Annotated in this window: 52 protein-coding genes, 2 tRNA genes and 2 riboswitches (1 of these 56 only partly in view); of the genes, 19 read left to right on the top strand and 35 right to left on the bottom strand. The window is 43.1% G+C overall.

Annotation, left to right across the window (positions count from 1 at the left end; genetic code table 11):
• Positions 1-4, top strand: the end of a protein-coding gene (locus QQL60_RS02635) for an HpcH/HpaI aldolase/citrate lyase family protein (protein ID WP_284722313.1). 986 nt of this gene lie to the left of the window's left edge; only the last 4 of its 990 coding nucleotides appear in the window; its start codon lies off the left edge, out of view; the stop codon is at positions 2-4.
• 75 nt (positions 5-79) lie between these two features.
• Here the strand turns inward: QQL60_RS02635 and QQL60_RS02630 are convergent, their stop codons facing one another.
• From QQL60_RS02630 to uvrB, 14 genes are all read right to left on the bottom strand, one after another.
• Positions 80-508, bottom strand: coding sequence for a group I truncated hemoglobin (locus QQL60_RS02630; RefSeq protein ID WP_284452117.1), 429 nt, complete (start codon positions 506-508; stop codon positions 80-82).
• Positions 508-1,335 (bottom strand): DUF3034 family protein, encoded by an 828-nt coding sequence (locus QQL60_RS02625; RefSeq protein ID WP_284722312.1) that lies wholly within the window; start codon positions 1,333-1,335, stop codon positions 508-510. The genes QQL60_RS02630 and QQL60_RS02625 overlap by 1 nt, the downstream gene beginning before the upstream one ends.
• Positions 1,313-3,499, bottom strand: a complete 2,187-nt coding sequence (locus QQL60_RS02620) for a bifunctional diguanylate cyclase/phosphodiesterase (RefSeq protein ID WP_284722311.1) — start codon at positions 3,497-3,499, stop codon at positions 1,313-1,315. Before QQL60_RS02620 ends, QQL60_RS02625 begins: the two co-directional genes overlap by 23 nt.
• 121 nt (positions 3,500-3,620) lie before the next feature.
• Entirely contained in the window at positions 3,621-4,292 is a 672-nt protein-coding gene (locus QQL60_RS02615) for a methylamine utilization protein (RefSeq protein ID WP_284722310.1), read from the bottom strand.
• A 132-nt stretch (positions 4,293-4,424) separates the two neighbouring features.
• Positions 4,425-4,787 carry a MerR family transcriptional regulator gene (locus tag QQL60_RS02610; RefSeq protein ID WP_007145584.1) on the bottom strand — a complete coding sequence of 121 codons (363 nt, stop codon included), beginning with the start codon at positions 4,785-4,787 and terminating at the stop codon, positions 4,425-4,427.
• A complete protein-coding gene (gene ihfA / locus QQL60_RS02605) occupies positions 4,771-5,067 on the bottom strand; it encodes an integration host factor subunit alpha (RefSeq protein ID WP_007145585.1) in 297 nt (98 codons plus the stop codon). Before ihfA ends, QQL60_RS02610 begins: the two co-directional genes overlap by 17 nt.
• A 39-nt stretch (positions 5,068-5,106) precedes the next feature.
• Entirely contained in the window at positions 5,107-7,482 is a 2,376-nt protein-coding gene (pheT, locus tag QQL60_RS02600) for a phenylalanine--tRNA ligase subunit beta (protein ID WP_284722309.1), read from the bottom strand.
• A gap of 16 nt (positions 7,483-7,498) precedes the next feature.
• On the bottom strand, positions 7,499-8,536 hold the full coding sequence (gene pheS / locus QQL60_RS02595) for a phenylalanine--tRNA ligase subunit alpha (RefSeq protein ID WP_273182017.1): 1,038 nt from the start codon (positions 8,534-8,536) through the stop codon (positions 7,499-7,501).
• A gap of 106 nt (positions 8,537-8,642) precedes the next feature.
• Positions 8,643-9,002 carry a 50S ribosomal protein L20 gene (gene rplT / locus QQL60_RS02590; protein WP_091711655.1) on the bottom strand — a complete coding sequence of 120 codons (360 nt, stop codon included), beginning with the start codon at positions 9,000-9,002 and terminating at the stop codon, positions 8,643-8,645.
• Between the two features lie 16 nt (positions 9,003-9,018).
• Positions 9,019-9,216, bottom strand: coding sequence for a 50S ribosomal protein L35 (gene rpmI, locus QQL60_RS02585; protein WP_007145589.1), 198 nt, complete (start codon positions 9,214-9,216; stop codon positions 9,019-9,021).
• 34 nt (positions 9,217-9,250) lie between these two features.
• On the bottom strand, positions 9,251-9,769 hold the full coding sequence (gene infC, locus QQL60_RS02580) for a translation initiation factor IF-3 (protein ID WP_139031853.1): 519 nt from the start codon (positions 9,767-9,769) through the stop codon (positions 9,251-9,253).
• 3 nt (positions 9,770-9,772) lie between these two features.
• Positions 9,773-11,698, bottom strand: a complete 1,926-nt coding sequence (thrS, locus tag QQL60_RS02575; RefSeq protein WP_284722308.1) for a threonine--tRNA ligase — start codon at positions 11,696-11,698, stop codon at positions 9,773-9,775.
• A gap of 72 nt (positions 11,699-11,770) precedes the next feature.
• Positions 11,771-11,847, bottom strand: a tRNA-Val gene (locus QQL60_RS02570).
• Between the two features lie 49 nt (positions 11,848-11,896).
• Positions 11,897-13,909: an excinuclease ABC subunit UvrB gene (gene uvrB / locus QQL60_RS02565; RefSeq protein WP_284722307.1), complete on the bottom strand. Its 2,013-nt coding sequence runs from the start codon at positions 13,907-13,909 to the stop codon at positions 11,897-11,899.
• A 78-nt stretch (positions 13,910-13,987) separates the two neighbouring features.
• Here uvrB and QQL60_RS02560 point away from each other — a divergent pair, with 78 nt between their 5' ends.
• The 3 genes from QQL60_RS02560 to mepM all read left to right on the top strand — a co-directional run bounded on the left by QQL60_RS02560 (position 13,988) and on the right by mepM (position 17,050).
• Positions 13,988-15,172, top strand: a complete 1,185-nt coding sequence (locus QQL60_RS02560) for a pyridoxal phosphate-dependent aminotransferase (protein ID WP_007145593.1) — start codon at positions 13,988-13,990, stop codon at positions 15,170-15,172.
• A gap of 63 nt (positions 15,173-15,235) precedes the next feature.
• A tRNA-Asn gene (locus QQL60_RS02555) sits at positions 15,236-15,311 on the top strand.
• A gap of 347 nt (positions 15,312-15,658) precedes the next feature.
• On the top strand, positions 15,659-17,050 hold the full coding sequence (mepM, locus tag QQL60_RS02550; RefSeq protein ID WP_284722306.1) for a murein DD-endopeptidase MepM: 1,392 nt from the start codon (positions 15,659-15,661) through the stop codon (positions 17,048-17,050).
• Positions 17,051-17,055: 5 nt separating this feature from the next.
• Here the strand turns inward: mepM and QQL60_RS02545 are convergent, their stop codons facing one another.
• The 9 genes from QQL60_RS02545 to hmpA all read right to left on the bottom strand — a co-directional run bounded on the left by QQL60_RS02545 (position 17,056) and on the right by hmpA (position 24,012).
• Complete coding sequence (locus tag QQL60_RS02545; RefSeq protein WP_284722305.1) at positions 17,056-17,394, bottom strand: thioredoxin family protein; 339 nt, start codon at positions 17,392-17,394, stop codon at positions 17,056-17,058.
• A gap of 181 nt (positions 17,395-17,575) precedes the next feature.
• Positions 17,576-18,115 (bottom strand): hypothetical protein, encoded by a 540-nt coding sequence (locus QQL60_RS02540; protein WP_284722304.1) that lies wholly within the window; start codon positions 18,113-18,115, stop codon positions 17,576-17,578.
• Between the two features lie 17 nt (positions 18,116-18,132).
• Positions 18,133-18,219, bottom strand: a riboswitch (cyclic di-GMP riboswitch).
• A 159-nt stretch (positions 18,220-18,378) separates the two neighbouring features.
• Positions 18,379-18,606 (bottom strand): hypothetical protein, encoded by a 228-nt coding sequence (locus QQL60_RS02535; protein ID WP_284722303.1) that lies wholly within the window; start codon positions 18,604-18,606, stop codon positions 18,379-18,381.
• 5 nt (positions 18,607-18,611) lie between these two features.
• Complete coding sequence (locus tag QQL60_RS02530) at positions 18,612-19,217, bottom strand: hypothetical protein (protein WP_284722302.1); 606 nt, start codon at positions 19,215-19,217, stop codon at positions 18,612-18,614.
• Positions 19,218-19,387: 170 nt separating this feature from the next.
• Positions 19,388-19,753 (bottom strand): hypothetical protein, encoded by a 366-nt coding sequence (locus tag QQL60_RS02525; protein ID WP_284722301.1) that lies wholly within the window; start codon positions 19,751-19,753, stop codon positions 19,388-19,390.
• Positions 19,754-19,850: 97 nt separating this feature from the next.
• Complete coding sequence (locus QQL60_RS02520) at positions 19,851-20,228, bottom strand: hypothetical protein (RefSeq protein ID WP_284722300.1); 378 nt, start codon at positions 20,226-20,228, stop codon at positions 19,851-19,853.
• 304 nt (positions 20,229-20,532) lie between these two features.
• Positions 20,533-21,492 (bottom strand): HPP family protein, encoded by a 960-nt coding sequence (locus QQL60_RS02515; RefSeq protein WP_007145641.1) that lies wholly within the window; start codon positions 21,490-21,492, stop codon positions 20,533-20,535.
• A gap of 81 nt (positions 21,493-21,573) precedes the next feature.
• Entirely contained in the window at positions 21,574-22,758 is a 1,185-nt protein-coding gene (locus QQL60_RS02510; protein WP_007145642.1) for an NnrS family protein, read from the bottom strand.
• Between the two features lie 57 nt (positions 22,759-22,815).
• On the bottom strand, positions 22,816-24,012 hold the full coding sequence (hmpA, locus tag QQL60_RS02505) for an NO-inducible flavohemoprotein (RefSeq protein WP_284722299.1): 1,197 nt from the start codon (positions 24,010-24,012) through the stop codon (positions 22,816-22,818).
• Between the two features lie 188 nt (positions 24,013-24,200).
• On the opposite strand from hmpA, the gene norR reads away from it, so the two are divergent.
• From norR to dbpA, 8 genes are all read left to right on the top strand, one after another.
• Positions 24,201-25,781, top strand: a complete 1,581-nt coding sequence (gene norR, locus QQL60_RS02500; protein WP_284722298.1) for a nitric oxide reductase transcriptional regulator NorR — start codon at positions 24,201-24,203, stop codon at positions 25,779-25,781.
• Positions 25,782-26,071: 290 nt separating this feature from the next.
• The gene (locus tag QQL60_RS02495) at positions 26,072-28,048 is read left to right on the top strand and encodes an acyltransferase family protein (RefSeq protein ID WP_284722297.1); all 1,977 of its coding nucleotides are present in this window, start codon (positions 26,072-26,074) and stop codon (positions 28,046-28,048) included.
• Positions 28,049-29,200: 1,152 nt separating this feature from the next.
• The gene (locus tag QQL60_RS02490; protein ID WP_284722296.1) at positions 29,201-29,989 is read left to right on the top strand and encodes a TOBE domain-containing protein; all 789 of its coding nucleotides are present in this window, start codon (positions 29,201-29,203) and stop codon (positions 29,987-29,989) included.
• A gap of 15 nt (positions 29,990-30,004) precedes the next feature.
• Positions 30,005-30,760, top strand: a complete 756-nt coding sequence (modA, locus tag QQL60_RS02485; RefSeq protein WP_284722295.1) for a molybdate ABC transporter substrate-binding protein — start codon at positions 30,005-30,007, stop codon at positions 30,758-30,760.
• Positions 30,761-30,782: 22 nt separating this feature from the next.
• Positions 30,783-31,460, top strand: a complete 678-nt coding sequence (modB, locus tag QQL60_RS02480) for a molybdate ABC transporter permease subunit (protein WP_284722294.1) — start codon at positions 30,783-30,785, stop codon at positions 31,458-31,460.
• Positions 31,457-32,533 (top strand): molybdenum ABC transporter ATP-binding protein, encoded by a 1,077-nt coding sequence (gene modC / locus QQL60_RS02475; RefSeq protein WP_284722293.1) that lies wholly within the window; start codon positions 31,457-31,459, stop codon positions 32,531-32,533. Before modB ends, modC begins: the two co-directional genes overlap by 4 nt.
• Positions 32,534-32,718: 185 nt before the next feature.
• Positions 32,719-33,633, top strand: coding sequence for an ADP-ribosyl-[dinitrogen reductase] hydrolase (draG, locus tag QQL60_RS02470; protein ID WP_284722292.1), 915 nt, complete (start codon positions 32,719-32,721; stop codon positions 33,631-33,633).
• A gap of 209 nt (positions 33,634-33,842) precedes the next feature.
• Positions 33,843-35,225, top strand: a complete 1,383-nt coding sequence (dbpA, locus tag QQL60_RS02465; RefSeq protein ID WP_284722291.1) for an ATP-dependent RNA helicase DbpA — start codon at positions 33,843-33,845, stop codon at positions 35,223-35,225.
• An 11-nt stretch (positions 35,226-35,236) separates the two neighbouring features.
• On the opposite strand, the gene QQL60_RS02460 is transcribed toward dbpA, so the two are convergent.
• Complete coding sequence (locus QQL60_RS02460) at positions 35,237-35,911, bottom strand: class I SAM-dependent methyltransferase (RefSeq protein ID WP_284722290.1); 675 nt, start codon at positions 35,909-35,911, stop codon at positions 35,237-35,239.
• 105 nt (positions 35,912-36,016) lie between these two features.
• Positions 36,017-37,771, bottom strand: a complete 1,755-nt coding sequence (locus QQL60_RS02455; RefSeq protein WP_284722289.1) for a pyrroloquinoline quinone-dependent dehydrogenase — start codon at positions 37,769-37,771, stop codon at positions 36,017-36,019.
• A 103-nt stretch (positions 37,772-37,874) separates the two neighbouring features.
• Between QQL60_RS02455 and QQL60_RS02450 the strand changes: the two genes are divergently transcribed.
• A complete protein-coding gene (locus tag QQL60_RS02450; RefSeq protein ID WP_007145660.1) occupies positions 37,875-38,261 on the top strand; it encodes an acyl-CoA thioesterase in 387 nt (128 codons plus the stop codon).
• A gap of 66 nt (positions 38,262-38,327) precedes the next feature.
• Here QQL60_RS02450 and QQL60_RS02445 read toward each other — a convergent pair whose 3' ends face one another.
• The 5 genes from QQL60_RS02445 to QQL60_RS02425 are packed head-to-tail and all read right to left on the bottom strand — an operon-like array spanning position 38,328 to position 44,345.
• Complete coding sequence (locus QQL60_RS02445; RefSeq protein WP_007145661.1) at positions 38,328-38,582, bottom strand: formate dehydrogenase subunit delta; 255 nt, start codon at positions 38,580-38,582, stop codon at positions 38,328-38,330.
• 13 nt (positions 38,583-38,595) lie between these two features.
• The gene (gene fdhD, locus QQL60_RS02440) at positions 38,596-39,426 is read right to left on the bottom strand and encodes a formate dehydrogenase accessory sulfurtransferase FdhD (protein ID WP_007145662.1); all 831 of its coding nucleotides are present in this window, start codon (positions 39,424-39,426) and stop codon (positions 38,596-38,598) included.
• A complete protein-coding gene (gene fdhF, locus QQL60_RS02435) occupies positions 39,426-42,302 on the bottom strand; it encodes a formate dehydrogenase subunit alpha (RefSeq protein WP_284451703.1) in 2,877 nt (958 codons plus the stop codon). The genes fdhD and fdhF overlap by 1 nt, the downstream gene beginning before the upstream one ends.
• Positions 42,303-42,312: 10 nt before the next feature.
• Positions 42,313-43,854 (bottom strand): formate dehydrogenase beta subunit, encoded by a 1,542-nt coding sequence (locus QQL60_RS02430; protein ID WP_284722288.1) that lies wholly within the window; start codon positions 43,852-43,854, stop codon positions 42,313-42,315.
• Positions 43,854-44,345, bottom strand: coding sequence for a formate dehydrogenase subunit gamma (locus QQL60_RS02425; RefSeq protein WP_007145665.1), 492 nt, complete (start codon positions 44,343-44,345; stop codon positions 43,854-43,856). Before QQL60_RS02425 ends, QQL60_RS02430 begins: the two co-directional genes overlap by 1 nt.
• A gap of 495 nt (positions 44,346-44,840) precedes the next feature.
• Here QQL60_RS02425 and dmeF point away from each other — a divergent pair, with 495 nt between their 5' ends.
• The 5 genes from dmeF to galU all read left to right on the top strand — a co-directional run bounded on the left by dmeF (position 44,841) and on the right by galU (position 51,567).
• Positions 44,841-45,773 carry a CDF family Co(II)/Ni(II) efflux transporter DmeF gene (gene dmeF / locus QQL60_RS02420; RefSeq protein WP_284722287.1) on the top strand — a complete coding sequence of 311 codons (933 nt, stop codon included), beginning with the start codon at positions 44,841-44,843 and terminating at the stop codon, positions 45,771-45,773.
• A gap of 121 nt (positions 45,774-45,894) precedes the next feature.
• A complete protein-coding gene (locus tag QQL60_RS02415; RefSeq protein WP_284451706.1) occupies positions 45,895-47,667 on the top strand; it encodes an HAD-IIB family hydrolase in 1,773 nt (590 codons plus the stop codon).
• Positions 47,660-48,883, top strand: coding sequence for a glycosyltransferase family protein (locus QQL60_RS02410; protein WP_273182141.1), 1,224 nt, complete (start codon positions 47,660-47,662; stop codon positions 48,881-48,883). Before QQL60_RS02415 ends, QQL60_RS02410 begins: the two co-directional genes overlap by 8 nt.
• A 12-nt stretch (positions 48,884-48,895) precedes the next feature.
• Positions 48,896-50,650: a sugar phosphorylase gene (locus tag QQL60_RS02405; RefSeq protein ID WP_284722286.1), complete on the top strand. Its 1,755-nt coding sequence runs from the start codon at positions 48,896-48,898 to the stop codon at positions 50,648-50,650.
• Between the two features lie 62 nt (positions 50,651-50,712).
• Positions 50,713-51,567, top strand: coding sequence for a UTP--glucose-1-phosphate uridylyltransferase GalU (gene galU, locus QQL60_RS02400; protein ID WP_007145670.1), 855 nt, complete (start codon positions 50,713-50,715; stop codon positions 51,565-51,567).
• 48 nt (positions 51,568-51,615) lie between these two features.
• On the opposite strand, the gene QQL60_RS02395 is transcribed toward galU, so the two are convergent.
• Positions 51,616-52,848 (bottom strand): DNA polymerase Y family protein, encoded by a 1,233-nt coding sequence (locus QQL60_RS02395; protein ID WP_284722285.1) that lies wholly within the window; start codon positions 52,846-52,848, stop codon positions 51,616-51,618.
• Between the two features lie 3 nt (positions 52,849-52,851).
• The gene (lexA, locus tag QQL60_RS02390) at positions 52,852-53,463 is read right to left on the bottom strand and encodes a transcriptional repressor LexA (protein WP_284722284.1); all 612 of its coding nucleotides are present in this window, start codon (positions 53,461-53,463) and stop codon (positions 52,852-52,854) included.
• 304 nt (positions 53,464-53,767) lie between these two features.
• Between lexA and QQL60_RS02385 the strand changes: the two genes are divergently transcribed.
• Positions 53,768-55,300 (top strand): SulP family inorganic anion transporter, encoded by a 1,533-nt coding sequence (locus tag QQL60_RS02385; protein WP_284451710.1) that lies wholly within the window; start codon positions 53,768-53,770, stop codon positions 55,298-55,300.
• A 473-nt stretch (positions 55,301-55,773) separates the two neighbouring features.
• Here the strand turns inward: QQL60_RS02385 and QQL60_RS02380 are convergent, their stop codons facing one another.
• The 3 genes from QQL60_RS02380 to QQL60_RS02370 are packed head-to-tail and all read right to left on the bottom strand — an operon-like array spanning position 55,774 to position 57,542.
• Complete coding sequence (locus tag QQL60_RS02380; protein WP_284722283.1) at positions 55,774-56,883, bottom strand: DNA alkylation repair protein; 1,110 nt, start codon at positions 56,881-56,883, stop codon at positions 55,774-55,776.
• Between the two features lie 53 nt (positions 56,884-56,936).
• Positions 56,937-57,320, bottom strand: coding sequence for a VPLPA-CTERM sorting domain-containing protein (locus tag QQL60_RS02375; protein ID WP_284722282.1), 384 nt, complete (start codon positions 57,318-57,320; stop codon positions 56,937-56,939).
• Between the two features lie 33 nt (positions 57,321-57,353).
• A complete protein-coding gene (locus QQL60_RS02370; RefSeq protein ID WP_284722281.1) occupies positions 57,354-57,542 on the bottom strand; it encodes a hypothetical protein in 189 nt (62 codons plus the stop codon).
• A 17-nt stretch (positions 57,543-57,559) separates the two neighbouring features.
• Positions 57,560-57,637: riboswitch (cyclic di-GMP riboswitch) on the bottom strand.
• Positions 57,638-57,671: the final 34 nt, after the last annotated feature.

Genomic DNA, 57,671 nt, shown 5'->3' with positions numbered 1-57,671 from the left:
TTAGTGCCTCATTAAAACAGTAACTAACAGACCCTATTCAACTCGCATATGGCTGAAACAAAACAACTACTGTGACTCACTATCGGTAAATGATCTGCTTTCTCAACGGGACTAATCTCGCAAGCAATTGATTTTGTATGGGATGGGAAATACCTGTTTCATTCATAGCATCAATCAGTAAATCTACCAAATGATTAAAATCACGCTCATTGATATCCATCCCGTCATGAATTTGTTGCATTGAGTCACCATTGTACTGACACGGTCCATCACTAGTTGCACAAAGATATAGTATTAAGCTTTTTTTGAATCGGCTGACATTAGACTGGGCAAAGTAATGAAATAGCTGTTCATCATGTCCAATATTTTTCGTGAGGTTGTTAACAATAGAAACGATCCCCTTTTCACCGCCGAGTTTTTCGTACAATGAGGGAGCAGGCGAAAAATGACCGCAAGCGGTCAAAAAGCCGAAGATAAGTAAAATAATGCAAATATTCCTGCATCTCATCAGAAATTGCCCATAATGGAAAAGTAGATACCATCTTGATGTTTTGCACCGGCGATATCCCCCAAGTCAATCCAACCAGCAGTGATATTCAGTGATTTATTGGGTACCCAAGCGAGAAACAGGCTTTTCCAGTCGTCTTCTTTCAGTGATAAATTATCCGGCTTTTGGCGATACTCAACCCCCAAAGCAATATGCCTTCCTAGCAATAAGGCTGTAGAAGCTTCCCAGACGAGTTCGGCACCCTCCCCTTTTGCACCAAATCCTAATAAACCGGTTTGGTTTGCCTCCGTATAACGACCTGTGACATTCCACAGCCAATTCAGGCCAGCAATCGCGCCTAGCTGTAATTTACTCGCAGCCAGATAATAATCTGTTCCACTATCATCTTCTGCGCCGAGTAAATCACCAACAAAGGGATCATGTAACGTTTTATGTTGGATACCTAAACTGAGTTGTGGCCAATCACTATAGACAATATCCCCATACAAACGTAATTTGGCACCGAAAATACGTTGACGAATATTGCGATCCAGAGCATCAACATGAAACGTTTGCTCTGCAATTGATAATTCCAAACGATCGTATAAATTTGTTTGAGCACCACAGACATCTAATCTGTAGTCATCAACCTCACCACGACTGCAAAAAACATTGAAAGCGACTTCATCCTGGCTCGCGTAACCTGCTAATTGTGCCCAAGGAACCAGCCCTCCGCCTCCGCTTCCCTCTATCTGAGAAACACCAGGAGTTGCAATTAATTTTCCATCTGCTGCACAACAGACAACGGGCATGAAAAGCATTAATTTAAGAAATATTTTTTTCCACATACTCTTCTTGCCATGAATAAAACGTACTCGCAGAAAGCGGTTTACTGATGAAATAACCTTGAATTTCGTCACAACCAAAGTCACTCAAAATCTGAAGACCAGCTTCATTTTCTACGCCTTCAGCAACAACATAAAAACCAAGCTGATGAGCTAATTGAATAGTAGAACGAACAATTAATTTATCTTTTTCAGAAGAAGCTAACTGCATAATAAAGCTTTTATCCAGTTTAATTTCATCTACAGGGAGATCTTTGAGTTTCGATAATGATGACTGGCCGATACCATAGTCATCAATAGCAATATGAAAACCATGACTTTTCAACCTTTTTAATGCGGCAACAACAATATGTTCATGGTGCATGATATCTCGTTCAGTAATTTCTAGAGTAACGAGTGCCTGGTTAATTTGATGACGCTCAACCAACTCGCAGAGATGTTTTTCAAAGTCTTTATGCATCAAGTCTTGCGCAGAGACATTAATCGATACAGGGACTATAAGTCCTTTGTTTTGCCAAAATGCCATCTGAGAGAAAACAGAATCAATCACCCAATCCGTTAACTCGATAATAAGCCCAGCTTGCTCGGCCAGATTCACAAATAACTCTGGTGAAATAAATCCCTTATCAGGATGTTTCCAGCGAATCAGTGCTTCTGCCTTAGTACTCTGATCTTGTAAATTAATCTTAGGTTGGTAAACCATAAATAATTCTTCAGTATCAGGTTTTTTAAAAAGATTTTTCAGAGCATCAGTAATTGCCAAACGCTCTAGATGAGCTTCATCTTCACCATCCTTATAAAAATGTATACGCTGTTTACTTTTTCTTGCATTATCGAGAGCGATGCTGGTTCTTCTCAGTAATGATGTTGTGTCAGTACCATTATCTGGATAAATAACAACACCAGCATTGAGCTCCAGGTTTATCATTAATTCAGCAACGTTAAAATCCCCCTCAAGAGAACTGAGGAAATTATCGACCTGATGTATATGACTTAGCTTTTCTGATAAATTCAGTAGAGAAAAGAACTCTACACCGTCTAGTCTCGCCGCCATTTGTATTTCAATAAGCTCAGTATGTTTAAGGCGTGCAGACAGCGCCTTTAAGCAGTCATCCGCAATGTCAGGCCCTAAACGATCATTAATCTGTCTGAAGTTACGAATACTAAAGGCAACCAGTAGTTTTTGCCGTCCTGAAGCTAAATACTCAGGTAATTTTTGTTTCGCCGTATAGATGTTATAGAGGCCAGTTAAAATATCGTATTGAGCTTGGTAAAGAATCTTATCCTCACGGAGTTTAATCCGCTGCCCCATCATTTCAAATGTACTCAGTAGCTGTCTTGCCTCTATACCACTTCTCTCTAGATCAATAGTTGATGAATAATCTCCAGCAGCGAATTTTTCCGCTAGCTTTGTCAATTTTGTCAGTGGGATAGTGAGACTTTTTGCCAGAAAAATACTCAGTAATGATGCAATAATTGCTACCAATAGCGCCAATAAGAAGTTATGAATGATAATTTCGTCATATTGAGCATAAAGAGGAGCAAGGCTGCTGGTTAGTAAAACACCGACAGGCGCTACACTCGTGGATGGCAGGAGCAACTCCTCAGTAATATAAGCAGGCCGAGGAATCATAAATTGATAGGTAAGCTGATTATTCAGATTGTCTTGAAACTGTCTAAAGCTCTCAATACCAATTGTTGAAATCAGTAGCTGCTTGTCTTCATCATAAAAGCTCACATCGACGCCGGTGAGCTTTTTTAACGCATCCATATCCTCAGACGTAATTTCAAATCCGACTACGCTATAAGCAATTGTATGAGGTGCTTTAACCGGCAATAATATCAACTGATAAAAATGCTGATTAATCGTTACAAAAAAACTTTTCCCAGGACTGTTGATCAAACTTTTGATTAAAGCTTCATTTAAATCAGAGTCAGATAAAATCGCCCGGCTGGAACTGATAAAACTGCCAGATAAATCTGTTAGCAGCATCAAATCAGCATCAATTCGTTTACCGTGATTTTGCAATACGCTTTTGATTGTTTCAGCATCGGAAGTTGCAACTGCACGGATGAAACCGAAGTCAGATGTCAGAACGTTAGCAGCAATAACTAATAACTTTTCTTGTGCAGATAAATATTCGATAAGTACCTGTTTTGCACTCAAAACTCGCTCTGTTAGCTGTTGCTGATTAAATTTATGACTACTCAACCATGTACTGACCTGGATAACGACCGCAGTAAAAAATACCAAAAAGGTACATAACAAAAAAATCTTGTTTCGTAATTTAATCCGGTGAAACCACACCAAAAACATCCTCAAAGCTATTTCTAGGTAGCGGGTCGACAGTCGTCACTTTAATCATTAACTGCCCCCTTGTATTGTGTGACAAAGTATCCAGATTAAGTATCTGTTGTGACTCGGCACCATCAGCTTGTTGCGCATGCCACACACGAACAGCTTTAATCGGTTTGTCTACGATTATCTCGGCGCTACCATTATCATCCGTAACAACAGTTTGATTAGAATCAGCGACATAGATATAGCCAATCATACTATCGTGGATATTACATCCCAGTACAACTACGCCAGCCTCATTAAATGTGATAGGTGCTTCTGGCTTATTAGCATAAAGTTTTAGTTCAAAGACTTTTGCTTTTGAGAATGAATACACATGATGTCTGATGTTATCACTATTTGGAAATTCAACAGATTGTCCCTTTTGGATAATAATTTGTTGTGGCGTAAACTGCTTATTGACTTGATCGATACTGGTAAGTGGAAGCGACTTATGAGGTTTTTTTGATACATCATTTAAAGGCTCAATAACGGTATCACTTAATGGTAAGCCTTGTTGATCAACAACCACAAAGGGATATCTTTCCGTCGCCTGAGAATTAACTGAGAAACAAAATATAATCGTTATAGAAATAATCCAGTAACAGCGTTTTAGCGACATGATAACTCTAGTCTATTCGACATTATCGATTCCAATATTGAGAATTAAGCAGATTGAATAAAGTCATTTAACTACGAAAAAAGCCCATACAAGCGATCTTGCATGGGCTTTTTTCATAGCGATTAAATAGATTTAATTTAAAAAAGTTCTTAAATCTTCCAGCTCTTTCAGTAATTCTTTTACAAGCTGTTTTTGGTCCGTTTGGTGTTCAGCAACTATAGTTTTTGTGTCCGTTCCAAGTTGCTGCCTAGCACCACCAATGGTGAATCCTTGCTCGTATAACAAACCACGAATCTCACGAATCAACACCACATCATGCCGTTGATAATAACGACGATTACCGCGTCGTTTTACTGGCTTTAGCTGTGAAAACTCTTGTTCCCAGTATCTTAGAACGTGCGGTTTTACACCGCATAGTTCACTCACTTCACCAATGGTGAAATAACGTTTTGCAGGTATTACAGGGAGTTCGTTGTTGTTACTTGCTTCCAGCATAATTGTCCACCCTTGCCTTCAGTTTTTGTCCGGGTCTGAACGTGACCACACGACGGGCTGTTATTGGGATTTCTTCACCAGTTTTTGGGTTACGGCCAGGTCTTTCGCTTTTATCTCTTAACTCGAAATTACCGAAGCCAGATAACTTTACTTGTTCACCTTTTTCTAGTGCCGAACGAATTTCTTCAAAAAACATTTCAACTAATTCTTTTGCTTCACGTTTGTTGAAACCTAATTCATCGTACAACTGTTCTGTCATATCGGCCTTAGTCAGTGCCATGTCTACCTCAAATTAATTCTTATTGTTTATTAAACGATTTTAAGATCTTATCGTTGCATTCAGTGTTTGCGCCAGGGCTTCTGTCACACTATTGAGCAATGAGTCGACTTCATCGTCTGTTAAAGTTCGTTCTTTATGCTGGAGTATAAAGGCTACTGCCAAGCTCTTTTTACCAAGCTCGACTCCATCTCCACTATATACGTCAAATAATTGAAATGACTTAAGAATATCAGAATCGATCTCCCTCAGGCAATCTTCGATTTGACCCGCCGTAATTGCATCATCAACCAGTAATGCCAAATCACGACGCAAAGCAGGGAATTTTGATAGTGTTTCGAATTCTGGTACATCTGTTTCAACGACGTCAGACAAGCTTAATTCAAACACATAGACCTTACCATCAATATCGAGTGGTTTATTCAATTTTGGATGTAAAGCCCCCAGCCAGCCAATGGCTTTGCCATTTTTGTACACACGAGCAGACTGTCCAGGATGTAATGCCTGATGGGATTCTGCTTCATATGTTATTTGGCCGCCACCCAATTTGAGTAAAGCCTCAACATCCGCTTTGATATCAAAGAAATCGACATTCCGCGGCTTTTGAGACCATTGTTCCGCATATTGGCTACCATAGATCAAACCACCAATTTGACGATGCTGATCAATATTGTCTAGCGTTCCTTTAAATACACGCCCTACTTCAAACAAACGAATCCGTTCATGCTGACGGTTGGCATTATAAACCATGGCTTGCACTAAGCCTGGCCAAAGTGATGTTCTCATCACCGACAAATCAGCGGAAATCGGATTGGCTAATTTAATAGGTGCTGATGTGTCTTCAGCGAGTAGTTGTTGAATTTTGGGTTCTACAAAGCTGTAGGTAACGGCCTCATAATAACCACGATCCACTAATACATTTTGTAAACGCTCAACTGGCGTCAGCGTTTCAGTAATGTTGGTTGTTAATACCGTTCCCTGAGGTCGTGTATTTGGCAATTTATCATAACCATACAAACGCCCTAACTCTTCTATTAAATCAACCTCAATAGCAAGATCAAAGCGGAATGAAGGCACCGAGACTTGCCAGCCATCATCAACATTTTCTACAACGAGACCTAAGCGTGTTAGCTGTTCAGATACTGTTTTTTTATCTAATTCAAGTCCAAGCACACGTTTAATTCTGTCCGCTCGCAGATGAATGCTTGCTATCTCCGGTAACTCTTTTTCACTGCATTGTTCAATAACAGGACCTACCTCACCACCGACAATCTCAAGTAATAAAGCCGTAGCCCGGTTTATTGCTGACTTAGCTAATTCAGGGTCAACACCGCGCTCAAAGCGATGTGATGAATCAGTATGCAAACCATAGCTACGCGCTTTACCGGCAATCGCTTCAGGTGCAAAAAAAGCAGCTTCCAAAAATAAAGACGTTGTTTGTGAACTGACAGCAGATTCTTTTCCACCCATTACACCTGCTAGAGCGAGCGGTTTCTGTGAGTCAGAAATTAATAAAGTCCCCGCCTGTGTTTCTATTTCTTGTCCATCCAACAAAGTCAGTTTTTCACCTTGTTCTGATAAACGGACATGAATGGCTTGATCGATCTTACCCAGATCAAAGGCATGCATAGGCTGGCCTAATTCAAGCATCACGTAGTTTATGACATCAACAACAGGCCCTAAACTTCTCAAGCCACTTCGGCGCAGTTTCTCTTGCATCCATACAGGTGTTTCTGCTGCAGGATTAATATTTTCGATGACACGACCCAAATATCGGGGGCAGGCAGCGCTTGCTTCAACCTTGACTTCAAATGTCTTAGAAGTAGTCGCATTAACATCATCACACGCTACCGCATTAATATCTTCTGAAGTCAGTACGCCTACTTCGCGCGCCACACCAGCGACGCTCAGGCAATCGCTGCGGTTGGGTGTGAGATCAATATCTATGGCCTTATCATCTAAGTCCAGATAAACACGGAAATCCTCACCAACCGGTGCATCATCAGCAAGCTCCATCAAACCTTCCGCTGATTCTGTGAGACCTAATTCTTTTGATGAACACAACATGCCAAACGATGGCACACCACGTAATTTAGCTTGTTTAATTTTGAAATTACCGGGCAATACAGATCCAATAACTGCAACTGGAATTTTTAGCCCTTCACGAACATTGCTTGCACCACAAACAATATCCAATAACTCATCAGCACCGACATTCACTTTCGTCAGACGCAACTTATCAGCATCAGGATGAGTGGTGACAGAGGTAACTTGTCCCACAACAACGCCTGAAAATTCGCCTGCTACAGCCTCTACAGCATCAACTTCGAGACCAGCACCAGTGAGTTTCTCTACTAAAGCATCTGTATCAAGTGCAGGATTGACCCACTCTCGTAACCATTTTTCACTAAACTTCATTGTCTTATCTCGTCGCTTAACTGAATTGTTTCAGGAAACGTAAATCGTTTTCAAAGAACATACGCAAGTCATTAACGCCGTATCTCAACATCGCCATCCGTTCAACGCCTAAGCCAAACGCAAAGCCTAAATACTTTTCACTATCAATATTGACGTGTTTGAATACGTTCGGATGAACCATACCGCAGCCTAATATTTCAATCCAGCCGGTATGGCTACAAACTCGACATCCTTCCCCGCCGCAGATAACGCACTCGATATCCGCTTCAGCTGAAGGCTCAGTAAACGGAAAATAAGAGGGGCGAAAACGCACTTTTAAAGGTTTCTCAAAGAAAGCCTGCAAGAAGTCTGACAAGATGCCTTTCAGATCAGTAAAGCTGATATTTTCATCCACCATCAGCCCTTCAATCTGATGAAACATCGGCGTATGCGTTAAGTCTGAGTCACAGCGATAAACTCTGCCTGGTGCAATCAAACGTAATGGCGGCTGTTCTTCTTCCATCACCCGGATTTGAACCGGTGATGTGTGTGTTCTTAATAATTTATCGGCATCAAAATAAAATGTATCGTGCATCGCACGCGCGGGATGATGCTCAGGAATATTGAGGGCAGTAAAGTTGTGATGGCCATCTTCAATTTCAGGGCCTTCAGCCACATCAAAGCCAATATTCTTAAAGTAACGTTCAATACGTTGTAATGTGCGTGTTACCGGGTGTAAACCACCAATCTCACTATTACGACCAGGTAAGGTAACGTCGACTGTTTCTGCGGCTAAAGCGGCTTGCATCGCCATTTCAGACAAGGTTTTATTTCTCGCATCGATCAGTGCAGAGACATCTTGTTTAGCTATGTTTACCGATTTACCGATAATGGGTCTTTCTTCAACGCCCACATTGGCTAAATCTTTAAGGTAAGCCGTGATTTTGCCTTTTTTACCTAAAAATTCAACGCGAACGTTATCTAAAGCCCGATTATCATTCGCTTGTGCAATTGCCGTTTTAGCAGACTCAACAATGTCGTTTAAAGCTTGTAACTGTGTATCCAGTTCAGCCATTATTACCCCCGTCTGAGGAACAATATTCAGAAACAAAAAAGGGCCGTTTTGGCGGCCCTTTTCTACTTACATGCAAACACGTAGGTTTAATCAATAAACCAACGATTTAGTTTGCCAGTGCAGCTTTCGCTTTTTCTGCAAGTGCAGCAAATGCAGCTTCGTCATGTACAGCGATATCGGCCAGCACTTTACGATCGATTTCGATAGAGGCTTTTTTCAGACCATCGATCATTCTGCTGTAAGACATTCCACACTCACGTGCAGCAGCATTGATACGCGCAATCCATAAAGTACGGAAATTACGTTTTTTCTGACGACGGTCACGATAAGCATATTGACCTGCTTTTGTAACAGCTTGGACAGCTACACGGTATACATTCTTACGGCGACCGTAATACCCTTTAGCTTGATCAAGAACTTTTTTATGGCGAGCACGTGCTGTGACGCCGCGTTTTACTCTAGGCATTAGAAAACTCCCTCAATTACAGGTTTGGCAACATCTTACGAACTGACATGTGATCTGCTTTACAGATTGTCAGAGTAGAACGTAATTGACGTTTACGCTTAGTGCTTTTCTTGGTCAGGATATGACTAGTGAAAGCTTGTGAGCGCTTGAATTTTCCGCTACCAGTACGTTTAAAACGTTTAGCAGCACCACTATGGTTTTTTAATTTAGGCATTGAATTAACAACTCCGCATTGAAAGTTTATGTAGTTATTTTTTACTGACCGGAGCTAAAACCATTGTCATTTGACGTCCTTCTTTCTTAGGGCGCTGTTCGACATTTGACAGTTCTTTTAAATCTTCAGCGACTCTTTCAAGTAACTTCAGACCTAAGTCCTGATGTGCCATTTCACGTCCACGAAATCTGAGACTGACTTTAGCTTTATTTCCGCTTTCTAGGAAACGTATCAGGTTGCGTAGTTTTACCTGATAATCCCCTTCTTCTGTTCCAGGTCGGAATTTAACTTCCTTCACCTGAATTTGTTTCTGTTTTTTCTTAGCTAGCGCTTTCTGCTTGCCTTCTTCAAACAAAAACTTGCCGTAATCCATGATACGGCATACTGGTGGAGTCGCTTGTGGTGCGATTTCCACCAAATCCAGATCAGCTTGTTCGGCTCGTTCCAACGCTTCTTTCAGCGTAACGATGCCCACTTGCTCACCATTAGAATCTGTTAATCGTACTTCTTTGGCTGTGATTTCTCCATTCAGCCTTTTTTGATCTGTAGCGATGTTCTAATCCTCTATAATTATTCGACCGCGACTCGCAACATCTTTCTGTAGCAAGCCAACAAAGTCCTCAAGTTGCATTGCACCTAGGTCTTCGCCTTTTCGAGTGCGTACTGCCACGGCATTATTTTCTGCTTCACGTTCACCCACAACAATCAGATATGGTACACGACGTAAAGTGTGCTCGCGTATTTTAAAGCCAATCTTCTCGTTTCTCAAGTCCGAATCGACTCTAAATCCTTGTTTCTGCAAATTGTTGGTGATATTTCTGACGTATTCAGATTGTTTATCACTGATTCCCATTACCACAACTTGCTTGGGTGCAAGCCATGTTGGGAAGGCACCAGCATACTCTTCTATTAAGATGCCGATGAATCTTTCTAAAGACCCAAGGATGGCACGATGCAGCATAACCGGAACTTGTTTACTGCCATCATCCGCGACATACGCCGCATCCAGACGTCCAGGCATTGAGAAATCCACCTGAATAGTACCGCATTGCCACACACGACCGAGACAATCTTTTAAAGAGAACTCAATCTTCGGACCATAAAATGCGCCTTCGCCCGGTTGTAAATCCCAGTCAAGACCGGCAGCATTTAATGCCTGTTCTAATGCATGTTCAGCTTTGTCCCATACCTCATCACTGCCTACTCTGTTTTCAGGGCGAGTCGATAATTTAACGATAATTTCATTAAATCCGAAGTCAGCATAGACCTCATGTAATAGCTCAATAAAAGTAGCTACTTCTGATTGAATTTGATCTTCAGTACAGAAGATATGCGCATCATCTTGTGTAAATCCGCGCAAACGCATCAGACCATGCAATGTGCCAGATGGCTCGTTACGATGACATGAACCAAACTCCGCCATGCGCAAAGGTAAGTCTCTGTAACTTTTCAGACCTTGATTAAAAATCTGAATATGACAAGGACAGTTCATTGGTTTGACGGCATAGTCACGATTTTCAGAATGTGTAGTGAAAATCATGTCACCAAACTTATCCCAGTGACCGGACTTTTCCCATAAAGTGCGATCAACAACCTGAGGGGTACGCACTTCCTGATAACCGTTATCGCGTAATACATCGCGAATATAGTTTTCAACGACGCGATAGATACGCCAGCCATTATCGTGCCAGAAGATCATGCCAGTCGCTTCTTCCTGCAAATGGAATAAGTCGAGGTTCTTGGCGATTTTACGATGGTCGCGTTTTTCAGCTTCTTCAAGACGATGTAAATACGCTTTCAGCGCTTTTTTATCTTGCCAGGCTGTACCATATACACGCTGTAACATTTCATTATCAGAGTTACCACGCCAGTAGGCACCCGCCAGTTTCATCAATTTAAACGCTTTTAGCTTACCCGTGCTCGGCACGTGCGGACCACGGCATAAATCGACAAAATCACCTTGGCGATAAACCGATAAAGTCTCACCTTGAGGAATGTCTTCGAGGATTTCAGCTTTATAGACTTCACCCATGTCGCGGAATAGTTCGATACCGGCATCACGAGAAATTTCTTCACGAACCACGGGAAGATCTTGCTTCACAATCTCTTCCATACGTTTTTGGATTTTGTCTAAATCATCCGGTGTAAATGCTTCTTTATATGAAAAATCATAATAGAAGCCATCTTCAATGACAGGTCCGATGGTGACTTGAGCTTCAGGATAAAGCTGTTTTACCGCCTGAGCCATCAAGTGTGATGTCGAGTGACGAATCACATCCAGCCCTTCTTCATCACGCTCAGTGATAATGGCGATCTCGGCATCATGATCAATGACAAATGAGGTATCCACCAATTTCCCATCGACTTTACCAGCTAATGCAGCACGAGCTAGGCCAGTACCAATATCAGCGGCAACATCATGGATAGAAACGGGATGATCAAATTGGCGTTGGGAGCCATCTGGAAGTGTTACTGAAATCATATGAAATCCTGGTTGTGGCCGATACAAAGGGCCTTAAAAACCAAAAAAGCGCCTAAGCGCTTTTGAATATGCTGGTAGGCACGAGTGGATTCGAACCACCGACCCCCACCATGTCAAGGTGGTGCTCTAACCAACTGAGCTACGTGCCTGCCGTGAAGCTGCGAAATTATACGCAGCTAACGACAGATTGCAAGCCCTTTAAATCACAGCCGGGCCCAGTGCCACCTTCCGCAAATGTTCCAAGTCATCACGGAGCTTGGCAGCTTCTTCAAATTCAAGGTTTTGCGCATGTTTGTACATGGCGTTTTCAATCTGCTGAATACGTTTAGCCAATTGCTGAGGCGTCAGTGAGGCATACTTGGCCTGCTCTTCAGCGACTTCTGTAGCATGTCTATCATTAGCCGGTTTGGACATCGCATCGTCCATGCCCATTCTGATCGCTTTTTTGATGCCTTGCGGTGTGATGCCATGTTCTTCGTTAAAGGCAATTTGTTTTTCGCGTCGACGGTCCGTTTCATCAATAGCCCGCCGCATCGAACCAGTTATTTCATCGGCATACAAAATCGCTCTACCATTTAAGTTTCTGGCAGCACGACCAATTGTCTGAATAAGAGAGCGGTCACTACGTAGGAAACCTTCTTTATCTGCATCCAGTATCGCGACTAATGAGACTTCAGGTATGTCCAGACCTTCTCGTAACAAGTTAATGCCAATAAGCACATCAAACTCACCCAGTCGTAAATCACGAATAATCTCAACCCGTTCAACGGTATCTATATCAGAATGCAGATAACGCACTTTGACATTGTGCTCACGCAGATACTCTGTCAGATCTTCAGCCATCCGTTTCGTTAGTGTAGTAATTAATACCCGCTCACCCACCGCTGCACGCTTATTAATTTCTGATAAGACATCATCGACTTGTGTCCCCACCGGGCGAATTTCCACTTGTGGATCCACAAGCCCTGTCGGCCTGACTACTTGTTCGACAATCGTGCTGGAATGTTCATTTTCATATTTGCCGGGTGTGGCTGATACAAAGATGGTTTGTGGTGCTAATTTTTCCCACTCTTCAAACATCAGTGGTCGGTTATCAAGTGCTGAGGGCAAACGGAAACCATAATTGACCAATGTCTCTTTTCTGGAACGGTCACCTTTATACATAGCACCAATCTGAGGCACCATCACGTGACTTTCATCAATGACCAGAATCGCATCATCAGGCAGGTAATCAAATAAAGTCGGCGGCGCCTCACCAGGACCGCGTCCTGACAAATGTCTGGAATAGTTTTCGATGCCGTTGCAATACCCCAGCTCCAGCAACATCTCGATATCAAAGCGAGTGCGTTGTTCTAAACGTTGTGCTTCGACCAGCTTATTGTCAGCATTGAGATGTTCGAGTCGTTCTTTTAACTCTTCTTTGATGGCATCGACGGCTTTTAATAAGTTATCGCGCGGCGTGACATAGTGAGTTTTGGGATAAATAGTAATTCGGTTCATCCGCTGTAGGATTTCACCAGTCAGCGGATCGAAGTAGCTGATTTGCTCCACTTCGTCATCGAATAATTCCACTCTGACGGCATCACGTTCAGATTCTGCCGGGAAGATATCAATCACCTCCCCTCTTACGCGATAAGTACCACGATGAAGCTCAACATCATTTCGGCTGTACTGCAGTTCCGTCAGTCTTCTTAATATATCCCGCTGACTGATAACGTCGCCTTGAACCAGATGTAACACCATTTCCAGGTAAGCATCTTTCTCACCCAAGCCATAGATACAGGACACACTCGATACAATAATCGCATCACGTCTTTCCAGCATGGCTTTAGTTGCCGACAAACGCATTTGTTCAATCTGCTCGTTTACTGATGCATCTTTATCTATAAAAGTATCAGAGGAAGGCACATACGCTTCAGGCTGATAATAGTCGTAGTAGGAGACAAAATATTCCACCGCATTATTGGGAAAGAAATCTTTCATCTCACTATAAAGTTGCGCGGCCAAGGTCTTATTAGGCGCCAAAATCATCATCGGCCTGCCCAGTGCTTGCGCAACATTCGCAATGGTGAACGTTTTACCTGAACCCGTTACCCCAAGCAGGGTTTGCCACATTTCACCGTTTTCCAAGCCCTCAATCAAAGTCTTGATTGCGGTTGGCTGATCTCCGGCGGGAGAAAATTCGCTGACTAGCTGAAAATGTTTACTCATACGTCTTTAGCATCGATTATGTTTGGCGTATATTATTGAGATATTTATCAATTTACCGTGTTAAATGAAGGAAAGATTTTGACTATCAAGCTCTCCCAACGTGTTCAAAACATCAAACCGTCTCCGACTTTGGCTATCACAGCACGTGCTGCTGCGCTGAGAGCCGAAGGCAAAGATGTTATTGGTCTGGGTGCAGGCGAACCCGACTTCGATACACCTGAACACATCAAACAAGCTGCTATTGAGGCTATCCACAGCGGCAAAACAAAATACACGCCTGTCGATGGCACAGCAGATTTGAAAGAAGCCATCATCAAAAAGTTCTCAAGAGATAATGGGCTCGAGTATGCCGCGAATCAAGTCTTAGTTTCCGTCGGTGGAAAACAAAGCTTTTTCAACCTGGCCCAAGCCTTTATTGAAGCGGGCGATGAAGTCATCATTCCAGCACCATACTGGGTATCATACCCTGATATGACCCTGCTTGCTGACGGTGTACCGGTTATTATCGAAGCAGGTCAGGAAAACCAGTTCAAAATCACACCTGAGCAATTAGAAGCTGCTATTACAGATAAAACAAAACTGTTCGTTATCAACAGCCCGTCTAACCCAACCGGGATGGCATACAGCTTAAAAGAGCTTGAAGCGTTGGGCGACGTGTTACGTAAACATCCAAACATTCTTATTGCCACTGATGATATGTACGAACATATTTATTGGGCAGATGAACCTTTCTGCAATATTTTGAATGCCTGTCCAGACTTATATGACAGAACATTGGTCATGAATGGTGTATCAAAAGCCTACTCAATGACTGGCTGGCGTATTGGTTATGCTGCAGGTCCTGCCCCACTGATTGCTGCAATGAAAAAAGTACAATCCCAAAGTACTTCTAACCCAGCATCTATTTCTCAGGCAGCTGCTGTGGAAGCACTGAATGGCGATCAGTCATGCATCAAAACCATGCTGACCGAATTCAAAAAACGTCACGATTTCGTTGTGGCTGAATTGAACAAAATGCCTGGTGTTGATTCATTAGAAACTGACGGCACGTTCTATGTCTTCCCAAGTATCGCTGGTGTACTGGAAAACAAGCCAGAATTGAACGATGACATGGACTTTGCTGAAGCCTTATTGGTTGAAAAAGGCGTGGCTGTTGTCCCTGGTTCTGCGTTCGGATTGAAAAATCATATTCGTCTGTCGATCGCCACCAGCGAAGAGAATCTTCGTAACGCACTGATTCGTATCGCCGAATTTATTGCGTAAAAAATTATTCAAATTTAGGCTTGACCTACACAGGTCAAGCCACTAGAATAGCCATCTTTCTGTTCCCCGATAGCTCAGTTGGTAGAGCAAATGACTGTTAATCATTGGGTCGCTGGTTCGAGTCCAGCTCGGGGAGCCAAAGAATATTGAAAGCCTCAAAGAGCAATCTTTGAGGCTTTTTTATTTCTGCATCTTAAATATTCCACTTCTCAAATAGCTCACTATCTCTCTATCTGATCATTCTTATAACACGCAATAAATCTATTGCAGTCACGACTCATACGAACCATTAATTCAAACCCTATTTTTTTCAACTCCTCGAGAACAAAACAAATAAACAATGGTCTGTCTATTCATCTCTTTCGCATGAGCAATTAGTTCTAAAAACTTCAACTAACACAAATACTTATTGATATGATATATCATATTTAATAAATTCATTATATGATATATTCCCAGCTATTTTTTTGATCATGAATATTCGTTATGAAGCAAATCCCACCTAGTCCATATGCTAAGCCTGTAACCCTTGTCGGACTCATCATTTTATTGATTGCTCTTCTTAACTATTTCTTTAGTGATAAGCCAGGTGACAATGCTGAAGTAACAGAAATAACATCAGATAACAGTAAGCCTGCTGAAATAGCTGCAAATGATAGTTCGAGTCATACAGATAATAATCACATCACTGATGAGAACTCACAGCCAGTTTCTGTTGAGCCTGTAGAGCCTCAACCTCAGGATATACGCTATACGGTAAAAGACGGCGATAGTCTTGAAACGATATTCAATCAGTTAAACATTCCTATCAATACGCTCTACAACATACTCGAAGCCGATGAAGCGTATCTCGATGCAGATGTCTTACATCCTGACCAGCAACTTATCTTTACTTTAGACAAAGAACACAACCTCACCGAGTTAGCCCTGGTGGTTGATCCCAAAAAGACGGTCATTTATCAAAGAAGTGATGACAACAACTTCATTCACGATGAGAAATTAACACCCACATCATGGCAAACAGAAGTGTTAAAAGGCACGATTGAAGGCAGTTTTTATCTTTCTGCTGTCGATGCTGGCCTAACTGATAAAACCATCATGACAGTGAGAAAATTACTGCAAAGCAAAATTAATTTCCGCCGAGATCTGCGTGCTGGTGATGAATTCCAGGTGGTGATGGAACGAGAAACCATCGATGACACGCCTATTGGCAATAACACCGTTGTTGCTATCCGTTTTAATGGTAAGAAAGTGGACCTAAGTGCTTATCTGCACACCGATGGCATTTACTACGATAAAAATGGTGAGAACCTCACACCGGCACTGCTCCGCTATCCGACAGAAAAACGGTTCAGAATCAGCTCTTCTTTTAATCCTCGACGTTTAAACCCTGTCACCAAAAGAGTCTCACCTCATAACGGTGTTGATTTCGCCACACCTGTTGGCACTAAAGTTATCTCAACAGGTGATGGTGTCGTATTGCGTGTTGCAACACATCGCTATGCAGGAAAATATGTGGTGATTAAAGAGTTTGGCGCCTTCTCGACGAGATACCTGCACCTGAGCAAAATTCTTGTTCGCAAAGGGCAAAAAGTATCGCGTGGTCAAGTCATTGCATTGTCAGGTAACACTGGGAGAAGTACCGGCCCACATTTACATTATGAACTGCACATCAATGACAAACCCGTTAACCCCATCACCGCCAAAATACCGATGCTGAAATCTATACCCAAAACGGAAATGGCGGTTTATCAGAAACATATTAAAAATCTTGATGATCTGATGTCTGGTAAAGCAATTGTTACAGCAGGCGGGCTTGAATGGTTGAATGAATGGTTAATGCGAGACGAGAAAGTGAAAAAAACATCCACTATGTAACAACATCAGTTGCGTTTTGACATTAAGTCACGAACCTCGTCAGCACGTAATGGCCGCACCAAGCGGCCTACTTCCTGACCATCATGCAGTAGTATCAATGTTGGCCACAGCTTAACCTTAAACCCACGGCCCAGTCGTTTGCCCTTGCCGTCATAGATTTTGATATGGCTCAGATCCGCATGCTCATTAACGACTTCAGTTATGGCCGCACTTGCTGCCTGACAATGTCCACACCAGGGCGCACCAAACTCAAGTAATACCTTTCCTGGCAATTCGCTTGTTTGTTCAAAGGTTAATGTTTCTTCTGCATAGCCTGAGTTGGCATCGGGCTGATCCATGTTCATATAATTAACTCTTGGGGGTGAATGACGATCATCTCTACACCAACGTCGTGAATATTATTCTCTAGACTTTAAAGTAAACGGCTCATTTGCCATATCATCTTGCCATATATTTCAATCAGGCAATAAAAAAGCCGTAATGAACTTAATCATTACGGCTTTTATCGGTTTAACAGTTTGTGTATTAAGCGACTGTTTTTTGAGCTTTACGACGTAAGCCCATGAAACCTAATAATGCAGGAGCAAATAAGAACGCTGCAGCAGGAACTGGCACAGCTGACACGTTTAATGACATGCCGCCGATGTTGTCACCGTAATTACTGTCATTGATGAAGAACTGAACTGTGGCATCTGATAACAGTGTAAATGTTGCACCAAGCGCATTCAGCAGTGCTAAATCCGCTGTCTTATATCTATTAGTATCACTAGTGATGATGTTAGTGGTACCAGACGGTGTAGTGAATGAGTAGTTGTTAACCCAGCCTTTAGAACAACCTGTACCATCAGCACTACAACCTTGAACTTTACCCCAAGCATTCCACGCTGTGTATGTATCATCTTTGAATGGGCTTATTGAATAAGTACCTGCTTTCAGGTTTAGCTCAACAGCATTTGAACTAGTATTAGTTTTTGCATCAAGGTGGACAGTTGCTGCATTAGCAGTCAACGGCGCCATGATTAATAATCCAAGTGCAATTAATAGATTTTTGCTAAATAACTTCATTACATAAGCCTTTGTTGTTGTGCAACCCAGCCATCTTTATCCACTACTCATAAAGACCTGAAGCTTTCCGTACTTGGCTCACACCAAGGTTGGCTTTATTGATGAATCAATTTATTACAGGTATAGAATAAATCGCTTTTATATCTCAAACAATTGTACCTTGGTACTAGAAAGCACAGACAAACGTCGGTTTTGGCGATTTACGGCATTAAGATTGCCCCATCGACATCAATCTGAACGGGCAAAGCTGGTCAGGAATACAACTATGTATCAAGTAGATAAATCAAACTCAGCACGACAATAACGTAGCAAGCTAAAGTGAAAAATGACCAAAACCAGAGAGCGAGTAGTCCCGACTTTTCCTCACCATAAGAGAGATTCTCAATAAAGATGGCTTCTTGCATCCGCCTGGCAATGAAGTGCATCGCCACCACAGCAAACAAAAACTGAATCAACGCTGGCACCCAACTCAGAACCGTCGCGCTTATCACTATTACTATCCATTATTCTCACGTGGGTGGAGCTCTGACTCTATCCACTGCGCGACTTCTTGTTTGTCTTTACGCTTTACCATCTGCCTCGTGTTGATGTCTTTTGGATAAACGCAAGTGCCGGTATTGTGCTTCAACACAAATGCGCGCTTCGCCCCAACAGGGTGTTTACTTGGCGCATGAATTACCGCCGCTCTTAACTCCAGGCACTCAACGTCTTCCAGTGAAGCGTTTAAACCTATTTCATTTTGAGTCTTTTGAATAATGTCTTGAAACGTACCCAAAATCAGATAACCGCCATTCAGCAATGGTCCTTGACGCAATGTTTGCTGCACATCCTGCTCGGTCACATTAATACGTTCAAACTCCGTCACAGCAAGCTTATGCTCTTCCCCGGACGTCATTTTTATCACGGCTTGTACGCACACCACATGAACAGGTCGCTCCCCCATATTCACTAATAAACATAAAGCATCGGGGTTTTCATTTTGAGCATGGTGAAAAATAAGATATGGCCGATTATTACGGCGATATTGACTAAGAATTAACTGTAGATAGACAAGCCAGATAATGGCCATAACAGCAGAGCTGACGGGACCAATATAATCCATAAACTCTCCTCCTCAGTGGGAAATTGATGTTTAGACGAGTACAGACTGAGAACTCAGTGATGAGTTTCATTTAGTAAATTGATGAGGTGTATGAGTCAGTAACGAATTGCAAGAAATCAAGAAGGTCCGATTTTTACACTGACCCTAAATATCAGGTTTTGTAGACCTTGTTATCTAGCAACTAGATTAAAAACAGCCATTAACGTCAGAGCTAAGAATAAGTGAGCAAAAACGTACACGCCAAAAGGTATAGCTATTGCTTGCCAGTTTTTTAGAGTTAGATATTTAGGAATGATAAGAGCAAACGCCACTGCAGTAATTACAGTTGCCCAGCCACTAAGAATTGGAATGGTAAGCGCCAGTGATACACGTATGAAAAGCAAAAGACCGGTAAACAGTAATGATAGAAAAACACTTCTTTTTAGCAGTTCTTCTTTTACATTAAGTAAACGTAAGACAACATAAAATCCGACTATTGAGTATGGAAATAGTGAAATTGTAGCTATTAACAATTGTTTGTGTGATAGAACATCCATATTCTTTTATACCCAACGATCTGGTTAAGTAGCGACGCACTTATTGCGTCGTCTCAAGTGAGCGTAACGAACGTACTTGAAGCGCTTGTTAAAAATTTCATTTGTGACCACCAATAGCAAAATGGTTGAGAAGTGAAAAATACCCACCGATAAAAAAGCAAAACAGAACGGTGATAACTGCTAATACAACAGAAATAACGACTTTATATTCATTTCCCTTTAACCAGAAGAAATAATTTAAACAGAAACAGCCAAATGCAATTACTAGTAAGTAATATGAGGAAGCCATCAAAAGGTTAATTGGAAATCTCAAGTTATCAGTCGGTATAACGACATACATTATTCTAGCAATAGTTGCCGGAAGAAAACTTACCAGCATTACAAATAAAGTATTCCAGTAGTATGGATTCATATTTTTAAGAGCGTCTTTTATGAAGCCTCTGGCTTCATAATAAATATAAAGAAGTCGCTTCATAATTCCGTTTTAAGCTCTCCAAGCATTTGATTAAAAAAGAAACGATGATTAATTTTTTGAGAAATAGAGCCAGAAAGTTGAAATGGGTTGGAAAAATAGAGCCAAATCTTTATTCACTTGGAAATGAGTATGTCTCAGATAAAAAGCGATGTTCATATTGAAATATCCATTTCTGTGTTCATTTAAGTCCTTTACGAACTATTCTAGTAGCCGCAATGCAATCTATTGATATTAGGTCAATATTCCATAGTTTTAATTGTTGAGCAACATTCAGAAGGATCGAGTGATAAATATGTGATGTTCGCTAGCTCAATCTCAACCAGCGGCCATTTTGTTCGTAGACTTCAAATTTGGCCCATTGACGGAAGGCTTCGCGTTCTAGCATTCCAGTGTTGTATAGGTCATTACCGGCTACGTTTTTGTAGATAACCACATCATTTTTACTGCCTTCTTTGCCTTCATCTATCACGCGGCGAACAGCCCATGTGTGACCAATTTTGCCATTGCTGTAGAACTTGCCTGTGCTGATTTTTTCTGGATGCTCGATATGCAGTAAGGCATTTTGTTTGGCTTTTTCGAGGAGTTCACTTAAGCCTTCTTCGGTTAAATCCACAAAGGAATCCATCTCGCGAATAGCGGCATTAAAGTCTTCGGTAGTCAGAGCAACGTCTTCCGATGGTAAATTTACATGAGTAGCTTCTTTAGTCTGCCTGGATAAATGGACTGGGTAGCGTCGCCAGTGAAATAAGGCATTAAAGATAATCGCCACCATGAGGATAGCGATGACATTCACCAACACAGGGAAGAGCAAATAGCTGTAGCCCAGTTGTGTAATACCAGCCCCGCCCATAACAGCATTTAAAGCAGTGGCACCACCTGGTGGATGTATGCAACGGGTGTAATACATCAGCCCCACCGCCAAACCCACGGCAATAGCGGCTGCGAGTGGCGTGGCACCAAGAAGATATTGGCAGGTCACACCCACGGCGGCAGAGATTAGATGACCTGCAATCACTTGCCATGGTTGTGATAAGGCACCATGAGGGACAGCAAACACCAATACGGCAGTGGCACCAAAAGAGGCAATAATCAATAACTCTGAACCCGCACTGATTGCAATATGCTGTGACAGCCATTTTGTCATCAGAATGGTCACTAGAATACCGACCATCGCCCCGAATGCTGAGATCACTTTTTCACTATGGCTGGTTCTGTTTTTCTCAATCCCCAGCCATAGCATAAGTCGTTTTAAAGCATGCTTCATAAATTAAAATCACGGGATACAAAATAGGCATAAATTATACCTATTTAAATCATCCTCATATAGCAACAGGTTTTATCGAGCTCACCCCTTTCTCTCGGCGAATAAAATGGGCGTGTATTGATACAGAAAAATACTGTATGCCAACACCCATAGCAGAATACTGAGCCATAGACTCAATAAACTGGCTGAAAAGATGGTAAACATCAGTGTTCTCACTAAGCCGGCTATCAACACGCAGATGAAAGCGATTTTAATCTTTGAAGACGCGATAATGGGTCTGCCAGTATGACCGAGTGAGACTCGTGACATCATGCTTAAAATAAGTCCGCCCATGCCGCCGACCGTTAACGTATGTAGGGCATCATTCATGCTGATATCACCACCTGCATAATGATAGGCCAGCAGACTAAACCCAAGAGGAATACACCAGTAACTCAAGTGTAATGACCATAATAACGGGTGAGATAAGGTAGTAAAAAACCGCCAGCAAGCACACCTTATTGCAGTGAGACATGCTGATATCACTAGCATTACGGCCAGAACACCAGCCGGTATCCACGTTTGTAATTGCAGGAAAAACACCGCCACAATTAACCAGACAGAAAACAGCGCTGTCCTGTCCAGCCATATCCAACGAGGTCTGGCTGGAATCTGCGTGGTGTTAGCCGTAAACATCGGAATAATACGGCCACCAATGACTGCCATCATCAGCGTAATCAGAAATACGGCTGAATAAAGACTGTTGCTTGCCGTTTCAAACTGCTGCAACTGATTGGATAGATGGAAATTAATATTAGTAAAAATCAGTAGCAGCAACACTAGGACTGCAAAGTAATTACGCGTTTGTTTCTTTTGATAAATCAATTTGGCTAAGAAAATAGCTGCATAAATAAAAAAACTGCTATCCAGCAATAGCACTAACCAGGATGGCAAGCTAACTGCTGGCCACATCGCAATACGGCCTACAAGCCAACAACCGACTAATAAAGCACATTGCTTACCATAAATGGAGCGTAAACCTGTCCAGGTTTGGACGGCCGTTAATAAAAAGCCAACCAACACCGCACCGACAAAACCAAACATCATTTCATGACCATGCCAGAGTGTGGCCGGCAATGCATTACTCGGATTTACCCAACCATTCCATACACCTCCCCAATAAAGCAGAGCGATGATGCCAAACAGACTAGCCAATAAAAATAAAGGCCTGAAAGCGAGATCGAACACAGGCTGTGAAAAAAACGCACGGCAGGATTTTATAGGCATAAACAGATACCAAAAGATAAAACAGCGAGCCCTTTCGGGCTCAGCTGTTGGGTGAGGTTAAATAATCTCGTCATGTGGGCCGAATGTTTCAAAATGAATACGCTCAGAAGGCACACCATTCACATGCAGTTGCAAGCGTACAAAGCGCATAAACTCCAGTGGGCCGCACAGATACACATCGACATTATTGAAATCGACTTTGTCTCTGAGCAGGTTGATATCCATCAAGCCTAAATTGATATCATCTGACACATGGGTTTCTTCGCTATACCAATAAAACTCATGCAGATTAGGCCGCGTCATTTTCAACGCCGCCAAACGCTGCTTAAATGAATGTTGCTGAGCGTTTTTGCAGGTATGTAAAAAGAAAATATCGTGCTGATAAGCTTCATCACTAACTAATGTCTCCAGCATAGACATCATTGGCGTTAAGCCAACTCCGCCAGAAATCAACATCACCGGTCTGCTGGGTTGGGTTAAAAAGAAAGCGCCCGCCGGTGGCATTAATTCAACTGTGTCCCCCACTTCCACCTCATCATGCAGATGATTAGACACCATACCTTTTATAGGAGAACGCTCACGCTTCACACTAATGCGGTAATGATCAGGATGATATTTATCTGAGAGTGAATATTGGCGAATCTCAACATGCTCGGCATTATCAGGTTTCACCCTGACAGCAATATACTGGCCCGGCTGATACTGTCTTATCGGCTGTCCATCCACCGGTTCAAAAATAAAACTGGTCACTAACTCAGACTCTTTGTTTTTGTCTTTGACTCGAAACGCTCTAGCCCCGGTCCAACCGCCCTGCTCTTCTCTGCTACTTTGATAAAGTGCTTTTTCACGGTCGATTAATACCGTTGCCAATAACTGATAGGCTTTTATCCAGGCCTCAGCCACATCGTCGGTGAACTCATCCGGTGCTAACTCTCGTAAGGTTTCAATCAGATGATGACCGACTATCTGATATTGCTCAGGCTGAATATCAAAGCTGGTGTGTTTCTGTGCGATGCGCTCGACCAACTCGCCCAGCTCACCCAGGTTATCAATGTATTTAGCATAAGACGCCACAGCGCTAAACAAAGCAAATTGCTGACGACCGCTTTTTTGATTGCTCAGATTAAAGATATCTTTTAACTCTGGATTGGCGGTAAACATACGCTGATAAAAATGATCAGTGACGGCTGTGCCCGCCCCTTCCAGTAAGGGAATGGTGCTTTTAACGATTTGAATAGTTTGTGTATCTAACATGTTGTCCTCGCTGTGCTGTTTTATGTATTGCTACTCACACATTGCAGAAGCTATGCCAGATAAACCTGCTTATATAATTCAATCACTTAGTCAGATATAATTTATCAAACGTGTCTTTATGACCCACACCAAACTAAGTCATATTGACCTACTCATGTTTTTATAACCTAATTAAAATGAACAGCACAATGTCATTAAACAGCCATCACCTTTTAGTGGAAGTCGCCCTCGATTTAGCCAACAGTTTGAATACTGGGGATCGGTTTGACCGTCTTTTAGGCTCGATACGAAAAGCCATTGCCTGTGACGCGGTGGTGTTACTCGGCTTTCGTGATGGCATGCTGACGCCGCTAGCCATGCAGGGATTATCGTCAGACGTATTAGGCAGGCGCTTTTTACTTGCAGAACACCCACGACTTCAACATATCTGTGAGTCAAACAAACCACTGTTATTTGCTAACGACTGTGATTTACCCGATCCCTATGATGGTTTGCTGGTGTCTCAGTTAGGTAACTTACCCATTCATTCCTGTATGGGCTTCCCCCTGTATTCAGATAATCAGCTTATTGGTGTTGTCACTTTAGATAGCTTTAAGCCGCATGCTTTTGATGATATTGAATTAAAAACGCTGGAATTAATCACGGCCTTATCCGCTGCTACCTTAAAAACAGCCTTGGAGTTCAAGAAGCTAGAACTCAGCGCCCATCATGCTCAAGAAGTCGTCAAAGAGTTAACCCAGGAAGCCTTATTAAAAGACGGCGGAGAGATTATTGGGCAAAGCCCAGTCATGCAAACGCTGAAAAATAATATCGAACTGGTATCTGGCTCCAATTTCACCGTACTGATTACCGGGGAAACCGGCGTCGGCAAAGAGCTGGTTGCCAGGAAAATACATCAAATTTCAGATCGTAAAACGGCACCACTGGTGTATTTGAACTGTGCTTCCCTGCCAGAATCATTGGTTGAAAGTGAATTATTTGGACACACCAAAGGCGCCTTTACTGGTGCAGATAAAGCACGTGCTGGTAAGTTTCAGCTAGCAAATGGCGGCACCTTATTTCTGGATGAGGTGGGTGAGTTACCGCTCAGCACACAGAGCAAATTATTACGGGTATTGCAGTCGGGCGAGATTCAACCTGTTGGTCAAGATAAGGTCGAACATGTGGATGTACGGATTATTGCTGCCACTAATAGAAATCTGGAAAAAGAAGTCGAGAATGAACAATTCCGTTCGGATCTTTATCATCGTCTGGCGGTGTATCCCATTCATCTGCCTAGTCTGAAAGATCGTGGAGAAGACGTGTTGCTTTTGGCCGGATATTTTCTAGAGCGTATCAGCCGTCAGTTGAATATCCGCCAGCTTCGATTAACGTCAGAAGCCAACTCCAGCCTGCTCAATTATTCCTGGCCAGGCAATGTACGTGAACTCGAGCATGTGATCAGCCGAGCAGCGTTAAGAGCGAAAGCCAGTTCACCTCATCAGGCCATAGTGTCACTCACATCAGAATTGCTTGAAATTACAGCTGATAAACCAGTAGGCAACTTATCTGAGCTGGATACTAACCCAGCTCACAGCCTGCCCAATATGAGTTTAAAATCAGCGACCGAAGCCTTTCAAAAAAGAATCATCGCCCAAGCATTACAACAAGCCGATGGTAACTGGGCACATGCGGCAAAACAGTTGCAGATGGATCGCTCAAACCTTATCCGCATGGCTAAGCGGCTTAACATCACCGTTCAAAAAAATACGCAGATCACTTTCAACTGAAGCACTGAAAATCAAACACTCTCAAACTATTGATTTTCAGAACTTAGATCAAGTTGTCTGCCCCCTTGATTCTGGGTTCTGTGATGATGCGTCTGACATTGAAATGCCTATCAGTGCACTTAATCTTAATAATGTTGCTATAGCAGATCGTAATTGCTAGATTAGGGCTGCCCCAAAGGGAGCCCAATATTCGACTGTAGGAGTTGAAAATCTCGTTGGGAAATATCCAGGCCAAACATTTGGTATCGAGATATTTCAGAATTGACCAGAAAATAAGGAATCACATATCCATGTCGCTGCAATACCGCCCTGATATCGACGGCTTGCGATTCGTCGCTGTTATGCCTGTTGTTCTATATCATGCGGGGCTGTCATTTCCCGGTGGGTTCATTGGGGTAGACATTTTCTTTGTTATATCCGGGTATCTTTTATCCCGTATCGTGATGGATGAGATCCAATCAGGTACTTTCAGCTTTGCGCGATTCTATGAGCGCCGTTTTCGGCGACTGATGCCAGCACTGTTCACAATGCTTGCGATACTGTTTTTTATCTACTCATTTTCTATGCTGCCCGATGACTTTATGGCATTTGCAAAAAGTGCTATTGCCAATGTTCTGATGGTATCTAACTTCTGGTTCTACAATACGATCGACTATTTCAGCCAGTCCGCAGCATTAATGCCTCTACTGCATACTTGGTCGTTAGCGATTGAGGAACAGTTTTATCTGGTTTTGCCGATCTTCTTAATTATCGCTAGTCGTCTTGTTGGATGGAAGACGTTGAAAATCTTGATGGTAGTGGGTTGTGCCATCTCTTTTGGACTATGCATTTATTACACCTTTACTTATCAACCGAAGGGGTTTTATATGCCTTACACGCGTGCATGGGAACTTATCGCCGGTGCTCTACTGCATTTCATTCCTTGGTTTCCCCGAAAACGCGCTGTTTTACAGACTCTATCAGTTGTCGCTCTTACTTCACTAGTTATTATGGTGTTCATCATGGAGGAGAGTGCTGGTTTTCCTGGTTTCATCGCGTTGGCTCCAGTGCTCGCAACATTATTGCTGTTGCATACTGGTGCACAGGACCAGAGTTTAGCTACTGTGCGGCTATTAAGCACATCCCCTCTAGTTTTCGTTGGAAAGATTTCATACTCACTTTACCTCTGGCACTGGCCAGTCATGGTTTTTTTAAACTATGGAGACTTGGCTAATCATCAGCCGCTGAACAGGATTCTCGCAGTGGTCGTATCCTTCGTTCTTGCAACTCTCAGTTGGCGTTATGTTGAACAGCCATTCCGCCGCAAAAAACTGCTGCCAACTACCAAGGGATGTATAGTGGGAACCGTGAGCGCGATGGGAGTTGCGGTTTCCATCTGTATAGCGATCATCATAGCTCAGGGATTTCCACAGCGCGTACCGAAACAAATACTTGCTCTTATCGATCCAACTCCTTTTGCTACTCCAAGGGAGGATTGTTTCCCGAATTATAAATCTGCCATAACCGCAGCCCCCTGTTTTCAAGGGCACAAGGATATTTCCCCAACCTTCATTCTTATCGGGGACAGCCATGCATTTGCTCTTAGTCCTGCTCTGTTCTCCGCTGCAGAGGAAGTTAACCTATCTGGTTTACAATATACCTCTCCCGGCTTTTTCTTTGGTCTTGGTAGGGAGATGATTGGAAAGCAAGTTGATGCACGTATCGAGCATGCGGAGAAAATTATTGCCGCACATTCCGATATTCGCACGATCATACTCTCTGGCGCCTGGGCAGACTATGCCACGGGAACAAATTGGAAGGGAAGGTTCTGGCTTTATCAGGATAGTAAATCCCAGGCATCTACGTCCAAAGAAAATATACCGATCTTCGAGCGAGCTCTGGGTCGGCTATTCAAGAAGTATCCAAAGCATAGATTTATTGTTCTGGATGACGTTCCTGCTGGTAGTCAACTCGACTTGCAACATTTGGCACGAAGTGCTTTTTGGCAACAACAGACAACTGACTTCAGTGCATATCTTCCCGAATCGGAAGTCCAGAAGCGCCGTAACTCCTATGAACCTGTTTTGATCAAGCTAGCACAAAGTCTTGATAATGTGACATACGTCCCTGTTTTTAAGGATTTTTGCAGTGCGGGCCCATGCCCTCTTTTCGAAGAAAGTGTTCCGATTTATCGTGATGGAGACCACCTCAGCCGTCAAGGAGCAATGATGCAGAAACCAGCTTTTGCAAAGATGGTGATACCTTCTCTAAAAAGTGATCATCATTGATACCGCAGGCTGCGGGTGAACAGGTAACAACGAATTTGAAGAACTACTAGACCAAAGGGCGATGCCACCTTTGTTTGTAATTTTTTTACATGCCACAGCCTGAGCTAATGCCAACCTGACTTGATTCATTTTACTAAGCCCGTGATGCGTAACAGCTTTTCACGAAAGTCACTATCCATCTTACTTCCGGTTAATTTCATTACTCTAAGCCTCACCAAACATAACACTCCGCTAACGGGCCGGAGCTTTGTTGATTGATTTTGTGCTATTAAAGCATAAAATTAAGTGACTAGGCGGAGGCCCAAACAGCTTTAGCTTCTGACGTTGAGTTGCATGTTAGTATACTTGGCACAACACTAGAAAGAGTGAATTGCCATTAGAAACTGCTGAACCACTAAAGCCTGCTATGCACCCCGGCGATAATCGCCGTGCTGCCGCTTTGCACTAACGCCCAGAAGCGCGACAGCCCATAAAGTAGTCGCTGCTCGACTCCAGACTAACTATTTTTAGCAAAAGAATAAGGACGGTAAAACTGGAAATGACCACCATCCTTGTGACTACGATTTGGCACCCCGCTCAATCAGAGCGCCGGTTTAAAACTTCAATTTTAAAGAGTATTACTAAGAGTGTCTTTTATGAAGCATGTGGCTTCGCAATAAATATTAAAAAATCGCTTCATAATTCCGGCTTAATACTTCCAATCCTTTGATTATTAATAAAAATGCGATTAAATTTTTTTGAGAAATAGAGCCAAAAAGATGAAATGGCCTGTGAAAATAGAGCCATATTTTGATTATCTTGGAAATGAATATTTCTGTGGGAATAAGCGATATTCATCTTGAACTTTCCATTTCTATGTTCCTTTAAATCCTTTACGAACTGATGTTTAAATCGCAATGCAATCTATTGATATTAGGTCAATATTCCATAGTTTTAATTGTTGAGCAACATACAGAAGCATTCAATGATAAAAAGCTGATGATGTATCCATCATGATTCTCTGTACTATTGCAGATAAGCACATCATTTTTAGTTCTCTCTCCTGAACCTATTACAAATCACACAAAGCATTATTAAAGCTGAGATTGTAGAGTTGCCCATACCGATATATAGTGTTACTTACTATCGATATTTAGAGACAATAAAAACCAGATGACTGAGCAACATACAGACAACACCTCCGCTTTATTCAGTCGTGGTCGTAAATACGATCATATGGCGTTGTTGGAGCAGATTGATGTGACAGGCTCAATTCGCGCCGCAGCAACAGCATTAGGTATGACCTATAAAACCGCCTGGGATGCTGTTGAAGCTATTAATAATATGACCGACAGTGCTCTGGTAGAACGTCGCAAAGGTGGTCGTGATGGGGGTGGAGCTAAGTTGACTGATCATGGCCGTCGGCTTATCGGCACATTTCGTCGACTTGATCAGGAACGTGAGCGGGTTCTGCATCAATTAAACGAGGTCGTTGATGACTTTGATGCTTACTATCAGCTCATCAGGAGATTTGATTTGAAAACCAGTGCTCGTAATCAGTTTCTTGGCAAAGTGAAAACAATTAAACAAGGCGAGATATCTAATGAAGTCATTTTAGATATCGGTGGTGAAGATGAAATTGTTGCCAATATTACCACTGACAGTCTTGAACACTTGGCGCTAAAAGAAGGAACACAAGCCTACGCAATGATTAAGGCTTCGTGGGTGATTTTAACGTTGGACCATCAACTCAAAACCAGTGCCAGAAATAAACTCTCAGGCAGAGTGGCTCGATGTCATGAAGGTGCGATAAATACAGAAGTCATTATCGAACTCAATGGCGGCAAAACACTGGCTGCGACTATCACCAATGAAAGTGCTCATGAGCTTGGGCTCAAGCCAGATATGCAAGTCAGCGCATTAATTAAAGCTTCTAATGTGATTCTTGCTGTTGCGAACTAATTTTAAGAGAACACCATGACGACGATACAAAAACTGCTCACTACCCTATTCTTTTTATGTACCTTTTCTAGTGTTCAAGCACAAACGGTCATGGTCGCCGTGGCCGCTAATTTCACCGAACCGATGCAGGACATTGCGGCGGCCTTTGATGAAGAAACAGGTAATAAGACAGTACTCTCTTTTGCTTCATCCGGTAAGTTCTTTGCCCAGATCAAAAACGGTGCCCCGTTTGATGTGTTTCTTTCTGCTGATACGGCTAAGCCATTAGCATTGGAAGAGGCAGAGCTGAGTGTTAAAGGCAGTCGTTTTAGCTATGCGCTTGGAGGCTTGGTTTTATGGTCAACAAACGCCGATTTTATCGATAGTCAAAGTCCAGACGTATTAACAGCCGGTCAGTTTAAACATCTGTCATTAGCTAATCCCAAGCTTGCGCCTTATGGCTTAGCTGCAGTCGAGACATTAAATAATCTGGGTGTTTATGATGATGTTGCCAACAAAATCGTGATGGGAGAAAACATTGCCCAAGCTTATCAATTTGTTGCTACGCATAATGCTCAACTGGGTTTTGTGGCTTTGTCACAGGTCATGAAACAGGGCAAGTTAAGCTCGGGATCGGGTTGGATTGTGCCTAAAGATCTTTATTCACCGATTCGTCAGGATGCCGTATTACTTAAGAAAGCAAAAGATAATGATGCAGCAAAAGCATTGCTCGACTACCTGAAATCAGACAAAGCCCTGGCGATTATCGAATCCTATGGTTATTCACACTAAACACGGACTGGCATAAAACATCATGTTTAGTGACGCCAACCTCTCTGCCATCTTGCTAACGACAAAACTAGCTAGCATCGTCACCATTTTGCTGTTACTCATTAGCACACCTATCGCATGGTGGCTGGCTCGTACCCGTTGTCGTGCCAAAGTCGCTATTGAGGCATTGGTGGCGATGCCGATTGTGTTACCACCATCGGTTATCGGCTTTTATTTACTCGTCGCTATGGGACCTGAAGGTCCTGTGGGTCAACTCACTCAGGCACTAGGGCTTGGCACATTGCCTTTTACTTTTACTGGACTGGTGATTGCCTCCATTTTTTATTCTCTGCCTTTTGTCGTGCAACCGATACAGTTAGCCTTTGAAAATATTAGTGAACATTATCTGGAAGCCGCTGCCACGCTGGGTGCGAATCCACTTGATCGCTTTTTAACGATTGCCCTGCCACTAGCCCTACCCGGATTTCTGACGGGTGGAATACTGGGGTTTGCACATACGGTCGGTGAGTTTGGTGTGGTGTTAATGATTGGTGGCAATATTCCTGATGTCACTCGTGTCGTCTCAGTGCAAATTTATGACTACGTTGAGGCTTTAGAATACGACCAAGCATGGGAGCTATCGGCCATTATGATTGCGTTTTCATTTGTCACCTTGTTATTGCTGTATCTGTTTAACCCCAATAAAAGAAAAACCGCATGAGCAAGTCTGGCATTGAAACACGCTTTTATCTCGAGCATCCCGGCTTTACGCTGGATGTGGATTTGAGCATACCCGCTCAGGGTGTCACCGCTTTGTTTGGTCCATCTGGCTCAGGGAAATCCACCATTTTGCGTTGTATGGCAGGTTTGGAAAAAGCCAAGGGCAAGTTCATTTTTAATGGTGATGTCTGGCAGGATGAAAACATCTTCATACCGCCCCACCAGCGCCCTATTGCTTATGTGTTTCAGGAGTCAGCTTTATTCCCTCACCTGAGTGTGATGGCGAATTTGAATTATGCTTTCAAACGCAGAAAACAAACCAATACCGATTTTCCACTCGATAAAACCATCGACTTGTTAGGGATTGAACATTTACTTGATCGCAAACCAGCCAAACTCTCTGGCGGTGAAAAACAACGGGTCGCCATTGCCCGAAGTCTGGCAGTGAATCCAAAACTGTTATTAATGGATGAACCTTTAGCTGCACTCGATGTAGCTAGAAAACGTGAGTTTTTGCCATTTTTAGAAAAACTACATGACACCTTAAAAATGCCGGTGATTTATGTCAGTCATTCCCCAACAGAAGTCGCACGATTAGCGGATCATATCGTGTTACTAAAAGAAGGTCGGGTTGAAGCTACTGGCCCGCTGAATCACACACTGTCTCGGCTGGATTTATCTTCACAAATGGATGAGCAAGCTAGCGTCATCATTGAAGCCAGGATTGAACAACTTCAATCTGAATGGCACCTTGCTGAGGCTGCGTTTGACGGTGGCAGCATGTGGGTTAGAGATATGAATTTTGTTATCGGCAGTCAGGTACGTCTGCAAGTACTGGCTCGCGATGTCAGTCTCACCCTATCTCCTGATAAAGATTCCAGTATTGCCAATACAATCGAGGCCATCATCGAAGAAGTCGGCGCAGGTGATCATCCAGCCATCTTATTAGTGAGACTTAAGATCGGCGCTAATTTTCTCCTTTGCCGTCTTACTTCACGTTCATTTCATCATCTCGGCGTTTCTGTTGGTGATAAAGTCTGGGCGCAAATTAAATCCGCTGCCATCATCGAATAACTGCATTTCTTCTAGCTCGTTCCAGCCTTTTCCAATACATCATCTTCCATGCCTGTCATTTGAATAGAACAACAGGCATTTCATCATCTTCATGATCAGGATCAATGTCGCGATACATTCCCAGCTTTATTATTGGCGGCAGTTTTTTGGAATACCCGACAAATGGATAATAAGGCTCAATAAAGATGAATTCAGATGCAACGATAACAGCATCTTCTCTCTATGATCGTGCTTTAGGCGCTTATCTTGGTTTTGCTTGTGGTGATGCACTGGGTGCCACACTGGAATTTATGACACCAGAACAGATTCAGGCAAGCTTTGGTGTTCACAAAGATATTACCGGCGGTGGCTGGTTAAGATTACCCAAAGGTCATGTCACCGATGCCACCGAGATGACCTTGACGCTGGGCCAAGCGATTATCGACGCGCAGGGCTGGGATATCAAAACGACTGCCGACTACTTTGTTGTGTGGTTAAGCAAACATCCGACCGATATCAGCGAAGCAGTCCTTCGGGGAATTCGTCGCTATAAAAATACCGGTGAGATCATTGCTCCTTATGACGAACATGACGCTGGTAATGGCGCCTGTAGCCGAATATTACCTTTGGCTTTGATCTGTTTATATCGAGATGATGAGTTTGAACACTGGCTTTGTGAACAAAATCATTTTACTCACCACAACAGCTTATCTGACCGAGCCAGTCAGATGCTGGGATATCTGATAAAGCATTTAATTCGGCAAGAAACTGATTTGGCTGAACACACCATTTCTGAGTTCATTGAAAAAGAGCCCTTGTTTGCTTTCTCACCCTACCCTGGTCATAGCTCTGGCTATATCGTGGATACTATGCAAACCGTGCTGCATTTTTTTCATACGACCGATGGCCTGGAATCCTGTGTGATTAAGACGGTCAATATGGGCGGTGATGCCAATACGGTGGGCGCTCTCGCAGGTATGTTGGCTGGCGCAAAATATGGCGTGGATGCTATTCCCGAGCGGTGGCTGAAACAACTTGATCCGGATGTTTATCAACAGATAAAAAGTCAGACAACCACCTTACTTTCATTAGCAGAAAAACTCGCCGAACAAGATCAATAAGATCTTTCTGCTGTGACGGCGAAGTGTTATGTCGCTTTGCTAAGGTTAGCAAGGTATAATTCTTTCCCATATTCAAAGGACTACTAGCTCCCTGAGTTTATCTCTCTCCCATTAAGAAGTTCAGTCTTGATTGCGGAACAACGCTAAGTCTTATTTTCATATCCGCTGAACAGCCATCACGCATGCACGTGATTATTAATTGAGTTCCTATGTCAGATACTGCTTTTTCGTCCCTTCCCTTATCTCAGCCTCAACTGGATGCCTTAACCTCATTAGGTTATGACAGCATGACAGCCATTCAGGCAGAAACATTACCCTGGTTATTAAAAGGCCGCGATGTGGTCGCCCAGGCGAAAACCGGCAGTGGTAAAACGGCAGCGTTTGGAATCAGCGTATTAAATAGCATCAACCCACGTTTCTTTGGGGTGCAAGCGTTAATCTTAAGTCCGACCCGCGAGCTGGCAGAACAAATCACCAGTGAATTACGCAAGCTCGCGCGTTTAATGCCTAACATCAAAGTCACCACCTTATGCGGTGGTAAACCCATCGGCCCACAAATTGCGTCACTAGAACATGGCACACATATCGTCGTGGGCACGCCGGGCCGGGTAAATGACTTACATAGCAAAAACTGTTTAAAGTTAGATCAACTGAAAGTGCTGATTCTCGATGAAGCGGATCGTATGTTGGATATGGGCTTTGCTGAAGTGATTCACCACATCATTGATCAAACACCAGAATCGCGTCAGACCGCTCTGTTCTCTGCCACCTATCCTGACACGATTCAGCAGATGAGCGAATCCATCCAAAAGTCACCCGTATCAGTTAAGGTTATCTCTGAACATAAGCAAGATGTTATCGAGCAACTGTTTTTTGATATCAATAAAAATGAACGTGATCAGGCGTTAATCAAGCTGATTCAGCACTATAAACCGGCTAATGCTGTCATCTTCTGTCATACCAAAAAGCAGTGTGATGACGTGGCTCAGTGGTTGTCCAGTCAACAAATACAAGCGGCCGCTATTCATGGCGATCTTGAACAACGGGATCGTGATCAGGCACTGATTCGTTTTGCCAATAACAGTTGCCCGGTATTGGTGGCGACCGATGTTGCCGCCAGAGGTCTGGATATCGCCGCTCTGGAAATGGTCATTAACTATGAATTACCACGCGATCCGGAAGTGTATGTGCATCGTATCGGCCGAACTGGTCGTGCTGGTGAAAAAGGCATGGCGATAAGTATCGTCACACCAGCCGACGCGCCTCGGGTTGTTGCCATTGAAAACTATGTCTCCGAGCCAGTTCATTATGGCAATTTATCCAAGCTAAAGACCGATTCAGGTTTCACGCTGCAAGGCAAGATGACCACCATCCAGCTGGATAGTGGTCGTAAAAATAAAATACGCCCTGGTGATATTTTAGGTGCCTTAACTGGCGATGCGGGTTTAAACGGTCAGCAAATAGGCAAGATTGATATTCGCGATATGTCCAGCTACGTGGCCGTTGAACACAGTGCCCTCAGGCAAGCCATGAATTACTTAGCCAAAGGCAAAGTGAAGGGCCGATCTGTTCGAGCGAGACAAATTCGTTAACTGATTGCTTGTTATCGCTTTTCGAGCACGTAAGTACGCCACATCGCATATTTGGGTAAAAAGTCGATGGCCGCTTTTACTTCAAACCCACTTTGACGGAACTCATTTTCTATGGTGTGCTGATTAATCACAAAACGGTTTTGGTACTCTCTTGCGTGGCGTTTTTTCTCCAGCTTTTTACGACGCCAAGCTTTAAAGTTACCATCCACCCATAACGAAATAATCACGGTTTTTTGCGTTACCCGATGAAACTCTTTCAGCAGTGTTAAGCGATCTTGTGCATCACCAATATGGTGAATAAGACGAATACAGAAAATATTTTCTACAAAATTATCTGGTACATCCAGGCTGAACGCCGACGCCTGAAAGGCTTCTACCCGTTGTGTTATTGCCTTGTCACGATACCGCATGCCAGTGTTTATCATGTCCTGGCTATAATCACTGGCAAAGATCTGGCGTTGTGGATTTTCACATAATAAAGACCAGAATCGACCTGTACCACATGGCACATCTAATACCGTTTTTGGGTCACCCGCGAGCTTAAGTGCTTGTCTGGCCACTTGATGATCACGCCAGTTAGATAATTGACGCCATAAGCCATCCTGATGTTTTTCAAAATAAGCTTTCGCATGTGTATCATCATATTTATCTGAAAACTCAAGCGTTGTTTTAATATCTGTGGTCATCTCATCACCTACTTTTTTAAACTGAGGCTGAGTATGGTTAACAAATATTAAAAAAGACTTAACCGGTTTTTAATATTGCAACGTGGCGTTAACTTAAGTGAGACATTAATCCTTTAATGCCCATACTTTCATATAATCACCTGTTTTATAGCCGAATAATTTATTGCCACCACTGGCAACAGCAATATACTGCTTTCCTTCAATCTCATAACTGATTGGTGGCGCATTCACACCGGCTTCTGAGTGACCTTGCCATAACAGCTCACCTGAGGCCGCATCAAAGGCTAATAATCGACCATCCCCTTCACCTGTAAAGACAAGACCGGCAGCCGTGCTAAGCACCCCGCCTAATAATGGATTTGGGGTTTTATATTGCCAAACAATTTGGCCAGTATTGATATCGATCGCCGTTAATAGCCCATAGTGCTCAACATCATTCATGGGTGACATAGAAGAATATTTCACCCCTGACTCACCATCGCCGGTCCCCATTTGATGCAGGCGATAATTAATTGGCCAGTGAATACCCGCGATAAAAGCCAGTCCACGTTGTTGATCAACAGAAATAGGTGACCAGTTCGAGCCGCCAAGTACGCCCGGGTAGATAACGGTACCCTCTTCACTAGGCAGTTTGAACATATTCTGTTGCGGCACATAGGCTTCGCTTCGAAATAACAGTTTGCCGGTGTTACGGTTTAACACATAAAACCAGCCTGTTTTTCCCGCCTGCCCTAGTGCTTTGATCTGTTTGCCATCAATATCCACAGTGAATAATGCCGGAGGGCTGGCCACATCATATCCCCATAGATCATGGGGGACTTGCTGGAAATACCACTTTACTTTGCCACTCATGGCATCTAATGCGATGATAGAAGATGTGTAGAGATTATCACCAGGTCGTGACGAGTCTTCCATCTGTGGCGATGGATTCCCGGTACCAAAAAATAGTGTATCGGTATCCTCATCTATTGCAGGCGTACTCCAGGCTGAGCCACCGCCATAACGCCACGCATCAGGATATTCTGCTAACACCGCTTTTTCTTTTTCGATATCTCTGGGTAAGGCTTCACCACCCGGTGTAGTTGTCACGAACTGGCCTTCCCAATTGTGTTCTGGAATGGTATCGAACTGCCATAAGGGTTTTCCGGTTTCAGCATCATAGGCAGCAAGAAAGCCTCTCCGTCCATACTCACCGGCGATTCCCACCACAGCACCCAAAGGTGCATTAACGTCAGGAGAGTCGATATGTAAGCCATAACCAACACCTGTAATGCCAATAATGACCTGGCCTTTGTACACCATGGGTGCCATGTTGATACCGGCGCCTGATTTACCCGATACTTTTCCTTTAGCCTCGTCCCCCAGCGTAGCGATATCCTCCTGAATACCACTCTCACCTAGAGTGACATCTCTATCCCAGGCTAACTTGCCTGTTTGTTGATCCAAAGCAATCAACCGACCGTCTACTGTGCCCATATACACATGATAGTCATCAACAGCGACACCTCGATTCGCCGGACCACAACACATCTCACGGGATGTGATTCGCTCATGATGATAACGCCATATTTGTTGCCCCGTTTTGGCATCTAATGCCACCACATCATTAAAGGGTAAAGACAAGTACATCACCTTACCTTTGACAATAGGCGTTGCTTGAAAAGTGGCTTTAATACCGCTTTGATATTGCCACGCAGGCTGTAAGTTCTGGATGGTATCTTGATTAATTTGTGTCAGCGGTGAATGTCTTTGATGCCATTGGTTACCACCAAATACAGGCCATTGATTTTCATCAGCATTGGCCTGCACATTTAATATACTGAAAACAACGACGATACAAAGCTGTCTTAATTTCATCATCCACTCCACTTATTCTGCTTGATAAAATCACTATACATGAGAAGTCTCTGTATTTTTTGTATAACAAAGACACGATAAATCTATTTTCAGTTAAGGATTCGTAATGGAGTTACCACAAGATAAACATGCCGTTTTACGGATTATGGCCAGACCGAGTGATGTGAATATCGCTGGTGATATTTTTGGTGGTTGGTTAATGTCGCAATGTGATATTGCCGGTGGTATTTATGCCAGTCGTCTTGCCGGCGGCCGGGTTGTTACTGTCGCCGTCAATAATTTTCAGTTTATTGCGCCCGTGTTGGTGGCTGATATTGTTAGTATTTATGTCGATACGATACGGATTGGCACAACCTCTATCACTGTGAAAGTAACGGTATTAATTGAACGACGTGATGGAAAAAATGAAACGACAATGAAAGTAGCAGAAGCTGACATTGTCTATGTTCATATTGATGAAAACCGCCAACCAGCCGCTATTACACAAGAATAATATCGACACATAAAATATAAGGCCTTAAAGGCCTTATATTTGTTGCTTATGTTGAGAAGAAGAGGGTTAAACAGCTTGCTTCGTGGCAGCGGCTTCTTCCATGCCACTTTTAACTTGCTCTGCTGCTTCTTTCGCAATCGGATCCAGCTCAGCACCACCAGCATCCAGATATTCCACTAAATCTTCTTTCATCTTTCTGGCCCAGAAGCGCTTGATATGACTGGCAACACGTTCAGCTGCCTCTTTATCTTCGTAAGCGCGATTATTGGCCGCGATTTGGTTAATCATTTTGATCAAAGTTTCAACCGGACTATGACTCATTTTGTTACTTTCCTTACATTGCCCTGTGGGCTTTTTCGTGATCATATTGAGTAAACGGATCGTGATAAATGACGTGACGACCAGAACGGGCAAAGCCAACCAGCTTCAGACCCACATGCTGTGCTTGTTCAATCGCTAAAGATGTGGGGGCAGACACTGCCACAAGACAGCCAAAACCAGCGCTGGCTGTTTTCTGTACCATTTCATAGCTGGCACGACTGGTGACTAAAACAAAACCGTCATGTGGCGATAATCCGGCTTTAACATGCGCTCCGATGAGTTTATCCAGTGCATTGTGTCTGCCGACATCTTCCCTCGTTAGCACAATATTGCCCTCAAGATCACACCAAGCTGCTGCATGGGTCGCCCCTGTCAGTTGCTGAAGCTGTTGGTATTGCTTGATATTATTCAAGGCTGTCTGGATAACATCATCCGCAACTTGCACCGACTGAACGGGTTTAATCGGGCGAATAGCCTGTTTTAGTGATTCAACACCACATAAACCACAACCAGTTCGGCCAACTAAACTGCGTCGACGCTCACGTAATGCATCAAACTTTTCATCAGCAATCATCAATCGGACACTGATGCCATTACTATTCGACTGCACATGAATATGGCTAACCTGTTCGGCATTATCCACAATATCTTCAGTCAAACTAAACCCCAGAGCAAAGTCAGCTAAATCTGCCGGTGTCGCCATCATCACCGCATGAGAAATCGTGTTGTAAACCAGTGCAACAGGTATTTCAACAGCAATGTCGTCATGCTGATATTGGGTAGCCGATTCATTGTGATGAACGGCTACCTCAACATCAACTGTCGTTTTATCAACGCTTGTCATTACTCAGCTTCTACCTCTGAGTGAGCCGTGTCTGCTGCCCCTTTCAGTAGTTTCATCTGCAACGCTTCAAATGATTTGAAGTTTTGCTGCCACTCTGAAGGTTGGCTGACTCGTTCAACCTGAACGGCTGTCACTTTATACTCAGGACAGTTGGTCGCCCAGTCAGAGTTATCAGTCGTAATAACGTTGGCACCGCTACCAGGATGATGGAATGTGGTGTAAACCACGCCCGGCAGGACTTTATCGGTAATGCGAGCACGCAATACCGTTTGTCCGGCTCGACTGGTAATACCTAACCAGTCATTCTCTTTAATACCCCGTACTTCAGCATCAGATGGATGAATATCCAATACGTCCTCATTATGCCAGGCCTGATTCTCAGTACGACGTGTTTGAGCACCGACGTTGTATTGAGACAGGATACGTCCGGTTGTGAGTAATAATGGGAAACGACTATTAGTACGTTCATCCGTCGCCACGTATTCAGTGACACTGAAACGACCCTTACCAATCGGGAAATCATCCACATGCATGGTAGGCATACCCACTGGATTTTCATCATTACATGGCCATTGAATACTGCCCAGCTCGTCAAGACGATCATAGTTAACACCGGTAAAGGTAGGTGTCAGCGAGGCAATTTCATCCATAATTTCTGATGGATGGTTGTAATGCATGGGATAACCAAGGGCATTCGACAAGTCCACTGTGATTTCCCAGTCTTCCTTACCTGCTATTGGTGGCATCACTTTACGTACGCGGTTGATACGGCGTTCCGCATTAGTGAATGTACCGTTCTTCTCAAGGAACGAAGACCCAGGTAATAACACGTGTGCAAATTTGGCTGTTTCATTCAGGAACAGATCCTGAACAATCAAACATTCTAATGAACGCAGTGCTTTTTCCACATGTTGTGTGCCTGGATCTGACTGAGCAATATCCTCACCCTGAACATATAAGGCTTTAAATTCACCAGCAATCGCTGAATCAAACATATTCGGGATACGCAGACCTGGCTCATTATCCAGTTTCACACCCCAGACTGATTCAAAGTGTGCACGCGCAGTATCATCTGAAACGTGTTGATAGCCTGGCAATTCATGTGGGAATGAACCCATATCACATGAACCCTGAACATTATTCTGTCCACGAAGTGGGTTCACGCCCACACCTTCGCGACCGATATTACCCGTTGCCATCGCCAGGTTAGCAATACCCATGACCATGGTTGACCCCTGACTGTGTTCGGTCACACCCAGACCATAGTAGATAGCACCGTTCTTCGCTGTCGCATAAGTTCTGGCCGCTTGACGCACTTTGTCTGCTGCGACACCTGTTGTGGCTTCAACGGCTTCTGGTGAATGACGTTCATCACGAATGAACTCACGCCATTTTTCATAACTTTCCATATCACAGCGTTTTTCCACAAAGGCCCTGTCTTCCAGGCCTTCTGTCACCACAACGTGTGCAATAGCATTAACCAGCGCCACATTAGAACCTGGGCGTAAAGCTAAATGCTGTGCTTTTTTCAAATGCGGAGTTTTCAACAGATCAATATGACGTGGATCGGCCACAATCAAGTCGGCTCCTTCACGCAGACGACGACGCATCATTGAACCAAATACCGGATGCGCATCCGTTGGGTTAGCACCGATAACCATGATGACATCAGATTTCATTACAGAATCGAAGTTCTGCGTACCCGCTGATTCACCCATGGTCACTTTCAGACCATAACCCGTTGGTGAGTGACAAACGCGTGCACAGGTATCTGTGTTGTTATTACCAAATGCCGCACGGACTAATTTTTGAACCAAATAACTTTCTTCGTTAGTACAGCGTGATGAAGTGATACCACCGACACTTTCACGACCGTATTTAGCTTGAATACCTTTCAGGCGTGTTGCTGCAAAATTAATCGCCTCTTCCCAGCTAACTTCTTGCCAAGGATCGGTAATCGACTCACGAATCATCGGTGCTTTGATACGATCTTTATGCGTGGCATAACCAAAGGCAAAACGACCTTTCACACAAGAATGACCGTGGTTTGCGTCGCCGCCTTTATAAGGCACCATACGCACCACTTTGTCGCCTTTCATTTCAGCTTTAAATGAGCAACCTACACCACAATAGGCACATGTGGTGACAACACTGTGCTCAGGTTGGCCCATTTCAATGATGCTTTTTTCCATCAGTGTAGATGTTGGGCACGCTTGCACACACGCACCACAAGACACACACTCTGAATCCATAAAGTCTTCATTTTGACCAGCAGCGACTTTGGAATCAAAACCACGTCCATCTATCGTCAGAGCAAAGGTTCCCTGCACTTCTTCACAGGCACGTACACAACGAGAGCAGACAATACATTTGCTTGGATCAAAACTGAAATATGGGTTGGAATTATCTTTTTCACTATCCAGATGGTTTTCACCTTGATATCCATAACGTACTTCACGCAGGCCCACATCACCAGCCATATCCTGCAACTCACAGTTACCATTGGCAGGACAGGTCAGACAATCCAGTGGGTGATCTGAAATGTAAAGCTCCATCACATTTCTGCGTAATTTCGCTAACTTGCTGTTTTGCGTGGTGACTTTCATGCCTTCATCAACAGTTGTTGTACATGAAGCCGGATAGCCACGTCGTCCTTCAATCTGTACAGCACATAAACGACAAGAACCAAAGGATTCCAGATTGTCGGTTGCACATAATTTTGGAATATTGATATTCGCTAACGATGCAGCACGCATTACTGACGTGCCTTCAGGCACTGTGATTTCCACACCGTCAATTTCTACAGTCACTAACTTCTCAGATACACGAGCTGGCGTACCGTAGTCTTTATTTGGATTAAATGTTTCAATTCTCATGTCGTCACTCCTAGCGCGTTGCGCTGAGTTCTTCTGGGAAATATTTCATAACGCTCTGGACAGGGAATGGCGTCATGCCACCCATCGCACAAAGCGAGCCGTCTATCATGGTTTCGCATAAGTCTTCGAGTAAGACCCAGTTCGCATTGGCATTTTCACCGTTGCGAATGCGATCAATGACCTCAACACCCCGTGTGGAGCCAATTCGGCATGGCGTACATTTGCCACAAGACTCGACTTTACAAAATTCCATTGAGAAACGGGCCTGCTGTCCCATATCCACGGTTTCGTCAAACATAACGACCCCGCCATGGCCTAATACGGCGCCAACAGCAGCGAACTCTTCATAGTCAATGAGGGTATCCCATTGGCTTGCGGGTAGATAAGCACCCAGCGGACCACCTACTTGTACAGCTTTCAGAGGTTTACCCGTCAACGTGCCGCCACCAAAGTCTTCCATTAACTCTCGTAAACTAATACCAAAAGCTAACTCGACTAAGCCACCTTGTTTTACATTACCCGCCAATTGCAAAGGTAATGTGCCGCGCGAACGCCCCATGCCATAGTCAGCATACGACTGACCGCCTTTATCCAGGATATAAGGCACAGCAGCAAACGAAAGCACGTTATTGACAACCGTCGGTTGCCCGAATAAGCCGACAATGGCTGGTAACGGTGGCTTGGCTCTGACTAGACCACGCTTTCCTTCCAGACTATCTAACAGAGACGTTTCTTCACCGCAGATATAAGCACCTGCACCGAGACGCACTTCTAAATCAAAGTGTTTACCCGACCCCAGAATATTTTCACCCAGATATCCGGCTTTATAGGCACGTTCAATTGCTTCATTCAGAAGTTTATGGGCGACAGGATATTCAGAACGGAGATAGATATAACCTTGTGTTGCATGAACGGCCAATCCAGCGATAGTCATGCCTTCTATCAGCATAAATGGATCGCATTCCATCACCAGGCGATCGGCAAAGGTACCGGAGTCACCTTCATCAGCATTACAGACAATATATTTTTGTTCTGCTGGGGTATCTAAAACGGTTTGCCACTTAATCCCTGTTGGGAAGGCGGCACCACCACGACCACGCAGGCCTGAGGTTTTGACTTCATCGACAATATTTTGGGGTTGCATTGCAATGGCATTTTTCAGACCGTTAAAACCATCCAAAGCAATATAGTCTTCAATTGAAACAGGATCAGTAATGCCAGAACGGGCAAATGTCAGCCTTTGTTGTTTTTTAAGGTATGGATGCTCTTCAACCAGACCAATGCAACTTTCGTGTTGTTGATTACCATCCAGCAAGCCAGCATCAAATAACGCCGGTACTTGCTGAGCACTCACAGCCCCATAACCTACTCGACCATGTGCCGTCTCGACTTCAACAAGTGGTTCAAGCCAAAGCATGCCACGGCTACCGTTACGGACAATAGTAGCATCCAGGCCACGTTGTTCAATTTCTTGCTGAACCGCTTCTGCTAGTTGATCTGCTCCCAAAGAAAGTGCGGTTGTATCGCAGGGAATATAGATACGCTGACTCATTAGCCGACCTCCTTCATATCTTGCTGATGGGATGCCACTAATTCATCGAAACGATCCAGACTTACCCGGCCATGGATATCGTCATCAATCCTAATAGAAGGGCCAGTAGCGCAGTTACCCAGACAGTAAACGGGTTCTAGTGAAAACTGTCTGTTCGCGGTGGTTTGATGATAATCAATGCCGAGTGCTTGTTTTGCATGTGCTTCTAACGATCGGCAACCGACAGCCTGACAGGCTTCTGCACGACATATTTCAATCGTGTGTTTTCCCGGCGGCGTGGTTCTGAAATGATGATAGAAACTGATTACTCCGTGAACTTCTGCTCGCGTTTGCAACAAAGACTCAGCAATCTGTGCAACCGCTTTTTCAGGGATGTAGCCAATTTCGTTCTGAATTGCATGCAAGATGGGCAACATCGCGCCAGGCTTATGTTTTAATCCATCTATAATTAATTGAATAGACTGCTCAGTCCATTCTTTACCAACTGTCATTATATCTCTCTCCGTTATCTGAAATATGCACAATTTGGCATATTTAATTTATTTATTTTTATTATTGACAAGACATTAGCATAGAGATTGCGCGATAAAAATATGCATTTTTAATCATATTTAAAAACTGTGAATCACTATCCATTTTTTATAAACGTATGACCATAACAAGCTCATAAAATTTCCTGCTCTGGCAGCTAGGCCGAATTAAGTGCAAAGCCATTTATATTTGCACCATCGCTGTGCATAAAATTTATTAACAACTTTCACACCCAACATAAAGCTTTGTTTTAAATGGTAAATAGAAACTGGCATAGTTACTGCTAAATATAAATTACAAACAACTTTTCAGCTGCATTTTGTTTGTATTTCTCTCTTGTCTACGTGCTGAGCCTTGGGGTGAACATAAGTTCACCCCTTTTTTTTGTGTCAAATTGTCCCATCAGTTCTGTTAGCATAGCAGTATCATTCATCGGCAATTACTCTCTGAATTCTATGCATCAGCGCACTATTGAAAACCTTCAACAAGATCATGATTTTGTCACGGTAAATCCCCATGCTGAGAAGCGTACCCGATATGTGCTTTTCCTTACTGTGATTACCATGGTTGCAGAAATTATCGCCGGTACGCTATTCGGCTCAATGGCATTGCTTGCTGATGGCTGGCATATGGCTACCCATGTCGTCGCTTTTCTGATTACTTTATTTGCTTATTCTTACGCGGCGAAAAATAAAGCAAATGCAGCCTTTGCTTTTGGTACAGGAAAAGTAAGTGTTCTGGGCGGCTTTGCCAGTGCAATTGCTCTGGGTGTGGTGGCTTTAATGATGTTGCTTGAATCTGTTGAGCGACTGGTGAATCCACATCAAATTGAATTCAGTGCCGCGATTCTTGTCGCTGTGATTGGTCTCGTTGTTAATCTGATCAGTGCCCTATTATTAAAAGATAACCATGCACACAGTCATAATCATGGACATGCTCATTCGCATCACGATCACAATCTGAAAGCCGCCTATATGCATGTATTGGCAGATGCCTTAACCTCAATTCTCGCCATCATTGCCCTTATTGGTGCGATGTATCTTGGCTGGTTATGGTTAGATGCCACAATGGGTATTATCGGCGCAGCCATTATTAGTATCTGGGCCATTGGCCTAATTCGGGAAACAAGTCCAGTCTTACTCGACGGCAGTATTGATAAAAGCTATAGCCAAGCCATCCAGAACTGTATTGAAAGTGATGCTGATAATCGTATCGTTGATTTTCATATTTGGCATGTGAGTGCTAATCATTTTGCTGCCATCATTTCCATTGTGACATCTGAGCCTAAAGCCACGCATCATTACAAGTCACTACTCACTGAATTTGATCGTCTTTCTCACATCACGATTGAAGTCAATCAATGTCACGATAAGTCATGTCACCATTAGAAATTGATTTATAACGAGTTTTTCAAAGAAAACTCGACCTTCGTTCAATATCTTAAATAGGCGGTACGAATACTGCATTAAGCTACCCATAATCAATTAAAGCCACCTGAGAGATATGGATATGCTGAATATCGACATCAGCGACTTTCTTCAAAAGCATCAATTACCTGATAGTTATCAAACGCTTGCGCGAGACTGGTATCTACCCATAATAGAAGAAATCGCTACGCACCAGAACAGTGCAAAAAGGACGATCACGATTGGTATTAATGGTGCACAAGGTTCAGGAAAAAGTACGCTAGCGCAGTTGGCTGTTTATGTCCTCACTCAGCATTATTCGCTGAGTGTTGTCTCTCTTTCATTAGATGATTTCTATTTTACACGTCAGGAAAGAACACAACTGGGTCAGGGTATCCATCCTCTTTTAGCCACACGCGGTGTGCCAGGAACACACGATATAACACTTGCCAGAAGAACCATTACTCAGCTTATTCATCAGCAATTTCCAGTGAGTATTCCGCGTTTCAATAAAGCAGAAGATGATCGCTTCCCTGTTGAATCTGCAGAAATTATTACTCATCCTGTCGATGTCATCGTGCTTGAGGGTTGGTGTTTAGGTGCAGAAGCCCAACATGAATCATCACTCATCCAGCCAGTTAATGATTTGGAAGAAACTGAAGATAAAGATCTGGCATGGCGCCGTTATGTTAATGAGCAGCTAGCACGGTTTTATCCAAAGCTGTTTGAACTGATAGATATCTGGATCATGCTCAAAGCCCCATCATTTGATTGTGTTTTTCAATGGCGGTTGGAACAGGAAAACAAATTAAAACGAAGTTTGTCAGAGTCTGATAAACAAACACAGATCATGGATGAAAAAGCGGTCGGACGCTTTATTAAATTTTATCAACGTATTACCGAAAATACCCTCAACACGCTGCCTAAGAAAGTGAACTATCTATTTGAACTCGATGAAAACCGTCAGATAACAAAATTAACCAGACCGACTCAATCCACTTTGAATACAGACTTGCCTTGCCAGTGGTTAGTCTTCACCGACATGGATGGGAGCCTACTGGATCATCATAACTACCATTTTGATGAAGCCATTCCGACCTTAACAGCACTTGAACAGAACCATATTCCTGTCATCCCCGTCACCAGCAAAACTGCTGCTGAAGTGGAATTAATCAGAGACAGCTTAGCTAATCACCACCCTTTTATTATTGAAAATGGTGCTGCAGTCTATATCCCTCAAGACTATTTTGAAAAGCAACCAGAAGGCACTGAAAAACGAGGCAAATACTGGGTGAAAAGTTTTGTCCAGCCGCGTAGCTATTGGCAATCACTCATTAATCAGCTTCGTCCCAAATATCAGAATGACTTTGTTACCTTTGCTGATGCAGGCATCGACGGCATTATTGCCATGACAGGTCTGAATGTTCATGCGGCCGCTTGTGCAGCAAGAAGAGAGTTTGGCGAACCCGTGTCCTGGCATGGCAATGGTAATCTGAAACAACAATTTATTGCTGAACTCAATGCGCTGGGAGCCAATATTCTTGAAGGCGGCCGTTTTCTTCATGTATCTGGGCAATGTGACAAGGGACGGGCCTTAAAATGGTTGACAGATATGTATCAGAACACGATGCCCGAACAAGTTATACAAACCTTAGCGATAGGCGATAGCCAAAATGACAAAGCCATGCTTGAACAGGCTGATCATGCCTTAGTCATCCGCTCACCGGTACATGGTCTACCTGATATCGACAGAACACATAATTTAACGGTGTCCACATTTTTTGGCCCTAAAGGTTGGGCTGAAGGCGTCACTCAAATCATCGATGCAAAGCTGCATTCCGATTCATTTAACTTACCCCGAGGCAATCATGGCTGATTTTCACCAGAATGGGATTATTACCACACTTCATAATCTAACCAATCGTCACCTAGCTGATTTAGAAAGTGATCTTGTACAGTTCAGCAAACAAAGACCAATGGGATTACTTCTACCCTCTCTTTTCTCAGAGCTTGAAGGCGAGGCCTTACCGCAAATAATTCAACAGCTAAAAACGGTACCCTATTTATCTGAAATTGTGATTGGCCTCGACCGCGCTGATGTCGACCAATATCGCCATGCACTGACCTTCTTTTCTGCCTTGCCACAACATCATCGTATTTTATGGAATGATGGCCCCAGGCTCACCGCAATAGATGAAGAGTTACAGTCATTAGGACTGGCACCAAAAGAAAAAGGCAAAGGTCGTAACGTGTGGTATTGCATGGGTTACATCATTGCTTCAGGCAAGACAGAATCTATTGCTCTCCATGATTGTGACATCGTGACTTACACCAGTGATTTACTGGCACGATTGATCTATCCGGTTGCTAACCCAATGTTTAACTACGAATTTTGTAAAGGCTATTACGCCCGCGTTGCGAGTGGCAAACTCAATGGTCGTGTGAATCGTTTATTAGTGACGCCACTTATCCGTGCATTAAAAATGGTGGTAGGCAACCAACCCTATCTTGAGTACATGGATAGCTTCCGCTACCCGTTAGCGGGCGAGTTCTCTTTCAGACGCGATGTATTATCCGATATTCGTATTCCCAGTGACTGGGGTCTGGAAATTGGTGTGTTATCAGAAATGCATCGTAACTATGCCAATAACAGATTGTGTCAGGTCGACGTTGCCCAAGTTTATGATCACAAACATCAGGAATTATCGCCGGATGATCAACAAGCCGGCTTATCAAAAATGTCGATTGATATTGCTAAATCCCTGTTCAGAAAATTAGCAACGAAAGGCACTGTTTTTACGCCTGAATCATTCCGTACCCTGAAAGCCACCTATTATCGAATCGCACTCGACTTTGTTGAAACCTACCACAATGATGCTGTGATGAATGGGTTGCATTTTGATATTCATCAGGAAGAAGAATCGGTGGAAATGTTCGCTAAAAATATTATGGATGCAGGGCAAATGTTCCTGGAAAATCCGATGGAAGTCCCTTTTACTCCGAGTTGGAGCCGTGTTCAGAGCGCTCTTCCAGATATTTTTGAAAGACTGTATGAAGCTGTTGAAGCTGATTATCAGGAATTTTCCGCATAAGGGACACTGAACATGACACCTAATGATGAGCAACTACAGCAATTAAAACAAACAGTTCTCCATCATCTCACCGCGATTTATGCTGATACTTCACCGGAGCTTTCACTCCCCGCTTTATGTGATGACATCATCAACATTATGCGGTTGAATCAGGATTACAAAGAAAGTGTTTCACACAGAAATAACTGGGATCAAAATGACGTTATTCTGATTACTTACGGCAACAGTGTTAAAAAGGAAGGGGAAGCACCTTTAAAAACCTTACACCGTTTCTTGGACAAAGAAGTCAGTGGCTATATCAATGGTGTGCATATTTTGCCATTTTTCCCCTACTGTTCTGATGATGGCTTTGCGGTAATGGATTATTACGAAGTCAATAAAGCGCTGGGAGACTGGGACGACATCGAAGCTATCGCCAATGATTATCGTCTCATGGCAGATCTTGTTATCAATCATGGCTCCAGCAGTGGTACGTGGTTTAAGAATTTCATTAAAGGCGATGGACCTGGCCATGACTATTTCTTTACTACATCACCTTCAGCCCCCATCAGTCAGGTTGTTCGGCCACGCACCAGCCCGTTATTACGCGAGACTGAAACACATGACGGGACTCAATATGTCTGGTGTACCTTCAGCCATACTCAAGTCGACTTCGATTTCCGTAATCCTGAAGTTCTGAAGGAATTTATTAATATCGTTCGTTTTTATCTGGATAAAGGCGTTCATATTTTCCGGCTGGATGCTGTCGCTTTTTTATGGAAAAAAATTGGCACGAACTGCCTTAATCTGCCGGAAACCCATGAAGTTGTCCGTTTGATGCGAAGCCTGATCCAGCATGCCGATCCCGATGCTGTGATCATTACTGAAACCAATATTCCTAACCGGGAAAACCTGAGTTATTTTGGTAATGCCAATGAAGCACACTGCATCTATAATTTTTCATTACCACCGTTACTGGTAAACACGCTCGTTACGGGCGATTGTTTTTATTTAAAACAATGGCTGATGAGCATGCCGCCAGCACAACATGGCACGGCCTACTTTAATTTTATTGCTTCACATGATGGTATTGGCCTAAGACCAGCTGAAGGATTACTCAGCGAAGCAGAAATTGCCTCATTAATCAGTACTATGCAGCAATTCGGCGGTCGTATTTCCTGGCGTGAAGGTGAGAATGGCGTTAAAAAACCTTATGAAATCAATATTTCATTATTTGACGCGCTGCAAGGAACGACTTCAGGCAAAGATGAGTGGAATATAGACCGTTTTATTTGCGCACATGCCATCATGTTGGCCTTAGAAGGAATTCCCGGCATTTATATTCATAGTTTACTTGCCACCAGCAATGATGTTCACAAGTTAGAACAAACCGAACAAAACCGTTCTATCAACCGCCATGAATGGGATGAAGAGGCCCTGATGGCAGAACTGAGTACACCAACATCGCAACATGCTCAGGTATCGGGTTTACTCAAAAAGCTCATTCATTTAAGAAAACAACAACGGGCTTTTCATCCTAATGCCACTCAGTTTACACTGCACCTTGGTGAAAAACTGTTCGGTTTCTGGCGACAAAGTATGGACAGAAGACAAAGCATCTTCTGCATATATAACATTACAGATACCGAACAACCACTGCGTATCGCAAACTTAAACTTAGTTGTCACGGATCGATGGTGGGACCTGATTAGCGGTGTTATTCTAGATGGTTCATCTGACGTTATTACAGTTGCGCCATACCAAGTATCATGGATTACCAACGGCTAAGGTATTGTCATCAGACTTTCATACCTATCAGCTAAGCTATATAAAAAAATAAGGAACAATGAATGCAACCAGTTAAAAAAATTCGTAAATGTCTATTCCCTGTAGCAGGTTATGGCACACGATTCCTGCCGGCGACTAAAGCCATGCCCAAAGAAATGCTTCCTGTTGTTAACAAACCCTTAATTCAATATGGTGTTGAAGAAGCCATTGAAGCAGGTATCAATCAAGTTGGGTTTATTACAGGCCGGGGCAAACGCGCCATTGCTGATCACTTCGATACCAGTTATGAATTAGAGCATCAGATTCGCGGTACTAGTAAAGAAAAGCATCTCGAAGACATCCGTGCGGTCATGGATACCTGTGACTTTATCTTCATGAGACAACGCGAAATGTTAGGTCTTGGTCACGCCATCCTGACAGGACAACCTATTATTGGTGATGAACCGTTTGCTGTTATTTTAGCTGATGACCTTTGCGCACGAACTGACGAAAACGTATCCAAACGTGCCCTAGGTCAGCTGGTTGAACTCTATGAAAAATATAACTGCAGTGTTATCGCCATTGAAGAAGTCCCCGGTGACAATATTAGTAGTTATGGTGTGATATCCGGTCGTGAAATCGAAGACGGCGTTTATGAAGTCGATGACATGGTGGAAAAACCAAAACCAGAAGATGCCCCAAGTCAGTTGGGTATTATTGGTCGTTATGTGTTAACACCAGATATTTTCGAATACATTGAAAAAACGCCGCCGGGTGCTAACGGTGAAGTCCAAATCACCGATGCCATACGCACACTAGCAAAAGAAAAACGTGTTCTGGCACTGAAATTTAAAGGTCATCGTTTCGACTGCGGTAGTATTGACGGCTTTGTTGAGGCCACCAATTATTACTACCAGCGTGATCATGTGAAAAAATAAGTCGTATTATTAAGTTTGAAAAAAAGCCGGCCCTGTTGCCGGCTTTTTTTATATGGTCTTTCGGTGACCTTTGGGTTTCCATGCCGGGGCAATCACGTTGGGCATGGTGGATTTTTGTAATAATCTGGCCGGTGCCAAAGTCAGCTCGCCATAACGATAATTCACTTTATCTACCGTCTGATTAAGATGTTCTCTTTGCAGATCGGGCTGTGCAAATAAGTCCAGTTGCTTACCTTGCCGAGGCGATAATGCTGTCACCTGTACTTGCCACACACCTTGCCCCGCCCAGTAAAAATCAACAAAGGCTTTACATAGCTGGTAAATCACTTGTCCATCATCAGTATAGACACCCGCACGTGCTTTTGTTTTAAGCCAGCCTCTCTCTGTTTTTAAGCCAATAAAAAAACACTCTGCCTGATAACAAAAACAACGCATCCTGGCTGCGACTTTTTCGGACATATGTTGTAAATAGGTCAATATAATATTTTTTTGAGCCGTTTTAGGTGGCAAAACCTTTCCATGACCGATGCTCTTAGGTGCTTTAACATTAAAATTTAAAGGTTCCGGATCCAGTCCCTGCGCCATTAGCCATATTCGCCTGCCTAAATGACCAAAGCGTTTCGCCAGTAAACTCATCGGTATTTTTTTCATATCACCACAACGCTCTACACCGTAATGTCTCAGAAAGCGGCCAATGCCTTTATTAATACCACTCAGTGCCGTCACCACTTCTGATGCCAGCACTTCAGCAGCCAAGTCTGGATGAATCACTTTTAGTCCGTCAGGTTTAGCCTTTTTGGCAGCGAATTTAGCTGTGGTTTTATCCCCACTGATCCCTATCGAACAATGTAAACCAGACACTTGCCAAACTCTTTTTTTAATCAAATATCCAATATCTGTCGCCCCCTGATATAAGCTTTGGCAACGACTTAAATCGAGAAACGCTTCATCCACACTAAACACTTCCACATCAGGGGTAATGTCGATGAGCCCTTCCATAATTCGGGTTGATAACTCAGCATAGCGATAAGGACGTGAAGGAGCATGAATGAGGCCAGGACATAACTGCCTGGCCTGTTTCAGACGCATACCGGTATGCACACCAAACGCTCTGGCTTCGTATGAACAAGTGATGATGGTGGTTCCCTGTGTACCATTAGTGACAGCAACAGGTTTCTTAAACCAGTTACGGTTATCCATTTGTTCAATTTGAGCAAAGAAACAATCCATATCAATTAAGGCGATCATCCTTGACCACGGTGCAGATGAATCAAAGGCCATTAATTAAGGGTAGGTCCGTAGCTGTCCAACCACGACACCTTGTACCCTGACTCGACTGGCTGGCAAAGTAACAGGTTCATAGTTCACATTGGCAGGCATTAATGTCACGGTACCATCGTTATTGATTAATAAGGTTTTCAAAGTCGCATCAAACCCATCCACCAATGCCACAACAATATCGCCATGACGTGCAGTCGGCTGTGATTGCACCACCACATAGTCGCCCGACATAATGGCCTTATCTATCATCGAGTCACCGTTGACCTTCAGAACAAAGCGACCTTTGCCAGTAAACATATCGCTCAAATCAATTTCGGACTCATCTGCGACAGCTTCAATTAAACGACCGGCTGCAATTTTGCCTTTGACTGGCAAAGTGACCGCTATCTGGGGAGCGGTATCAGGCTGATCCGTTAAATGCAGGCCACGTGTTCTTCCAACATGCCTTTCCAGCAGCCCGGCATCCACTAATGCCTGAATATAGCGGTGAGTGGTACCTTGAGACTTAATCCCTAAGCCTTTGGCAATCTCAGAAACTAACGGTGAACGTCCCTGTTCATCAATATAATGACGAATAAAATCCAAAGTATCTTGTTCACGTTCAGTCAGCATCATCTCTTCCTTTTAGAGAAAATATTGAGAAGAGAAAATATAGAGAATTTATTCCGTTTGAGCAAGTATTATTTTTAATAATTTCCCCAACAAAAATATGCGCTTAGCTCTTTGTTATTAAAGGAGTAAATTTAGTCAAAAACTAGACTTAACCGGGTGTTTCAGCGATAATTACTGCCTTTTCAAGCCTTTCCTCATCGAAGGCTTACCTCTCATGACTCAGTCAAAATCAAAATAAATAACGTCTAACACCTGCCATGCATGGTGTGTATGAGTCATAGCTCAGTTTGGTTTATAAAGGGATTCTATGTTTAATCTGTTACTAAAACGTCCACAGAACATAAAAAATGATGTGCTGTCCGGGCTCACTGTTGCTTTAGCCCTGGTGCCAGAAGCCGTTGCTTTTGCTTTTGTCGCAGGTGTTGAACCGTTAGTCGGATTATATGCCGCGTTTCTTGTGGGTTTAATTACAGCCGCTATCGGTGGCCGTCCAGGTATGATTTCAGGCGCGACAGGGGCTTTAGCTGTTGTCATGGTGGCGTTGGTTGCACAGCACGGTGTTGAATATTTGTTTGCTACCGTGATTTTAATGGGCGTTTTACAAATCCTGGCAGGCATATTCCGGCTGGGGAAATTTATTCGTATCGTACCATTACCGGTCATGCTCGGATTTGTAAACGGACTGGCCATGGTGATTTTCCTTGCCCAGCTCAAATCATTCAAAGTCACAGGCGAAAATGGTGAAGAACAATGGTTGTCTGGTGAGCCGCTATGGTGGATGTTAGGTCTGGTCGCTTTAACGATGGCTATCAGCTATTTCTTACCCAAACTGACCAAAGCCTTCCCCTCATCTTTAGCCGCTATTATTGTTGTCACGTTAGTGGCAATTGGTCTGCATCTTGATATTCGTAATGTAGGTGATATAGCTTCTATTGCCGGCGGCCTTCCAGAGTTCAGTATTCCGATGGTCCCCTTCAACTTGGAAACATTACTGATTATTGCCCCCTACTCCTTTATCTTAGCGTTTATTGGTTTAACAGAGTCCTTACTAACCCTCACTCTCATTGATGAAATCACAGAAACCACTGGCCGCCCCAATAAAGAATGTATTGGCCAAGGTGTGGCGAATACAGTCACAGGATTTTTTGGTGGTATGGGCGGTTGTGCGATGATTGGTCAAAGTATGATCAATATTAACTCCGGCGGCCGTGGTCGATTATCCGGTATCTCTGCCGCGCTGTTTTTGTTGTGCTTTATTCTGTTTGCATCGCCACTTATCGAAATCATTCCGATTGCGGCTTTGACAGGCGTCATGTTTATGGTGGTATTAGGTACGTTTGAATGGGCCAGTTTCCGTTTGCTTGGACGTATCCCATTACCTGATGCCATTATCGGTATTTCCGTCGCCGTTATTACCGTCTTTACTGATCTGGCTATCGCGGTAATTACTGGCATTATCATGTCGGCGCTGGTATTTGCATGGCAACACGCCAAACACATTTATCTGAAAAGTTATAAAAATGAACAAGGTTCTATCGTTCATGAATTGAACGGGCCATTATTCTTTAGCTCAGTCCGTAACTTCAATGACTTATTTGATCCGAAAAATGATGATGCTGACGACATCATTCTTGATTTCAAAAACTCGCGCGTTTACGACCATTCAGCCATTGAAGCGATTGACTCACTGGCAGAACGTTACATCAAAGCTGGAAAAACGCTGCATTTAAGACATTTAAGTGAAGAGTGTAAACAATTACTCAACAATGCAGCTGATCTGATTGAAGTGAATGTGATGGAAGATCCGCACTATCATATTGCTGATGATAAGCTGGCATAAAAGTGAAATAACTGCTATCTTAAGCCCATAATAATAAGCTAAAAATTGTATAACCTATTGAACTACGAGAAAAAAACATGTTAAAAAAAATTGATAAACTGCTGATAGAAAAATTTCCACATATTATTCTTGGCTTTACTGTTTTTTGGTTGTCACTGATTGCTTTCGGCCTATATAACAACTAAGCCGATCAGCGGTATCGTTAAAAAGCCAGTCATCGACTGGCTTTTTTTATGTCCAAATTTATTTCCATTCGACAAGTTATTCATTTTTGATCTAGGTCAATGCCTAATATCTGTGCCAGGCGAATAATAACCTCACGCTGTTTTAAAACAGCACAATATTCTCAGTGAGGAGACGATGATGGAAAAAATTGAACACTATATTCATGATAACTTTGCCGCATTAATTTGTGTGATGTCAGTTGCTTGGCTTGCCTTGGTTGCCTATGGCCTTATCATGTCTTAATGCCTTTAGGGCATAAGCAACTCAAAACTCGCCCGGGCAATACACTGGCCATTCAATAGGCACTCAACCTCGTGTATGCCCGGGTAATATTTTCTGGTCGATATCTTCTGTAAAGTATGTCGTTTTTGCATTTGGAGATATTCGCCTTCTGCTAAACGTATATTTTTCCATTTAAAGACTTTTTCTCTCGTCATTTTTCCAGCAGCCCCAACAAAACGTATCCGGTAGTCTAGTACTACATACTGCGCCTGCTTGCTTCGTAACCGAAAATCCAGCACCAGCGCCTGCCCTAATAATAATCGGCTATGGGAAAGACGAAGTAATGGCTGTTCAATATCCACCGACTGACTAAAACCTAACAGCGGATAAACATCAGCATTTCCCTGTTTCACCAAACTCCGTAAACCATGGCGAATCACCCAGTTTATGTTTTGTGAAGCTGCTTGTTTCCACTCTGAACAAATATCAATCACCATTTGAGGATGATCCTTACTAATATCATTGATGTTATTAGCAACAGAACGCCTGACATAGAGGCTGTGATCACCTTTTAACTTCTCAAGAATCGGCCATATTGGTGTTGGGTCATCACGTAAATCAGTTAATTGTGGTGCCCAAGGTAAACGTGGTCGAATGCCTTCAGAGGCTAATCGCCTGATATGTTCATTCTCATGTTCAGCCCACTGCAGCATTTGCAAATAGGTTTCTTCAAAATGCGCCAATAGAAAAAACCGAATGGCAAACTCGCCGGTAAATAATGGGGTTAATTTTTCTAATGCAGCAAAAGAAACATGGAGGTGGTCGATGCCATATAAAGCAACATAGTCAATTAATGGCCAGGCTAAATAATGTTCCCAACCAGAAAACTGTTCTTCTCTAAGGTATTCAGAAGCCTGTAACAGAATAGCTATCGCATCAACATAATCATCAGGCAGGTAAACATGCAAACTCCTAGCAAGATAGTCTGCACGTGCTTTGAGCTCCAGTTCATCCAGTTTGAGTAATGCTGTCTCAATAAAATCAGTTACAGCAAAGTCTGGCCACACTAAATCAATCAGTGAGCCTAGCTCGTGAACTGCTGCAGTATTGAGTTTATTTTTGAGTTGTTCAGCCATAAAAAAAGCCGCGATGGAATCGCGGCTTTTATCATACGGTATTCTGTCTTAGCTTAGGCAGTTTTTTTACGTCTGCGCATCGCTGTAAAGCCCATCAAACCAGAACCAAATAACCATAATGCTGCTGGAACAGGTACTTCACTTACAGGTGGGCAGTATGTACCATCCACTGTTAATTCAGCCCAGAAAACATCTTCTTTTATTTTATCAAAAATAGCTTTGAAGGTGATACCAGCAAGCACTTCGTCAAATAAGTTTGAACTTAGTTGAAATACATCAACGCCACCATCTAATTTACCAACGTATGTCAGGTATGGGAAATAATTATCTAATGTCCATAAACCATCAGAGAACCATGAACCGTTGGCATTTGATTTAACTGATAAAGTAGCCGAAGTAATTTCTAAAGTAGGCTCATTGATGGCTTCAAAGCTCATATACGCCTCTGAAGAGTCCCAGAAAGTTCCCCATTAATCATGATCTTCGTTAGTTACTTTAGCGTTTAATGTCGTTGAATAAGCTTGAGGGTTATCACATGTTGAACCATCATTACCACAACCTCCATGATGATGCCCACCATGATAAAACGTTGCTGAAGCAACACTTGAAAAACCTAGCAACATAGCAGCTACTAACATAGCCGATTTGTAAAATTTCATAGAATTATCCTTATTTACTATGCAACCCGGCCATCTTTAAAAAAGATCCGTGGCTTTCCGTCACATGGCTCACACCAAGGTTGGCTTAACTGTTCAATATGCAATCACTACCTGCAGAATACATATTAG

The sequence above is a fragment of the Methylophaga thalassica genome, assembly GCF_030159795.1.
GTDB classification, from domain to species: domain Bacteria; phylum Pseudomonadota; class Gammaproteobacteria; order Nitrosococcales; family Methylophagaceae; genus Methylophaga; species Methylophaga thalassica.
The sequence above is the reverse complement of the archived record's forward strand: the minus strand, read 5'-3'. Positions and strand labels throughout refer to the sequence as shown.

Coding starts and splice junctions, on each gene's coding strand:
- ihfA (WP_007145585.1), bottom strand. CDS start 5,067: ATGGCACTGACTAAGGCCGATATGACAGAACAGTTGTACGATGAATTA.
- norR (WP_284722298.1), top strand. CDS start 24,201: ATGTCATTAAACAGCCATCACCTTTTAGTGGAAGTCGCCCTCGATTTA.
- QQL60_RS02545 (WP_284722305.1), bottom strand. CDS start 17,394: ATGAACATGGATCAGCCCGATGCCAACTCAGGCTATGCAGAAGAAACA.
- fdhD (WP_007145662.1), bottom strand. CDS start 39,426: ATGACAAGCGTTGATAAAACGACAGTTGATGTTGAGGTAGCCGTTCAT.
- QQL60_RS02385 (WP_284451710.1), top strand. CDS start 53,768: ATGTTTAATCTGTTACTAAAACGTCCACAGAACATAAAAAATGATGTG.
- rpmI (WP_007145589.1), bottom strand. CDS start 9,216: ATGCCTAAATTAAAAAACCATAGTGGTGCTGCTAAACGTTTTAAACGT.
- galU (WP_007145670.1), top strand. CDS start 50,713: ATGCAACCAGTTAAAAAAATTCGTAAATGTCTATTCCCTGTAGCAGGT.
- QQL60_RS02375 (WP_284722282.1), bottom strand. CDS start 57,320: ATGAGCTTTGAAGCCATCAATGAGCCTACTTTAGAAATTACTTCGGCT.
- rplT (WP_091711655.1), bottom strand. CDS start 9,002: ATGCCTAGAGTAAAACGCGGCGTCACAGCACGTGCTCGCCATAAAAAA.
- QQL60_RS02425 (WP_007145665.1), bottom strand. CDS start 44,345: ATGACAGTTGGTAAAGAATGGACTGAGCAGTCTATTCAATTAATTATA.
- uvrB (WP_284722307.1), bottom strand. CDS start 13,909: ATGAGTAAACATTTTCAGCTAGTCAGCGAATTTTCTCCCGCCGGAGAT.
- draG (WP_284722292.1), top strand. CDS start 32,719: ATGAATTCAGATGCAACGATAACAGCATCTTCTCTCTATGATCGTGCT.
- mepM (WP_284722306.1), top strand. CDS start 15,659: ATGAAGCAAATCCCACCTAGTCCATATGCTAAGCCTGTAACCCTTGTC.
- modC (WP_284722293.1), top strand. CDS start 31,457: ATGAGCAAGTCTGGCATTGAAACACGCTTTTATCTCGAGCATCCCGGC.
- lexA (WP_284722284.1), bottom strand. CDS start 53,463: ATGATGCTGACTGAACGTGAACAAGATACTTTGGATTTTATTCGTCAT.
- QQL60_RS02460 (WP_284722290.1), bottom strand. CDS start 35,911: ATGACCACAGATATTAAAACAACGCTTGAGTTTTCAGATAAATATGAT.
- QQL60_RS02615 (WP_284722310.1), bottom strand. CDS start 4,292: ATGTCGCTAAAACGCTGTTACTGGATTATTTCTATAACGATTATATTT.
- pheS (WP_273182017.1), bottom strand. CDS start 8,536: ATGGCTGAACTGGATACACAGTTACAAGCTTTAAACGACATTGTTGAG.
- QQL60_RS02490 (WP_284722296.1), top strand. CDS start 29,201: ATGACTGAGCAACATACAGACAACACCTCCGCTTTATTCAGTCGTGGT.
- QQL60_RS02405 (WP_284722286.1), top strand. CDS start 48,896: ATGACACCTAATGATGAGCAACTACAGCAATTAAAACAAACAGTTCTC.
- QQL60_RS02455 (WP_284722289.1), bottom strand. CDS start 37,771: ATGATGAAATTAAGACAGCTTTGTATCGTCGTTGTTTTCAGTATATTA.
- QQL60_RS02540 (WP_284722304.1), bottom strand. CDS start 18,115: ATGAAGTTATTTAGCAAAAATCTATTAATTGCACTTGGATTATTAATC.
- dbpA (WP_284722291.1), top strand. CDS start 33,843: ATGTCAGATACTGCTTTTTCGTCCCTTCCCTTATCTCAGCCTCAACTG.
- hmpA (WP_284722299.1), bottom strand. CDS start 24,012: ATGTTAGATACACAAACTATTCAAATCGTTAAAAGCACCATTCCCTTA.
- QQL60_RS02610 (WP_007145584.1), bottom strand. CDS start 4,787: ATGCTGGAAGCAAGTAACAACAACGAACTCCCTGTAATACCTGCAAAA.
- QQL60_RS02515 (WP_007145641.1), bottom strand. CDS start 21,492: ATGAAGCATGCTTTAAAACGACTTATGCTATGGCTGGGGATTGAGAAA.
- QQL60_RS02450 (WP_007145660.1), top strand. CDS start 37,875: ATGGAGTTACCACAAGATAAACATGCCGTTTTACGGATTATGGCCAGA.
- QQL60_RS02625 (WP_284722312.1), bottom strand. CDS start 1,335: ATGTGGAAAAAAATATTTCTTAAATTAATGCTTTTCATGCCCGTTGTC.
- QQL60_RS02525 (WP_284722301.1), bottom strand. CDS start 19,753: ATGGATGTTCTATCACACAAACAATTGTTAATAGCTACAATTTCACTA.
- modA (WP_284722295.1), top strand. CDS start 30,005: ATGACGACGATACAAAAACTGCTCACTACCCTATTCTTTTTATGTACC.
- QQL60_RS02445 (WP_007145661.1), bottom strand. CDS start 38,582: ATGAGTCATAGTCCGGTTGAAACTTTGATCAAAATGATTAACCAAATC.
- QQL60_RS02415 (WP_284451706.1), top strand. CDS start 45,895: ATGCTGAATATCGACATCAGCGACTTTCTTCAAAAGCATCAATTACCT.
- QQL60_RS02630 (WP_284452117.1), bottom strand. CDS start 508: ATGAGATGCAGGAATATTTGCATTATTTTACTTATCTTCGGCTTTTTG.
- dmeF (WP_284722287.1), top strand. CDS start 44,841: ATGCATCAGCGCACTATTGAAAACCTTCAACAAGATCATGATTTTGTC.
- QQL60_RS02430 (WP_284722288.1), bottom strand. CDS start 43,854: ATGAGTCAGCGTATCTATATTCCCTGCGATACAACCGCACTTTCTTTG.
- QQL60_RS02530 (WP_284722302.1), bottom strand. CDS start 19,217: ATGGATTATATTGGTCCCGTCAGCTCTGCTGTTATGGCCATTATCTGG.
- modB (WP_284722294.1), top strand. CDS start 30,783: ATGTTTAGTGACGCCAACCTCTCTGCCATCTTGCTAACGACAAAACTA.
- QQL60_RS02395 (WP_284722285.1), bottom strand. CDS start 52,848: ATGGCCTTTGATTCATCTGCACCGTGGTCAAGGATGATCGCCTTAATT.
- QQL60_RS02520 (WP_284722300.1), bottom strand. CDS start 20,228: ATGAAGCGACTTCTTTATATTTATTATGAAGCCAGAGGCTTCATAAAA.
- pheT (WP_284722309.1), bottom strand. CDS start 7,482: ATGAAGTTTAGTGAAAAATGGTTACGAGAGTGGGTCAATCCTGCACTT.
- fdhF (WP_284451703.1), bottom strand. CDS start 42,302: ATGAGAATTGAAACATTTAATCCAAATAAAGACTACGGTACGCCAGCT.
- QQL60_RS02410 (WP_273182141.1), top strand. CDS start 47,660: ATGGCTGATTTTCACCAGAATGGGATTATTACCACACTTCATAATCTA.
- QQL60_RS02380 (WP_284722283.1), bottom strand. CDS start 56,883: ATGGCTGAACAACTCAAAAATAAACTCAATACTGCAGCAGTTCACGAG.
- QQL60_RS02495 (WP_284722297.1), top strand. CDS start 26,072: ATGTCGCTGCAATACCGCCCTGATATCGACGGCTTGCGATTCGTCGCT.
- QQL60_RS02510 (WP_007145642.1), bottom strand. CDS start 22,758: ATGCCTATAAAATCCTGCCGTGCGTTTTTTTCACAGCCTGTGTTCGAT.
- thrS (WP_284722308.1), bottom strand. CDS start 11,698: ATGATTTCAGTAACACTTCCAGATGGCTCCCAACGCCAATTTGATCAT.
- QQL60_RS02370 (WP_284722281.1), bottom strand. CDS start 57,542: ATGAAATTTTACAAATCGGCTATGTTAGTAGCTGCTATGTTGCTAGGT.